The organism is Pseudorhizobium tarimense (assembly GCF_022968135.1).
In the GTDB taxonomy this organism is placed as follows: domain Bacteria; phylum Pseudomonadota; class Alphaproteobacteria; order Rhizobiales; family Rhizobiaceae; genus Neorhizobium; species Neorhizobium tarimense.
This window is the reverse complement of record NZ_JALJRA010000014.1, coordinates 53385-109942: the sequence shown is the minus strand read 5'-3', so window position 1 is coordinate 109942 and position 56558 is coordinate 53385. Positions and strand designations below refer to the sequence as shown.

Genomic DNA, 56558 nt, shown 5'->3' with positions numbered 1-56558 from the left:
TCAGGCGACCGGAAACCGAAGCCGCAACCGTGCGGCCCATATAGACGGCGATGGTGGCGCCGGAAACGGCAAGCCTTGCCCAATCCGGCAGAACGTCGCCCGTCAGGTCGTGCCCGGTGGTAAAGATCAGCGAGGAGGCGACACCGCGCAGCGTCAGCGGCAGGTCGAAGTCGGCGGCGGCGGCAAAGGCCGAGGTGATGCCCGGCACGATCTCGTAGGAGATCCCGGCTTCGCGCAGCGCCGCCATTTCCTCGCCCGCCCGGCCATAGACCAGCGGATCGCCGGATTTCAGGCGCACCACGCGCTTGCCTTCCTGCCCGAGCCGCACCAGCAGACGATTGATCTCGCCTTGCGACTTGGAGTGACAGTTCTTGCGCTTGCCGACGGAAAGGCGCTCAGCGTCACGACGTCCCATGTCGACGATCGCCTGCGGCACCAGCGCATCATAGACGATTACGTCGGCTTCCATCAGCACGCGCTGGGCCCGCAGCGTGAGAAGATCTTCCGCGCCCGGCCCAGCGCCGACCAGCCAGACATGGCCTGCGGCCCGGCCGGAGGCGGACAAAAGAACCTTCGCCGCACAACGGGCAGCGGACAAATCCCCCGCCTCGACGCTGTCGGCAACGGCGCCGGTAAAGAAACGACGCCAGAAGATGCGACGCGACACGCCCTTGGGGATCAGGTGTTCGACGGCGATCCGGTAGTTGACGGCAAGCGAAGCAAGCCGCCCAAGCGACGGCGACAGCATCTGGTCGACTCGGGCACGGATCATCTGCGCCAGCACGGGACTAGCACCCTCCGTGCCGATGGCAACCGCCACTGGCGCACGGTTCACCAGCGCGGGAGTGAGGAAGTCGCAATAGTCCGGCTGATCGACGGCATTGGCCGGGATTCGAGCGGCACGAGCCGCAGCAACGATCGTCTGATCCTGATGTTCGTCGCCGGTCGCGGCGAAGACGAGCGCTGCACCTTCGACCTGTTCCGCCGAAAACGAAGCGGCGACGACCTCGATCTCGTTTGCCGCCAGATAGTCGCGGTAGCCAGGCTCCGGTTCATCGGCATAGGCGATGATCATCGCATCCGTGTTGCGCAGCAACCGGACCTTGGCGAACGCTTCGTCGCCATTGCCGAAGACGGCAACGCTCTTGCCGCTGACGCGGAAGAAGGCGGGGAAGGTTGTCAGGCGGTTGGTGGTCATGGAGGCCTTTCCGAGCTTGGCTGCCCAATATCATGCATCAGTCCATCCGACAGAAGAAACTGTTATGCGAGTTCGTCGGAAGGCGAACATTTCTGTTCTCGTCGGCCGGCATTCTTGAGTAAAAGCGACCGGAGCAACCCTCCGCCCGCGACCATTGCCGGTCCGGCAGCAACTCCCAAAGGACTTCCGCCTCATGACGCTTGCCCCTCGCCTGCTCGACGTGATCGAACACGACATCCTGCCGCTGACGGAAGCGGGCGTTACGGCCGGCAACAAGGTGTTCGGGGCGGCGATCCTGCGCAAGCCGGACCTGTCGCTGGTCATTGCCGAGACCAACAACGAGCTGGAGAACCCGCTCTGGCACGGTGAAGTGCATGCGCTGAAGCGCTTTTACGAGCTCGGCGAGAAGCCGGACACGAAGGAGCTGATCTTCCTCTCCACCCACGAACCCTGCACCATGTGCATGTCGGCGATCACCTGGGCGGGCTTCGACAACTTCTACTACTTCTTCAGCCACGAGGATTCCCGCGACGCCTTCGCCATTCCGCATGACCTGAAGATCCTCAACGAGGTCTTCGGGCTCCCGCCGGGTGGCTACCGTCGGCAGAACACCTTCTGGCATTCCCATTCGATCGCGGAGCTCGTCGCGGTGGAGGAGGAGCCGAAGCGCACGGCCCTGCTGGAGCAGTCGGTAAAGATCCGCGCCGCCTATGACCGGCTCTCCGGCACCTATCAGGCCGGCAAATCCGGCAACGCGATCCCGCTCCGCTAAATCCCGTCAGGACGAAAAACCCCATGGAAGCTTCACAAGACATTTCCCGCCTGATCGAGATCATGAAGGCGCTGCGCGACCCGAAGACGGGCTGCCCCTGGGACATCGTTCAGAACTTCGAGACCATCAAGCCCTACACGATCGAAGAGGCCTACGAGGTGGCCGATGCTATCGAGCGAAACGATCTCGATGATCTGTGCGAGGAATTAGGCGACCTGCTTCTGCAGGTGGTCTATCACGCGCAGATGGCCGACGAAGCCGGTGAGTTTTCCTTTGGGGATGTCGTTCATGCGGTGACGCGGAAGATGATCCGCCGCCACCCGCATGTCTTCGCCGTCTCCGACGCCGACACGCCCGATGCGGTCAAGATCCAGTGGGACGAGATCAAGGCGGAGGAAAAGCGGGAGCGCGCAGAGCGACGGGCGCGACGCGGGATCACCGGAGACTTCAAGGCGGGCTTCCTCGGCAGCGTGCAGCGCAGCCAACCGGCGCTGACGGAGGCGCTGAAGCTGCAGCAGCGGGCGGCCAAGGTCGGCTTCGACTGGTCGGAAGCAGAGCCCATCCTCGACAAGATCGAGGAGGAGATCGGCGAATTGCGCGAGGCGCTGCGCGGTGGACAGAAGGACAAAATGAAGGACGAGCTCGGCGACCTCATCTTCGCCCTCGTCAACATCGGCCGCCATGTCGATGCCGATCCGGAGGATGCCCTGCGCGGCACGAACACGAAGTTCCGGCGTCGGTTCAGGCACATCGAGACGGAACTTCAGAAATCGGGCGAGACGCTCGAAGCTGCGACGCTGGAGCGGATGGAGGAGCTTTGGCAGGCGGCGAAGCTGGGGGAGCGCCGCTGAAATCGCGCCTTTCAGGATGAAGGGGCGAAGACTGGCGCGCTCGCGGCCCAGCTCCAAGGATAAAGATTTGCCACAGCGAGGACGCCTAGGGTAGCGGCCGACAGGATCCGCAGCGACCGCGGCATCAGCAAGGCGCGATCTGCGAGAGGCCATCAGGAAGGCACGCAGCGACGGTTTCGTCGCCTCTTCGGCGGGGATCGCGACAGCCCTGCACCACGCCGCCGCCGCACCCATACTCGCACATGTGTTGCCGCTGTCTCCCTCAGGGATTCGCAAATTGCCCTATCCCGGCGCCGTTGCGGCGGTCTTTCTCGGCGCGGCCAATGACGAGGCGCAGCGCAGCGATTCCCTCGCCTCCGCCTTTGGCCTGACGGATGCGGAAAGCCGGATGCTGCGGGAGTTACTGGCGGGAAAGACGCGCGCAGAAGCGGCGCAGTCCCAGCGTGTCGCGTTGACAACTGCGAAAACCCACCTCGGCAACATCTTTGTCAAGACGGGGACACGGGGGGCAGTCGGAGTTGATGCGCCTTGCAACGCAGGCGCGGGTGTAAGATCGACCGAGGCAGAAACCGCGAGAGAGGCCGAAGCATGATCTCCGACCTGCAAATCCTGCCGCGACCCCTCGCCGGCCGGGGAGCGCTATCGCGCAGATGCCGGCTCCCCTAGCGAAAGCCGCATGGCGCAGCGCTCCCCAGGAGGCAGGCCATGTTCGGCCTCGTTGAGGAGGATCTCGATCAACCGCCTGCCAACATCCTCCGGCGTCAGGTAGCGGAACCCGAAGCGCTCGTAGAACGGCCCATTCCATGGGACATTACGGAAAGTGGTCAAAGTCACCGCCTCTAGGCCGCGGGCCTGAGCCGCCTGCAACGCATGGCGCAGCAGGGCGCTTCCCCACCCGAGGCGCTGATGATCCAATGCAACAGACAGCTCCCAGATGTGAAGCTCACGGTCGATTGCTTCGGCGCTGAGGAAACCGACGATTTCATCATCATCGGTCGCAAGCCAGTTGGTCCCGGCACGCATCAGTTCCAGATGCCGTTCAATGGCCTGCCCTTCAAATTGGGCAAGCCAGGCAAAAGGCGGCCAGTGCAGAAAGGCCTGCGCCGCCGATCGCTCGACGGCGGAAAGTCGTTCGGCCTCTTCGGATTGGGCGAGGCGGATCAACCTCTTCGTCACGTAAGCTGCCTCCATGAGTGTTTCGACTGTTTGCGCGGCATCACCCGCAGATCCGCGCCATCGCCGTCCAAAGCTCAGGCGGCTACCAGGGGTTGACCGATTGCGGCCGCCTGCTCTGCATAGCGGGATGGCGGTATGCCGACCAGCCTGGTGAAGGCCGTGCTGAAGGCGCTGGCGGAGCCGTAGCCGATTTGCTCGGCAATCTCCTGCAGGCCAGCCTGCCTTGAGCGCAGCAGGTTCTTCGCCAGCGCCATGCGCCAGGAAGTCAGATATTCCATCGGCGTAACACCCAGCTTCTGCCGGAAGCGGTTGAAGAAGGCGGAGCGAGAAAGGGCTGCTTCCTCGGCCATCTGTTCGACGGTCCAGGGCCGGGCCGGATCCTGATGCAAGCGCCGGATGGCGAGTGCCAGCCGCGGATCGGTAAGCGCCCGCATGATGCCTTGTGGTGCGGCTTCCGCTGTCGCCGAGCGCAGCGCTTCCACAAGCAGGACCTCGAGCAGGCGGGCCAGGATCATCTCCCGCGCCGGTCGGCCCGTCCGCGCTTCCTCTGTGATCAGTCGCACCAGCATCGATAGCCGCCTTTCTCCGCGGATGTGCAGGAGCTGCGGCAGGAGCGAGACGAGCGGTTCCCTGTCCGGGGAGCCGAAGACGAAGTGGCCGATCAGCATGCGGACATCCGCAGGACCGTGCGGATCGCCGTGCCGCGTTTCTCCTTCGAGCATGGTGATGGCCCACTGCGTCTCATCGCTGGGGTGGGGCTCGGCCACGCTTGTCGTGCTGAAGGCGAAGGCAGCAGGGATCAGGACGAAGTCTCCCTCCTCCAAGACGATCGACGGACGATCGTGCACGGACAGGCGCGCGCCGCCTTCCAGCACCACGCAATAGAAGGGATCGCCGCGCTCGAAGCGATCGACGCGCCAGGGGCCAGAGCCGCTGACGACTTTCGACAGCGGGGCGACGGGAGCAAGAACTTCGACGATCTGGGCGAGAGGATCCGTCAAACGATACTCGTGATAACGCTATTGCGACTTGCTATTATAGATGATCCCTAAAAGCAGGTCCATAATCCCATGACGTAAACATGGAGACAGGTATGAAAACCGTTCTTATAACCGGCTGCTCATCCGGCTTCGGTTTGGAAATCGCGAAGTTCTTCCTCGACAAGGGCTGGCGCGCGGTGGCGACGATGCGCTCGCCGCGCAGTGACATCCTCCCCTCCTCCAGCAATCTTACGGTTCTGGCGCTCGACGTTCGCGATGCCGAGAACATCCGTGCGGCCGTCGAAGCGGCGGGCCCGATCGATGTCCTCGTCAACAATGCCGGCATCGGCTGGATGAACGTCCTGGAAGGCACGCCGATGGAGACCGTGCGGGATCTTTTCGAAACCAACATCTTCGGCACCATCGCCATGATGCAGGCGGTGCTGCCGCAGTTTCGCGAGCGCCGCGAGGGCGTGATCGTCAACGTCTCGTCCAGCGTGACGCTAAAGCCGCTGCCGCTCCTGCCGGCCTATACTGCAAGCAAGGCGGCCGTAAACGCGCTGACCGAATCGGCAGCACTGGAGCTTGAGCCGTTCAACGTCAGGGTGCGGCTGGTCTTGCCGGGCCGTGCACCGCAAACAAGCTTTGGTGACACAGCGCGGACGCGATTGCAGGGGCAAGGCGGCTTTCCCGAGCCATATTCCGACTTCGTCGCCGGTATCTTCCGCGCCCGAGAGCAGCAAGCGGATGCACCGGTTACACATCCGGCCGATGTGGTAGCGGCGGTCTGGCAGGCCGCGACCGATCCGGCCTCGCCCATGCGAATTCCGGCGGGCGCCGATGCGGTGGCGCTTTCCGGGTAAGGCATCTTATGGCGGCAGGGCGGGCTGCCTTGCCTACCGGTCGTGCATCCCCTTGCCGGCCAGGATCCGGTCGCGGCTGCGGGCGATGCGCGATTGGCGCGTCGCCGGCTGCTTGGGCCGTGAGAAGTGGAGCACGTAACCGCGTCGGCGGCCGGGCGTCAGTGCTTCGAAAGCACTCTGCAGTTCGGGATCGTCCTCCAGAGCCGCAAGGAGTTCCTCGGGATAGGCCAGATCGTCCTTCGGCAGGTCCACTTTGGCCCCCGCCCTCTCAAGTTCGATCGCCTCGCGCACATAGTCCCGGATCGACGGCTCGACTTCGATGATCTGGTCGAGCGTCGTGAATCGCATCACTCGCGAGGAGCGCGTATTCTCGCCGGGAGCGACAAGAAGCCCTGCGGGATCCTTGAGCAGGATGCCCTTGAAGAAGCCGAGTGTGGCGCTGTCCTTGAAGCCCCAGAGGAGCGCGACATTGCCGCCGTCAACGGTGTAGCAGGGCGAGCTCCACTTGAACTCCTCGGTCAGACCGCAGTGGAGCAGGATGCGGCGGAGGGCGCCGAGTTCCGCCTGCCAAGATCCAGCCCCGGAGAAGAAGGCTTCGATCTCGTCACTGCCGTGCTGCATCCCCGCCTCCTCCGAACCAATGACCCGCTACCGCTCCCAGTCTTCCTTTTCCGGCTTGGCGCCGTTGCCGAGCTTGCGCTCCAGTTCCGCCGCCTGGCTTTCCGACAGGCGAACATCGAGTTCTACCGAGCCGTCCTCGAGATCCCGACGCTCATCGACGACGGCATTTTCATAGACCCAGGAGACGAGCGAGAGCCTTTCGGTGGGGATCGTCACCGTGGTTTCCGTCAGAACGCCGGAGAGCCGTCTAGCAATCTCCACCATCAGTGGGTCGATGCCCTCGCCCGTTACGGCGGAGACGGCCATGACGTTGTCGCGGCCCTCGGCGCGCTCGGTCAGAGCATCATGCTGCTCGGGCGGCAGACGGTCAATCTTATTCCAGACCTCGATGATGCGCTCCTCGCGCTCCTTCTCGTCGATGCCCAGATCGGAGAGGATGCGCATGACGTCTGCGGACTGGGCGCCATTGTCCGGGTCCGACATGTCGCGCACGTGCAGGATGAGGTCCGCTTCGAGCACCTCTTCGAGCGTCGCGCGGAAGGCGGCGACGAGGTGCGTCGGCAGGTCGGAGATGAAGCCGACCGTATCAGAGAGGATGACGGTGCGGCCGTGCGGCAGCTTCATGCGGCGCAGCGTCGGGTCGAGCGTCGCAAACAGCATGTTTTCCGCCAGCACGCCGGCGCCGGTGATGCGGTTGAAGAGCGTCGATTTTCCGGCATTGGTATAGCCGACGAGGGCGACGATCGGATGCGGGACCTTGCGGCGCTTGGCGCGGTGGAGCTGGCGGGTGCGCACGACCTGTTCGAGTTCGCGCTCCAGCTTGACGATGCGCTCCTGTAGGAGCCGGCGGTCGGCCTCGATCTGGGTTTCGCCGGGACCGCCCATGAATCCCGCGCCACCGCGCTGGCGTTCAAGGTGGGTCCAGGAGCGGACGAGGCGGCCCTTCTGGTAATTTAGATGCGCCAGATCGACCTGCAGCGTGCCCTCCTTGGTAGAAGCGCGGCGGCCGAAGATTTCCAGAATGAGGCCCGTGCGGTCGATGACCTTGGCGTTCCATTCCTTCTCGAGGTTGCGCTGCTGCACCGGGGTGAGCGGGTGATCGACGATGACGAGGCCGGCATCGTGCTCGTCGAGCAGAGCCTTTATCTCCTCGATCTTGCCGGTTCCGATCAGCGTCGCAGGCCGCGGCTGGGAGACGGTGACGATCAGCCCCTGAGCGATCGTCAGGTCGATCGCGCGGGCAAGCCCGGTCGCCTCTTCCAAGCGTGCCTCGTCGGAGCGATGCGGCGCGGGCACTGCGGCATCCGCCCCTGCAGCCCGCTGGGCGCGCGCCTGCTTGAGCACCGGCACGATCACCAAGGCACGCATATCGTCCCGTCGACGCTCGGTCTCAGGGATCATCGATTCATTCGAAGTATCGCGATTTGTAATCTGCAGTTGTCCTGTTAAGCGGCGTTTTCCTCGCTCTCGAACATCTGCATCGGCTGGCCCGGCATGATGGTCGAGATCGCGTGCTTATACACCAGTTGGGAATGGCCGTCACGGCGTAGAAGCACACAGAAATTGTCGAAGGAGGTCACGACCCCCGTCAGCTTCACCCCGTTGATCAGGAAGATAGTCAGAGAAATCTTCTGTTTGCGAACCGTATTGAGAAATAAGTCCTGCAGGTTCTGAGAACGTTCCGCCATAGCGCCGCTTCTTTCTATATTGCCGGCGTAAGGCGCCGGATCATGATCACGCTGTCAGAGATGACCGGGAAGCGCCCTCGTGCTTCCCTCCCCCAAAAACCTCGTTATCAAATCGTCGTCTTTTCCGCAATGTGCAAAAAGGCGCCCCTCATATTGAGCCCATGGATCCAGGGTGTTGGCGATCGGCTGCCCGTCGACGGCAACAACGGGAACGCAGCTGCCCGTGGCGGACGTCAAAAAAACTTCGCGCGCACCGAGCATCTCGTCTTTCGAAAACTCACGCTCCTCCATCGCCACGCCGAGCTTGGCCGCCACGTCCAGGACCGTGGTACGGGTGACGCCTTGCAGGATGCCGTGCTCGGCAGGGCGAGTGACGAGTGCCCCATCCCGGCTGACGATCCAGACGTTCGAGAAGCCGACTCGGTGACATTGCCATGGCGGTCGATGAAGATCGCATCCTGGGCGCCGGAGTCGCGCGCCTGCTGCTTCGCCAGAACATTCGGGAGCAGGCCGACCGTCTTGATATCAACCCGGTCCCAACGATTTTCGGGGACGATGATTAGGTGGATGCCGTCGCGACACTTGCGCTGCATCGGCGCCGGGTCCACAGACTTGGCGGTGATCGTCAGGGTCGGCGGCGTGTCGGAAGAGGGGAAGAAATGGTCGCGGCGGGCTGTCTCGCGGGTCACCTGCAGATAGAAGATGCCGTTTGTCACCCGGTTGCGGCGCAGAACCTCGCGGATGACGGCGATCAGCGGTGCCCGTGCCATCGGAGGGGCGATCCGCAATTTGCGCAGCGAACGGTCGAGCCGGTCGAGATGGCGGGTCAGATCAATGATGAAGCCGGCCCGGACTTCTCAGACCTCGTAGACGCCGTCGGCAAACTGGAAGCCGCGGTCCTCGATCTGGATTGCCGCATCAGCATGCGGGACGTAGCGTCCGTTGACATCGGCAATTCTGGACATGGACGGCTCTTTCCGGTCGCTGCTCAAAAATACTGAATGGAAACGCGGAACATCTGCTCGACATTCTTGACCGCCTCGGCAGTTGAAAATAGCACCACGCGGTCCTTGGCCTTGATCTTCGTGTCGCCGCTTGGTCGCAAAACCGTGCCGCCGCGGTAGATCGCGCCGATGCGGATGCCGTCGGGCAGGTCGAGCTCGCGAAAGGGTCTGCCGACGAGCGGCGATGTTTCCAGCGCCTCGGCCTCGATAACTTCCGCAGACCCCTGCTGAACGGCATAAACGGAGCGGATGCGGCCCTTGCGGACATGCTGGAGCACGCGCGAGATCGTGACGGCGCGCGGGTTGATTTGGGCGTCGATGCCGACGGTCTTGGTGACGTTGTTGAGCGACGAGCTGTTAACGAGAACGAGGTTCGACTTACAGCCGAGTGACTTTGCCATGACGGCGCCCAGGATGTTGATCTGGTCGCTGTTGGTCAGCGTCACCATCAGGTCGGCGTCCTGGACGTCGGCCTGCTGGAGGATGTTCTGGTCGAGCGCCGAGCCATGCAGGACGACCGTGTGGCGCAGCTGTTCCGATACCGCGGCCGCTTTTTCCCGATCCGTTTCGATGATCTTGAGGCGGGTCTTCGGCTGCAGGTCTTCGATGGTGCGCGCGACGTAGTGGCCGATATTACCGCCGCCTGCGATGATGATACGGCGCGCCTCCTGCTCCTCGTGACCGAAGAGTCCGAGCGTGCGGCGCACGTGCTCGCGCTGGCAAATGACGTAGGCAAGGTCACCCGCATGCAGCTGATCGCCGGAATGTGCGATGGAGAGCCGCCCGCCGCGGAAGATGCCGACCACCGTCGCCATGAGATCGGGGAAGAGCTCGCTCAGCTGCTGCAGCGGCGTGTTGAGAACCGGGCAGTCCTCCATGCACTCGATGGCCACCATCGCAATCGAATCCTCGGCAAAGCGCACGATGTCGGTGGCACCGGGGAAGGAAATGCGCCGCAGCACCATCTTGCCCACCTCGATCTCGGGCGAGATCGTCACATCGATGGACATGTGCTGGCGGCTGAAAAGGTCGGAATATTCCGGCTTCAGGTAACTCTGGGCGCGGATGCGGGCGATCTTGGTCGGCACGTTGAAGAGGGCGTGCGCAACTTCGCAGGCGACAATGTTGACCTCGTCGTAGAGCGTCACCGCGATGATCATGTCCGCTTGCTCGGCGCCAGCCTTGGCCAGCACGTCGGGGTGGGCACCGTGACCGACGTAGCCGCGGACATCGAGGGTTTCCGTGATGGCGTTGACGAGCGAAGCGGACGTATCGATCACCGAAACGTCGTTATCCTCCTGCGACAGGCGCTCGGCGATACCGTAGCCCACCTGCCCTGCGCCACATATGATGACTTTCATACCTGCTCTTTCACCGGCAAGAGACCGGTTCTGGCTGTTTCACCCGACGTCAGACGCCGAGCGACTTCAGTTTGCGGTGAAGCGCCGAGCGCTCCATGCCGACGAATTCCGCGGTACGCGAGATATTGCCGCCGAAGCGGTTGATCTGCGCAATCAGATAATCGCGCTCGAACATTTCGCGAGCCTCACGCAGCGGCAGCGTCATGATGTGATGGTCCCCCTTCGAGGAGACCTTCGGCAGCATGTCGCCAAGGTCGGTCGGCAGCATGTCCGCAGAAATCGCGGTATCCGGACCGTCCGAACGCGCCAGGATCATCAGTCGCTCGACGTTGTTGCGCAGCTGGCGGATGTTGCCCGGCCAGTCATGCGCCTGCAGGACGGCCATGGCGTCCTCGCCGATCCTGCGCGGACGGATACCCGCCTGCTCGGAGATCTGGCGCATGAACATGTCGACGAGAAAGGGAATGTCCTCGCGGCGCTCGGCCAGCGCCGGCACCTTGACCGGTACGACCGCCAGCCGGTGATAGAGGTCTTCGCGGAAGATGCCTTCGGCGATCAGGCTTTCCAGATTATAGGCCGTAGACGAGATGATCCGCACATCTACCTTGACCCGCTTGGAGCCGCCGACGCGCTCGAACTGCTGGTCGACGAGCACGCGCAGGATCTTGTTCTGCGTCTCGCGCGGCATCTCGCCGACTTCGTCGAGGTAGAGGATGCCACGGTGAGCTTCTTCCAGCGCACCGATCTTACGCTGCTGCCCCGGTCCGCCTTCGGTGCCGAAGAGTGCGATCTCCATTCGGTCGGGCGTGATCGTTGCCGCATTCAGGGCGACGAAGGGGCCGTTGGCGCGGGCGGACCTCTTGTGGATCATGCGCGCCACCAGCTCCTTGCCGGAGCCGGAGGGGCCGAGGATCATGATGCGGCTGTTGGTCGGCGCCACCTTGTCGATGGTCTGGCGCAGCTGCGAGACGGCGACGGACGTGCCGACTAGCTCGACCGCATCGCCCGTGCGCTTCTTCAGCTCGCTCACCTCGCGCTTGAGGTTGGAGTTTTCCAAAGCCCGCTCTGCAATCAGGATGAGACGATCCGCCTTGAACGGTTTTTCGATGAAATCAAAGGCGCCGCGCTTGATAGCGGACACGGCCGTCTCGATGTTACCGTGGCCCGAGATCATCACCACCGGCAGGTCCGGGTGACGGCTCTTCACCTCGTCCAGCAGTGCCAAGCCGTCGAGCTTTGAGCCCTGCATCCAAATGTCGAGGAAGACCAGGCGCGGGACCCGGTCGGAGATTGCGGCCAGTGCGCTGTCGCTGTCGTGTGCGGTGCGTGTCTCATGCCCTTCGTCGGACAGGATGCCGGAGACGATCTCGCGGATGTCGGCCTCGTCGTCAACGACCAGAATATCAGACGCCATATGCGAATTCCTTGTCGGTTCCAGTTCCGGCGCCGCCTGCCTGCACGACGTGCGGCAGCAGCACCCTGATCATGGCGCCGCGGCCATGATCGAATTCGGGAGGTGCGTCATGAAGTTCGAGCTGCCCCCCGTGCTCCTCGATGATCTTCTTGACGATGGCGAGCCCGAGGCCCGTGCCCTTTTCGCGCATGGTCATGTAGGGCTCGAGAATGCGATGACGGTTTTCCGCGGGAAGGCCGCTGCCATTGTCGATGATGTCTACCACAAAGGTATCGCGGCCATGGTCGAAGCGGGACCGCACCCAGACCTTGCGGCCATCCCGTTCCTGATCGCTCGGAACCGATTCAATGGCCTCCACGGCGTTCTTGACGAGGTTTCCGAAGGCTTGGCCGAGCATGCGGGCGTCGAACATCCCGGTCAGCGACGCATCTCCAAGGTCGCGGACGAACTCGACGTGGCTTGTGCCCATCTCGCGCAGGAAGACGGCGTCGCGGAGGATGTCTCGCAGATCCGTCTCCTCCTTAGCCGGCTTCGGCATTCGGGCGAAGGAGGAGAACTCGTCGACCATGCGTCCGATATCTCCTACCTGGCGCACGATCGTATCCGTGCACTGGTCGAAAACCGCCCGATCGTCGTCCGCGATCTGCTTGCCATAGCGACGCTTCAGCCGTTCGGCAGAGAGCTGGATCGGCGTCAGCGGGTTCTTGATTTCATGCGCAATGCGGCGGGCGACGTCGGCCCAAGCCGTCGAGCGTTGGGCGATCACGAGATCAGTGATGTCATCGAGAGTGACCACGTAGGAATCTCGAGTGGAGCTCTGCTCCTCGCGGGTCACCTGGACGCTCAGCGTTCGTTCCTTGCCACCGCGCATCAGGTTGACCTGCTTGCGGAAGTCGTTGCGTGCGCGGGAGGCGGCTTCGGAAAGAACCTGGTCTATCTCGGGCACTACTTCCGAAAGCTTGCGCCCCATCAGCCGCTCCGCCGGAAGACCGAGGAAGGCTTCGGCGGACGGGTTGACGATGGTGATGTGGCGATCATCCTCGACGCCGATCACGGCAGCCGTTACGCCGGATAGCACCGCCTCGATGAAGCGCCGGCGGTCGTCCACCTCGTCCTTTGCCTCAAGAATCTCATCACGCTGGCTGCGGATCTCGGAGATCATCTTGTTGAAGGTGCGCGACAGGTTGCCGACATCGCCATCGGCGGCCCGAACCGGCACGACGACATTGAGATCGCCCTGGGCGACGCTGTCTGCGGCGCTGATCAGCAGCCGGATCGGCCGGACGATGCGGTCGGCGACGGCGATCGCCGTCCATATCGCTGCAAGCAGCACGATCAAGGCAAAGCCGAGATAGAGGATGGCGAAGGCAATCTGCAGCGAGGTGCGGCCGGCTTCCATCGCCTGATATTCGGCGGTGTTATCCTCCATCAGCCGCATCGCGCCCATGACCTTCGGGTCGACGGCGCGGATGGTATAGAGGAAGGAGCCCGGGATACCGTCTAGCTTGATGATGGCGCCGACGAGGTTCGTCACCCCCGGCGGAATAAGCGTCGGCTGGCCGGCGGCGGCCTTCTGCAGGGCATCCTGAGGAATCGCCGGGAGCGGCCGCTCGGTGCTGATGTCGGCCTGGGCAATCGCCTGCCCGTCCTCGCGCACCAGGAAGGCGCCGAGCATGCCACGACCGCGCGCCTGGCGGGTCATCATGTCGACGAAGCCGGTGCGGTCCAGGTAGAACATCGCCCGGTTGCGCTCCAAGTCATTGGCCATGGAAACGGTTTGGCCCTGGAGATAGCTGGCATTCTCCATCATGTAGGCCTGCGCCACATCCGTGGAGGAGCGGACGATCGACTGGGTGCGGATGGAGAACCACCGGTCGAGACCGGCGCTCAATGTGATGCTGGCAAAGATGGCAACCAGGACTGCTGGCGTGATAGCGACCAGGGAAAACAGCACCACGACGCGGATGTGGAGCCTCGCCGCAGCGCGCCCGCGACGCCGAGCTTTCGAAAGGCGCAAAACCTCGCGCGCGATCAAATAGATGAGGCCGACGACAAAGACCCCGTTGAGGATCGCCGATGCGATGACGACCTGAGTGGTCGGCGCAATCGGCGTCAGCCCGACGAGAACGAAGAGCGTTAGGATGGCGCAGACAAGCGCGCCACCGGCCAGCAACAGGCCCGGCAGCGCGAAGGACGCTCGCCGATCCTGAACCATGCCATCGGGCTCGGCTTCAGCCTTGGGCGAGACAACGCCCTCGATCATTGCATTACTCCTTGCCCCGACACCGGTGGCGTCCCCGCCTCGCTTGATGGCCGCAGGCTCTTTCGGAGCAGTCCTCAAACGGCAGATACCTGCGTTGCTATTGAGCAACGTTTTGTGGCGAAAATGCAACGACCGCGGGTGTCGTGTCAAGCAACGCAAGCGCGACCTGAGCGGCCGCGCGAGACAAAATTTCGTTGGCTAGTCCTCAGGCCGCGGAGATGTTGTGGCCTCCACCGTTCTCGAAGACGCGCCGGGCAGCTGCAAGCTTTTGATCCGTCACGTCTACCGAGACTTCGACCTCACCGTCAAGCTGCGCGTCGCCGCGCGAATGGTCGCTTCGCGTGGAGGGTGCATCACCACCAGAGGGTCTGGTGCCGCTGGTATTAGCGCCGCCGGCAGCCCCGATAAAGACGTCGGCGCGATCGATTCCGTGCTCCTGGGTCAGATGCTCGACCGCGAGGTCCGCAGCTTCTCGTGTCGGGAAGGTTGCTTTGATCGTCTTTGCGCTATCGTCTGACATCACTGGTCTCCTTTTGCCTTATCCAAGGCGAGAGGGCAGGAATGGTTCCCATCTAGGCTTCTCGATTCTTGGGCGGCAGTGGCAAGACTATGGCGCCAGGGAGCCCGCATCCCTAGGGGTTGTTGCTGGTTGGGCCCGACTCCCGAACAATGCCCGTTGCCGGCGTTCCGGCCGGCGCGGGATCCGTGCTTCCCGGAGGGCGCAGCGCGACCCATACGAAGATGCAGATGAGGAAGATCGCCAGGCCGGTCACCGCCCACTGTGATCGTGAACGGCCCCTGCGGGAGCCAGGGCGCTCCTGCCCTTCATACTCGGTCGTGGTCTGCTTGGCGCCGTAGAAATCCTGTTCCCTCGTCGGCATGGCCTGTCTCCTTCGCCACGCAGAACGGCGACAGAAGCCAGGATGTTCCTCTTCCCCTTTTCCGAAAGAAGAGACGACCGGGTGGAACGCGATCAGGCGCTGCGCGAACTGCGGTAAACGGAGACGCCTAACTCGCGGATCTTCTTGCGAAGGGTGTTGCGGTTGAGGCCAAGGAGGTCGGCTGCCTTGATCTGGTTGCCGCGGGTCGCCGTCAGGGCGGCAAGGATCAGCGGGTACTCCATTTCGCGGAGTACCCGGTCGTAGAGCCCGGACGGCGGCAGCCCCTCGCCGAAACCGGCAAAATAGCTGCGCATGTTTTCCTCAACTGCCTGGGCGATCGTGAGCGAACCGTTGCGCGGTGTCATCTTGTCGATCGGGCTATCGGGTGTGTCGGAGCGCAGTTCGGCTTCGACGATCTCGCGGGTGATGACGTCCTGCGGGTAGAGCGCCATCAGACGGCGCATGAGGTTCTCCAGTTCGCGGACGTTGCCCGGCCAGGCATAGGCCTTCATCGCGTCCAGCGCCTCGTTGTCAAATCGCTTGACGTCGAGGCCTTCCTTCTCGCCCATCTGCATGAAGTGACGGACGAGATCCGGAATGTCTTCGGCGCGATCGCGCAGCGGCGGCAGACGCAGCGGCACGACGTTCAGGCGGTAATAGAGGTCCTCGCGGAAGAGGCCCTGGTTGATGAGCTGCTTCAGGTCCTTGTTGGTCGCGGCGACGATGCGGACATCGGTGCGGATCGGGGTGCGTCCGCCGACGGTGGTGTACTCACCCTGCTGCAAGACGCGCAGAAGCCGCGTCTGGGCGTCCATCGGCATGTCGCCGATTTCGTCGAGGAAGAGCGTTCCGCCTTCCGCCTGCTCGAAACGACCGGTGGAACGCGACTGCGCACCGGTGAAGGCGCCCTTCTCGTGGCCGAAAAGCTCCGACTCGATCAGGTCACGCGGGATCGCGGCCATGTTGATGGCGACGAAGGGCCCGTTGCGGCGCTTGCCGTAATCGTGCAGCGCGCGGGCGACGAGTTCCTTGCCGGTGCCGGACTCGCCGGTGATCATCAGGGTCAGGTCCGTCTGCATCAGGCGGGCGAGAACGCGGTAGATCTCCTGCATGGCGGCGGAACGGCCGACCAGTGGCATGCCATCCTGCGTGTCGTCGTCGAGGCGCGCGGGCTTCTTCTTCGGTTCGGCCAGCGCACGGCCGATGATGGCGATCAGCTCCGTCAGATCGAACGGCTTCGGAAGATAATCGTAGGCGCCCTTTTCCGATGCCTTGATGGCAGTCATGAAGGTGTTCTGCGCGCTCATGACTAGAACCGGCAGATCGGGCCGAGCCTTCTTGATCCGTGGCAGAAGATCGAAGGCGTTTTCGTCCGGCATCACCACGTCGGTGACCACGAGATCGCCCTCGCCCGCCGACACCCAGCGCCACAGTGTGGCGGCGTTGGAGGTGATGCGGACGTCGTAGCCGGCGCGCGTGAGCGCCTGGTTCAGCACAGTGCGGATGGCCGCGTCGTCGTCGGCGACAAGGATCGTGGCAGTCATTTGGCTTTCCCTGTGATGGTATGGGCAGCACCGGGTTCGACCGCGGGCGCCTCCTTGTGCATCGGCATAAGGACACGGAAGATCGTGCGGCGGTTCTGGCTGTCGCATTCGACGATGCCGCCATGAGCGCCGATAATCTTGGCGACCAGCGCCAACCCGAGTCCGGACCCGTTGGTCTTTGTGGTGATGAAGGGGTCAAAGAGGTTCGGCAGCAGATCGGCAGGCACGCCGGGTCCGTTGTCGATGACGCAGAACTCCAGCGGCAGCGAGATCTTTTCGCGCGAGCCTGCCACCGACAGCCGGATGCCAGGTCGATAGGCGGTCGTCAGCATGATCTCGCCGTCGGGCTGGTCTGCGATCGCTTCGGCAGCGTTCTTCACCAGGTTCAGGAAGACCTGGACCAGCTGGTCACGGTTGGCATGCACCGGCGGCAGCGACGGGTCGTAGTTTTCTGATACCTTGATGTCGCGGCCAAAGCCTGCTTTGGCGATCGCCTTCACGTGATCGAGGACCGAATGGATGTTGATCGGCTGGCGGGCCACCGGACGCTCGTCGGAAAAGACCTCCATGCGGTCAACCAGGGAGACAATCCGGTCCGTCTCATCGCAGATCAGGCGCGTCAGGGCACGATCCTCATCCGGCACGGACGTCTCCAGCAGCTGTGCGGCGCCGCGGATGCCCGAAAGCGGGTTCTTGATCTCATGGGCCAGCATGGAGGCAAGGCCCGTGACCGAGCGGGCGGCGGCGCGGTGCGTCAGCTGCCGGTCGATCTTGTCGGCCATCGAACGTTCCTGGAAGACGACGACCACGGAGCCTGGCTCGCTTGCCACCGGTGCGACGTAAAGATCAACCAGCTTGTCCTGACCAAGACGCGGCGAGGACAAGTCGACGCGATATTCGTTGACCGGCGCCTTGCGTTCCCGCACCTGGTCGATCAGCGCGAGAAGCGGGCTGCCGAAGGGGATCAGTGTCGAGATCTCGTGACGGGCAAGCTGCGCGGCACTCGCCCCGAAGAAGGACTCAGCCTCCCAGTTGGCGAAGGCGACATGTCCTGTCGGATCGACAAGGATCACCGGGTTCTGAACGGAGTTGAGAACTGCGAGCGCCAAGGCATCCGAGTGCGTGGATTGCGACTTGCTCATGCCGCCCTCCTTTCGGGAGCATCGCTCGCGCTGCCGAGCACCTCCACCATCAGGCGGATGACGTCTTCTGGTTCAACCGAGCGGTAGATCGCAGCCTTCGCCTCGCCCGAGACGCCGGGCGCCAGACGGTCGAGATACCAGCCAAGGTGCTTGCGAGCGTGACGCAGCCCCGCCTCAAGGCCGTAGAAGCTGAGCATAGCTTCGTAATGCTCGATGGCGATATGGACCTGCATCCCCCGCGACGGCGCGGGATGACCAGCAATCGTGCCGATGTGCCACGGCCTGCCCTGCGCACCGCGGCCGATCATAACGGCGTCGGCGCCGGAGCGAATCAGGATCTCCTGCGCATCGCGTTCCGACTGAACATCGCCGTTGGCGATCAGTGGAATGGCAACAGCCTCCCGCACCTGCCGGATGGCCTCCCAGTCCGCCCTGCCTTCATAGAACTGCATGCGGGTGCGACCGTGGATCGTCACGAGCTGGATGCCAGCTTCCTCGGCTTGCCGCGCAATCTCCGGCGCGTTGATCGAATTCTCGTCCCAGCCCAGGCGCATCTTCAGCGTCACCGGGACACCCACCGCCTTCACCGTCGCGTCGATCAAGGAGAGTGCCAGATCCGGATCGCGCATCAGGGCGGAGCCGGAATAGCCGCCGGTAACCTTTTTTGCAGGACAGCCCATGTTGATATCGATGATATCCGCACCGTTGTCGGCAGCGATCCGCGCTGCTTCAGCCATCCAGTGCGGCTCGCGGCCCGCGAGCTGGACCATGTGCGGCCCCAACCCTGCCCGCTTGAGCCGTGCCCAGGATTCGCCCCGGCTCATCGCGAGCTCGCGGCTTGCGATCATTTCGGTTACGACGAGACCTGCGCCCCATTTCCAGGCAATCTCCCGGAAGGGCAAGTCGGTCACTCCCGACATCGGCGCCAGGATCACTCTGTTTCTGATGGCAACCGGCCCGATGCTAAACGGCTCGGCAAGATGCGGAATAAGCAAATGGTGATCTTTCGGGCACGTACAGTTACTGCACTATTTTTAGCCACTCTTTTCGTGGATCACAAGAGCAATCGCAACGAAACAAGATGACCGGGCGCGGCTGGCAAAACGCGTTGTGAGTCTATAGTGCTCGACTGTCAACTCTTTGTGTCAGCAACAGCTTTGGGTCGTGGCTCATTCATGAACATCGGAATCGTCATCGTCGCTGCCGGCCGCGGCGAGCGCGCGGGCACGAGGGAAGGGCCGAAGCAATATCGCCTGATCGGCGGGAAGCCGGTGATTGCGCACACGCTTGCTGCCTTCCTGAACTGGGAGAAGAGCGGGCGGGTGGTGGTAGTCATCCATCCGGACGATCAGGGCCTGTTTTCCGCGGCCATCGAAGGCGTGGCTGCGGCGGACCGCGTCACCACGGCTTTGGGAGGAAGCACCCGGCAGCAGTCGGTGCTATCCGGCTTGAGAGCCCTGTCGCAGACGGACGCCACGCATGTCATGATCCATGATGGCGCACGGCCTTTCGTTGACCAAGCGCTTATGGAACGAATCGCCTCACAGCTAAGCGCCGGCAGAAATGCGGTGCTGCCTGCCCTGCCCGTTACCGACACGCTGAAGCGTGGCAGCCATGGCCAGGTGCAGGAGACGGTTTCCCGCCAAGACCTCTATGCGGCGCAGACGCCGCAGAGCTTTCGCCTGGCAACGATCCTGGAGGCTCATGAGAAAGCGGCTGCGTCTGGCCGTCATGACTTCACCGATGACTGTTCGATCGCGGAGTGGGCGGGGATAGCGGTGGCGCTGGTGGAAGGGTCACCGGACAACGTAAAACTGACAGTGAAGCGAGATTTAATCATGGCGAACCAGAAGCTTTCGGCGGCAGCCCTTCCGGATGTCAGGACCGGCAATGGCTACGACGTGCACCAGCTAGAGCCGGGCGACGGCGTGACGCTGTGCGGCGTCTTCATCGCGCACGACCAGAAGCTGAAGGGGCATTCGGACGCCGATGTGGCCTTGCATGCGCTGACCGACGCTTTGCTTGCCACCTGCGGGGCCGGAGATATCGGCGACCACTTTCCGCCGTCCGATCCGCAGTGGAAGGGCGCGCCCTCCAAGATCTTCCTCGCCCGGGCGGCAGAGATCGTCCGCTCGCACGGCGGGACCATCATGAATGCTGACGTGTCGCTGATCGCAGAGGCCCCAAAGGTCGGTCCGCACCGGCAGGAAATGCGAGAGCGGATGGCCGAGATCCTCGGCATCAGCCTCGACCGCTGTTCGGTCAAGGCGACGACCAACGAGACGATCGGCTTTGTCGGCCGACGCGAAGGCATTGCCGCCATCGCCACCGCCACCGTCGGCTACCAAGGCGACGTGGAATGACTCTCTTTCCGGCGGAAATCGAAGAGCAGGCGGCAAAGATCATCGCCCTCTACAAGGCGCGACGGCTGATGCTCTCCACCGCCGAATCCTGTACGGGCGGACTGATCGCAGGCGCGCTGACGGAGATTTCCGGTTCCTCCGCCGTCGTCGACCGTGGCTTCGTCACCTATACGAACGAGGCGAAGGTGGAACTGCTGGGCGTTTCCAAGGCGACGTTGGCGGAATTCGGCGCCGTTTCGAAGGAGACGGCGCTGCAGATGGCGCATGCGGCGCTCTACCGATCGCGGGCCAATGTCGCGGTGGCGGTTACCGGCATTGCCGGGCCGACCGGAGGCTCCGCCGAGAAGCCGGTAGGACTCGTGCACCTGGCGGTAAAGTCCAGGGCGGGAGAGATCAGTCACCGCGAAATGCGCTACGGCGACATCGGCCGCAGCGAAGTTCGACTTGCGACTGTTGCCACGGCACTGGAGATCTTGGCGGAAGCGTCTCAGGCCGGCGCGTAGATCTTGTCGGCGCGCGCTTCGAAGGCATCGGCAAAGGTGCGGAAGGCGCGGTCGAACATAGAGCCCATTAACGCGCCGAGGATCCGGCTCTTGAACTCGTATTCGATGAAAAAGTCGACGACGGAGCCGTCGCTCGTGGGACGGAAGCGCCAGCGATTGTCTAGATACTTGAACGGGCCTTCGATGTACTTCACGTCGATGGCAAGTTCTGCAGGGTTCAGCAGCACCTGCGTGGTAAACGTCTCGCGGATTGCCTTGTAGCCTACGGTCATGTCGGCGATCAGCAGCGTCTTGCCGTCGCGCTCCTTGCTGGAACGGATTGTCAGCGCCTCGCAGAGCGGCAGGAATTGCGGATACTTCTCCACGTCGGCAACCAAGGCGTACATCTGCTCGGGAGAGTGCTTGACGGGGCGGTGAGTCTCGAACTTGGGCATAGAGCGGAGTTAAGCCTGCCGCCCAAGAGAATCAAGAAGTTCGCGCATCTGTCGCCGCGATTTAAGCTCGAGGAGAGGCATAGCCGACTCGTAGGCAGCAAGCGCTTCGATGATCATCGGCGCGTGATCCTACTCGAAATTCCAGATGTAGCGCAAGAAAGCTGGTCTGACTACTCTGCTGCCTGAAGAACCTTCCGCTCCCGCGCTGCGCGCAGACGCTCGAAGTCGTCGCCGGCGTGGTGGGAAGAGCGGGTGAGCGGGCTGGAGGACACCATCAAGAAGCCCTTGGTATAGGCGACCGTCTCGTAGGATTTGAACTCCTCTGGCGTGACGAACTTCATCACCGCGTGGTGCTTGCGGGTCGGCTGTAGGTATTGGCCGATGGTCAGGAAGTCGACGTCTGCGGTGCGCAGGTCGTCCATCAGCTGCAAGACCTCGTTGCGCTCCTCGCCGAGGCCCACCATGATGCCGGACTTGGTGAACATGGTGGGATCGAGTTCCTTCACCCGCTGCAGGAGGCGGATGGAGTGGAAGTAGCGGGCGCCGGGACGCACCGTGAGATAATTGCCGGGGACAGTTTCCAGATTGTGGTTGAAGACGTCCGGCTTGGCGGCCACGACGCGTTCGAGAGCGCCCGGCTTCTTTAGGAAGTCCGGCGTCAGGATCTCGATCGTCGTGGTCGGCGAGGCTTCGCGGATCGCCCAGATGACCTTCTCGAAGTGCTCCGCGCCGCCATCGTCGAGGTCGTCGCGATCGACGGAGGTGATGACGACGTGCGACAGGCCCATCTGCCGGACCGCCTTTGCGACATTCTCCGGCTCCAGCGGATCAAGCGCATTGGGCCGTCCGGTCGTGACGTTGCAGAAGGCACAGGCGCGGGTGCAGATCTCGCCCATGATCATGAAGGTTGCGTGCTTCTTGTCCCAGCACTCGCCGATGTTCGGGCAGCCGGCCTCCTCGCAGACGGTCACGAGCTTGTGCGAGCGCACAAGTTCGCGCGTTTCCATGTAGCCCTTCGAGACGGGCGCCTTGACGCGGATCCATTCCGGCTTGCGCAGCACTTCGGTGTCCGGCCGGTGCGCCTTTTCCGGATGCCGCACGCGCTTGACTTCTTCCGTTGCCGTTCTGTCGAGGATGGTGACCATCAATTACCTGCCTTCGCCGCGGAGGCGGCTTTCCGTCAACGACGGATGATTTTCGCGAGGAATAACAGAACGCAGGAGCCGATGAAACCTGTCACCAGGAAACCCAGCCACCCGCCTGCGACATGGATGTCGGCGCTCTCGAAGGCGGCACTTGCGACGATCGCCCCCACGATGCCGATGAAGATGTCCATGAACAGGCCGTAGCGCATGTCCATGAACTTGCCTGCGAGCCAACCCGCAAAGCCACCGATGATGATTGCGGCAAACCAACCCACGCCTTCCATTCGTCATCCCTCCGGTCGAGTTTCACATGTGGGCGATGCTGGGCCGTGGAACAAGCCCGCATCGCCACCGGAACATCAGGCGTTGAGGACACGGCCATAAGCGTCGAGCACGCTTTCCTTCATCGTCTCCGAAATGGTCGGATGCGGGAAGATCGTGTGGATCAGGTCCTCTTCCGTCGTTTCCAGGTTCATCGCGACGACGAAGCCCTGGATGAGTTCGGTGACTTCGGCGCCGACCATGTGGGCACCGAGGAGCTCGCCGGTCTTCTTGTCGAAGATGGTCTTCACCATCCCTTGGTCCTCGCCAAGCGCCACGGCCTTGCCGTTGGCAGCAAACGAGAAACGACCGACGCGAATATCCCTGCCCTGCTCCTTCGCCTTGGCTTCCGTGAGGCCGACGGAGGCAACCTGCGGATGGCAGTAGGTGCAGCCCGGGATCTTCAGCTTGTCCATCGGATGAACGTTCGGCAGGCCGGCGATCTTTTCGACGCAGATGACCGCCTCGTGCTCCGCCTTGTGGGCAAGCAGCGGCGGACCGGCCACGTCACCGATCGCATAGATGCCGGGGACGTTCGTCTTACCGTAGCCGTCGATGACGATGAAGCCGCGATCCGTCTTCACGCCGGCGGCCTCAAGCCCGATGTTCTCGATATTGGCCTGGACGCCGACGGCGGAGATCATACGCTCTGCGGTGATTGCCTGCGTCTTGCCGTCCTTTGTCTCGACATGGGCGGTGACGGAGTTTGCCCCCTTCTCCACCTTCGTAACCTTGGCTTCGAGCAGGATCTTCATGCCCTGCTTGTCGAATTGCTTCTTTGCCAGCGCCGAGATCTCCTCGTCCTCCACCGGCATGACCTGCTTCATGATCTCGACGACGGTCACGTCGACGCCCATGGTGCTGTAGAAGGAGGCGAACTCGATGCCGATCGCGCCCGAGCCCATGACGAGCAGCGACTTCGGCATTTCCTCCGGCTTCATCGCCTCGAAATAGGTCCAGATCAGCTTGCCGTCGGGCTCCATACCGGGCAGAGCGCGAGGACGCGCGCCGGTGGCGAGGATGATGTGCTTGGCGGTATAGGTGCCTTCCCCCAGCGTGTTCTTCGGCACGGGGCCCTGCGGCTGGACGATGGGCTTGGAAATCTTGCCGACGACGATCTCGCCGGGCTTAGTGATCTTCGCTTCGCCCCAGATGATATCAACCTTGTTCTTCTTGAACAGGAAGCCGACGCCGTTGTTCATGCGGGCAGCGATGCCGCGCGAGCGGGCGACGATTGCCTTGATGTCAGGCTTGATGGAGCCTTCGAGCGTCAGGCCGTAATCCTTCGCGTGGCTGGCGCTGTGCATGACGTCAGCGGTTCGGAGCAGCGCCTTGGTGGGGATACAGCCCCAGTTGGAGCAGATGCCGGCAAGGTGCTCGCGCTCGACCACGGCAACCTTCATGCCAAGCTGTGCTGCGCGAATGGCGGCGATATAGCCGCCGGGGCCGGAGCCGATGATGATGACGTCATAAGCGTTGGACACGGGCCTTCATCTCCTTCTTCATCGGGTCGGGACGGACCGGCGGTCCGTCCCATTTCCCGCGGGATAAGGCACGGTCCTATTAGGCGCGCGTCAGCATCCCGTAAATCTCGTCCTTCAGAACCATTCGCCGCTTGCGCATATCTTCGATATACGGGTCGGCGACCGGCTCCACTTCAGTTTCGGCCCGATGGATGGCGCGATTGACGTCGCGGTAATCCTCGAGCACTTGGGCGAAACGCTCATCGCTGACCTTCAGCGTGTGCATCTTGTCCATATATTCCGGAAATTCCTCCTGAATTTCGTGCGGCGTGTTCGACATGGTCTTCTCCTCTTGTCACTGGACTGATGAGGATGAGGCCTAAAGAACCCGCCTTCTTATTCCTTGATCGTGCTCAACTCCGTTTCGAACCGTGCTACACCCCGAGCATCACGCGCACGATCGGCTCCAGGCCGCGGCCCAGTGCGCGCGTATTCTCTGCATCAAGATGCACCCCGTCGAGCGGCGTCGTGGTGGCTACCGACGCGGCATCATAGAAGCCGCAGCCCATCTCGTCGGCAAGGTCGCGGTAGAGCGACGCCAGCATCCGAGACTGTTCGACGCCGCCGGCAAACATGGCAGCAAACAGCGGATCTGCCGTCTCGCAGAGTGGCGGTGGCGAGACGATCAAAACGTCTGGCGCATCATAGTCGAACGACCACTCGTGGTGGCGGACCAGCGCGACCAGACGCTGGATGCCCTGGCGTGCGGCGATTGCAGTGCCCGCAATCCCCGGCTTCATGTCGTTGGTGCCGAGCATGATGATGACGAGGTCGAGCGGCATCTGGGTGTGGAGAACCGTCGGCAGGTTCTTCACACCGTTACGGTCGCAATCCGCCAGATGGTCGTCGTAGCCGGTGGTGCGGCCATTCAGACCCTCGGCAATGACGTTCACTTCGGGACCGAGTGCGGCAGAAAGTACGGTCGGCCACCGGTCCTCGAACCGGTGGCGTCCGGGCCCTTCAGGGTCGTAGCCCCAGGTGAGGGAATCGCCGAAGCAGAGGATGGTCTTCATGCCTGCCGTGTACCAATCATTCCAGCGACCCCGCGCAATCTGCTTTCGTCTTGAACCTACTTCGCCTTCATCAGCGCTTCGACCTTGCGCTCCAGTAATTGCCGGTGACGAACTTCGACATCATCGTGTCGGCCGTCAGAGCCGTGCGAATTGTACCGCTTTCAGTTTGTCCAACCGTTGCCGGACCTCATCGAACTGCACCCGAATGTCACCGCGCATCTCACGCATCTTGCCACGGATTTCCCGCAGCATTGGCATGATCATCGTCCATCTGACGCTCCTTGAGGAGCTCTGTCTTCAACTCACGCGCGATATGGAGATCATCGCATCAAAAGTCACGATCAGACCACTCCGGCGTGAAGCGGTAGACCCTCCCCGTGAAGGGGAGGGAAAGATCGCTAAACAAGCATGCCCATCGGGTTCTCGACGTGGCGCTTGAAGGCTGCGGCGAGTTCGGCACCGAGCGCTCCATCGATGACGCGGTGGTCGAAGGCGAACGTTGCCGTCATCACCGTTGCCACCTTGATCTCGCCGTTCTTAACCACCGGCTTCTCGACGCCGGCACCGATCGAGACGATCGAGGCATGCGGCGGGTTGATGATCGATGTGAAGTTGGCGACGCCGAACATGCCCAGGTTAGACACGGCGGTCGTGCCGCCCTGGTATTCTTCCGGCTTCAGCTTCTTGTCACGCGCGCGGCGCGCGAGGTCCTTCATCTCGTTGGAGATGGTGGACAGCGTCTTCGTTTCCGCCTTCTTGATGATCGGTGTGATCAGGCCATCGGGAATGGCGACGGCAACGCCAACATCGGAGTGCTTGTGCATCAGCCGGGCCGTCGAGGTCCAGGAGGCGTTCGCTGCCGGAACGTCGCGCAGGGCCAGAGCCATCGCCTTGATGATGAAGTCGTTGACCGAGAGCTTGAATACCGGGACTTCGCCCTTCTCCGTGTTGCGCATCGGCGCCGACTTGTTGATCTCGGAGCGCAGCTTCAGCAACGCGTCGAGCTCACAATCCATCGAGACGAAATAGGACGGCACCGTCTGGTGCGATTCAAGCAGGCGCGAGGCGATCGTCTTGCGCATGCCGTCATGCGGCAGAAGCTCGTAGGACCCCTCTTGGAAGAGGCGCAGTACCGCGTCGTCGCCCGCACCCTTGGCCATCGCGGGCGCGGTGGCCTGGGGTGCTGCGGTGGCTGCCGCCGGCGCTGCCTTGCCGGTGCCGGAGGCGGTTGCCTTTTCCACGTCCGCCTTCACCACGCGACCACGCGGGCCAGAGCCCGTGACAGCGGAAAGGTCGAGACCAGCCTCCTTGGCGAGGCGACGTGCCAGCGGCGACGCGAAGATCCGATCGCCCGAGGAGGATTTCGGTGCAGGCGTCGAGGGTGCAGGCGGCGTATCGGCCACCGGCTGCTCGGCTTGCGGCCTGGCAGGCTCGACTTTCGGCGCGTCCTGCTTGGCTTCCGCCGGAGCGGCGGCAGGCTCGGTTGCGTCTGCAGATGCGCCGCCGGAGGCAGCGGCCTCCTTCACGTCCTCGCCTTCACCGGCGAGAATGGCAATCAGTGCATTGACCTTGACGGCTTCGGTGCCGGCCGCAACGACGATCTTCGCCACCGTGCCTTCATCGACGGCTTCCACTTCCATGGTCGCCTTGTCTGTTTCGATCTCGGCAATGACGTCGCCGGGAGCGACCTTGTCGCCCTCCTTGACCAGCCACTTCGCCAGGTTGCCCTCTTCCATCGTCGGCGAGAGGGCGGGCATGGTGATGTTGATCGGCATCTGCGCCCTCCCTTACTTGTAGCAGACGGTCTTCACCGCCTGAACGACCTCGCCGACATTCGGCAGGGCCAGCTTCTCGAGGTTGGCGGCGTAAGGCATCGGCACGTCCTTGCCTGCGATCGTCAGGATCGGCGCATCGAGATAGTCGAAGGCCTGCTGCATGACGCGGGTGGCGATTTCGGTGCCGACCGAGTTCTGCGGGTATCCTTCCTCGACGGTGACCAGACGGCCGGTCTTCTTGACCGATTCAATGACGGTCGGCAGGTCCATTGGGCGGATCGTACGAAGATCGATCAGTTCGACGTCGATGCCTTCCTTCTCCAGCTCCGCGACCGCCTTGGTGGCATAGGTCATGCCGATGCCGAAGGAGACGATGGTCGCATCCTTGCCCTGCTTGTGGATGCGGGCCTTGCCGATTGGCAAGACAAAATCATCCAGCTTCGGCACGTCGAACGACTGACCGTAGAGGATCTCGTTTTCGAGGAAGATCACCGGGTTCGGGTCGCGGATCGCGGCCTTTAGCAGGCCCTTCGCATCGGCTGCCGTGTAAGGCATGACGACCTTGAGGCCGGGAATGCTGGAATACCAGGCAGCATAATCCTGGCTGTGCTGAGCAGCCACGCGGGCGGCGGCACCATTCGGGCCGCGGAAGACCATGGGCGCGCCCATTTGGCCGCCGGACATGTAGAGCGTCTTGGCCGCCGAATTGATGATCTGGTCGATCGCCTGCATGGCGAAGTTGAAAGTCATGAACTCGACGATCGGACGGAGGCCCGCCATTGCGGCACCAACGCCGACCCCGGCAAAGCCGTGCTCGGTGATCGGGGTATCGACTACACGGCGGGCGCCAAACTCCTGCAGCAGACCCTGAGTGACCTTGTAGGCGCCCTGGTATTCGGCAACTTCCTCGCCCATGACGAAGACGGTCTCGTCGCGGCGCATTTCTTCAGCCATCGCGTCACGCAACGCTTCGCGGACGGTGGTAGACACCATTTCCGTGCCTTCTGGAATGTCCGGATCGGCAGCGACGTCGATCTTCGGCTGGGCCGGGACCTTGTTGTCGGCGGAGGAAGCCGGTTCGTCCTTGGCTTCGCGTGCCTTGCCGCCTGCGGCGTCCGAGGTCGCGGCCGGCGTATCGGCATCGGCCTTCGCCGCCTCAGGCTGAGCGGGCTTTTCCGCCGAAATGGAATCGGCGTGTTCGCCCTCCTGCAGAAGGACGGCAATCGGCGTGTTGACCTTGACGTTTTCGGTACCGGCATCGATCAGCAGCTTGCCGATCACGCCTTCGTCGACGGCTTCGACTTCCATCGTCGCCTTGTCGGTTTCGATTTCGGCAATGACGTCACCGGAGGTGACCTGGTCACCTTCCTTCTTCAGCCACTTGCTGAGGGTGCCCTCCTCCATGGTCGGGGAAAGGGCGGGCATAAGGATATCAATTGGCATTCTAGTGTCCCTCCCCGGATCAGAGCAGAATATCGGTGTAGAGCTCGGAGGTATCCGGCTCCGGATCGGACTGGGCAAAATCTGCCGAGTCGGAGACGACGTCGCGGACGTCCTTGTCGATTGCCTTCAGCTCTTCTTCCGTGGCCCAATGCTTTTCCAACAGGCGATTCTTCACCTGCTCGATCGGGTCGTGCTCCGAACGCATCTTTTGCACTTCGTCCTTGGAGCGGTACTTCGCCGGGTCGGACATGGAGTGACCGCGATAGCGGTAGGTCAGCATTTCTAGAATGATCGGCCCTTTGCCGGAGCGGCAATGCTCTGCCGCCTCGTCGCCCGCGGCCTTGACGGCGCGGACATCCATGCCGTCGACCTGGAAGCCAGGAATACCAAAGGAGGCGCCGCGCTGGGAGAAATCGGTCTGGGCGGAGGCGCGCGAGACGGAGGTGCCCATGGCGTAGCGGTTGTTCTCGATCACGTAGACGATCGGCAACTTCCAGAGCTGCGCCATGTTGAAGCTTTCATAGACCTGGCCCTGATTGGCAGCGCCGTCGCCGAAATAGGCGGTCGAGATGCTGTCATTGCCGCGGTACTTGTTGGCAAAGGCGAGGCCGGTTCCGAGAGAAACCTGGGCGCCGACGATGCCGTGGCCGCCGTAGAACTGCTTTTCCTTGGAGAACATGTGCATGGAACCGCCCTTCCCCTTGGAATAGCCGCCCCTGCGCCCCGTCAACTCGGCCATGACACCACGGGCGCTCATGCCGGTTGCCAGCATATGGCCGTGGTCGCGATAGCCGGTAATAACCTGATCACCTTCCTTCAGCGACATCTGCATGCCGACGACGACCGCTTCCTGGCCGATATAGAGGTGACAGAAGCCGCCGATGAAGCCCATGCCGTAAAGCTGACCGGCCTTTTCCTCGAAACGACGGATAAGCAGCATGTCGCGGTAAGCCTGGAGCTCCTGCTGCTTGTCAAATTCGGCGATCGTTCCGCCGTTGAAGTCCTTCTTTGCAGGCTTTGCCGCGGATTTGCGGCCGGATACAGACGCGGTCTTGGTCGGCGCCATTCATCCCTCCCTTTGTGCTGCATTGTGTCATTTGTGAGCGCCACCATAGGGAAGAAACAGCACCCCAGCAATGCCATAAATGCATGGCACGCATTCCGCTCAAGCCTATGATATCGTTAACGAAAGTTAGTTTAACTCGAATCCAGTTAATCTAGAAGTAGTTGTTGAATATGACGATTTCGTCTTCGCGGGAGACGTTCAGCTGGTAGCGGGCGATCTCGTCCAGCATGTCCTTTTCGAGGGATCCGTCGCTTAGCAGCTGAACCTGGCGCTCGAGCGCCTCGCGCTTCTCAGTCAGCACCTCAAGCTCCGCCAGCCGATCGAGCCGCTGGCGCTCGAATTTCTCCGTCGCCACGAGACCAAGCTCGCCATGCAGCGAATGGTAGCCGAAATAGGAGAGGAAGGCGACAGTGATGAGCGGTAGAACGAAGCGACCGAGTTTTCTTTCCTTGTGATGCTTGGTCCACATGCCCAGCGACATCCCTGTAACCCATTACGACGCTTCAAACTCGCAGAACTTGCTTAAGCAATGGTTGACCAGACCGGATATGAAAAAGCCCGGCAGAACCGGGCTTTCCAAACCAATCGCTGAAAGAGTTGCCTTACGCCTTGATCATCGAGCGGCCGCCATAGGCGGCCTGCGGGCCCAGCATCTCTTCGATGCGGATCAGCTGATTGTATTTGGCAAGACGGTCGGAACGCGACAGCGAGCCCGTCTTGATCTGACCGCAGTTGGTGGCAACCGCCAGATCTGCGATCGTCGAATCTTCCGTTTCGCCGGAGCGGTGCGACATGACCGCGGTGTAGCGGGCCTTGTGCGCCGTCTCGACCGCATCCAAAGTTTCGGTCAGCGAACCAATCTGGTTCACCTTCACCAGTATGGAGTTGGCAACGCCCATCTTGATGCCGTCCCGCAGGCGAGCCGAGTTGGTGACGAAGAGATCATCGCCCACCAACTGGCACTTGTCGCCGACGAGTTCCGTAAGCGTCTTCCAGCCGTCCCAATCGTCCTCGGCCATGCCGTCTTCAATGGAGATAATCGGATACTTGCCGACGAGTTCGACCAGGTATTCAGCCATGGCGCCAGATTCGAGCGTCCGGCCTTCGCCTTCCATCTCATACTTGCCGTTCTTGAAGAATTCGGTGGAGGCGCAGTCGAGCGCCAGGCAGACGTCGTCGCCCGGCGTATAACCGGCCTTCTCGACCGACCTCATGATGAAGTCGAGGGCTTCGGGCGCGCTCTTGAGGCCAGGCGCAAAGCCGCCCTCGTCGCCGACATTGGTGTTGTGGCCCTGTGCCGCCAGTTCCTTCTTCAGGACATGGAAGATTTCCGAGCCCATGCGAACCGCTTCGCGGATGCTGTCCGCGCCGACCGGCATGATCATGAATTCCTGGAAGTCGATCGGGTTGTCGGCATGGGCGCCGCCATTGATGATGTTCATCATCGGCACCGGCAGCACATGGGCCGCCGCACCGCCGACGTAGCGATAGAGCGGCAGGCCAGCTGATTCGGCTGCAGCCTTGGCGACGGCGAGCGAAACCCCGAGGATCGCATTGGCGCCGAGGCGCGACTTGTTCGGCGTGCCGTCGAGCGCGATCATCGTCTTGTCGATGTGGATCTGACTTTCGGCGTCGAAACCGCCGATTGCGTCGAATATCTCGGTGTTGATCGCCTCGACCGCCTTTTCGACGCCCTTGCCGCCGTAGCGCTTACCACCATCGCGAAGCTCGACCGCTTCATGAGCTCCCGTCGAGGCACCTGAGGGAACTGCTGCGCGGCCCATGCTGCCGTCTTCCAGATACACATCGACCTCGACGGTAGGGTTTCCGCGGCTGTCGAGGATTTCGCGTGCGACGATGTCGGTAATGGCGGTCATGATCTCTCCCTGAGGTGAACCTAGTGCCCTTCGGTCATCGACGATGTCTCTTAATCGATGACAAACAAATTACAAATGCGGCGCCTTAAGCGCCCTTGGTCACGGCATCGTAAGCGAGCAGCTTCTCCATAAGCCGCGGCATGTCCTTCAGATGCACCATATTCGGCCCGTCGGACGGCGCGTTATCCGGGTCCTCATGCGTCTCGATGAAGAGGCCGGCAACGCCGACGGCGACGGCGGCACGCGCGAGCGTCTCGACGAACTCGCGCTGTCCGCCGGTGGAGCCGCCCTGCCCGCCCGGCTGCTGCACCGAGTGAGTCGCATCGAAGACGACGGGCGAACCCATCGCGGCCATGATCGGCAGAGAGCGCATGTCGGAGACAAGCGTATTGTAGCCGAAGGAGGCGCCGCGCTCGCAGAGGAGCACGTTCGGGTTGCCGCTCTCGGTAATCTTCGCCAGGACGTTCTTCATGTCCCAGGGTGCGAGGAACTGGCCCTTCTTGACGTTGATGGCGCGCCCCGTCCTGGCGGCTGCGACCAACAGATCTGTCTGGCGGCTTAGGAAGGCCGGAATCTGTAGGATGTCGACGGTGGGCGCCACCAGCGCACACTGCTCTTCCGTGTGGATGTCCGTCAGCACCGGGAAGCCGAACTCCTTCTTGAGGTCGGTGAAAACCTCCATCGCCTTCTCGAGCCCGATACCGCGCTTGCCGGCAATCGAAGTTCTGTTGGCCTTGTCGAAGGAAGATTTGTAGACGAGCCCGATGCCGAGCTTCGCGCAGAGCTCCTTCATGGTGCCGGCGATCATGAAGGCGTGGTCGCGGCTCTCCATCTGGCAGGGGCCTGCAATCAGGGAGAAGCGGCCTTTCTGCGAAAAGAGCACACGGCCCTCGCCCTCGCCGACGTGGACTTCGGAATTGGGGCTCATGCTCATCGCTTCACTCCTCGAAGGCAAACAACACGTCTTGCCCAGTGGCATTCGCCACGACCAGGCGATTGTCCTGGCGCAAGAACGGCACGTCATTAGCAGCAAGCACACTCGCTGTCACGGCGAGATCGGTGACGGAAAAGACCACGGAACGACCACGGAGGTCCTGCATGGCACCCCGCTTCGCCGTTGCCGGCCCAGTCGACATCGGATCCTCGATGACCCGAACAATGCCGCTGCGGGTATCATACACGACAGAGTTGCCCTCGCGCCTTCCCTCCGTTGCCAACACCGTCTCCAGCAAGTGACATGCTTCAGCAAGACGGTCTGCAGACAGAACGACCTCACGCAGACCAGACACGCTGTTTGCATGTTGGGCCAGCGCGCCAATCTCGCGGGGAAGCACGTTGATCCGCTGACAGGAAAACATGAAGAACGCCGGCGAAGCGTGATCTGCGGCGAATGCCAGCCGGAAACTGGCCGTGACCTCGCCGCCGGCCGGCAGCGCCAGCTTTCGTGAAAACTCTAAGATCTCTCCGGCAGACACGCCTCTTGCGCGATAGGCGGCGTCTTCCGCGAAGGCATCATCTGTCGCCAACACTACGGCGGACAAACCGCCTTTCGGGAAGATGCCACGCAATTGCCGGTCGCGGCCGGTGAAGACGTTGCCGGCGTCCGCTGATCGGGCATAGGCATCGGGGTCGCCGATCGCGAGTGGCTCAAGATAGGCGCCATCTTCCAGGAAAACGCATGCATTCTCACTACCGAACGGATGGCGTGCATCCGCGGCGACCATGAACCCCAGTCGCTGGAGCGCGGCGCGCGCCTGCGACAGCCCCTCCACGGGCATGACCAGGTGATCGATGATGCGCATGTTCATAGACATTCCTCCACGGCAGGCTAGCGGGAGCGCCTGAGGCTGCCTTTCTGGCCGAGCATTCACGCCGTTGCACGAAAATTTTAACCCTTGCGGAACACATGTGGAACAGATACATTCTGTTCCGTATTTGTTTCACCTCAAAAGGGGCCCGGATGCTCACGCGCAAACAGCAGGAACTGCTTCTCTTCATTCACGAGCGGATGAAGGAATCGGGCGTGCCGCCCTCCTTCGACGAGATGAAGGACGCGCTTGACCTCGCCTCCAAGTCGGGCATTCACCGGCTGATCACGGCACTGGAGGAGCGCGGATTCATCCGTCGCCTTCCGAACCGGGCGCGTGCGCTGGAAGTCATCAAGCTCCCCGAGGCCTATACGAGCAGCCTGCAACCGCGCCGCGGATTTTCCCCGAGCGTCATCGAAGGCAGCCTGGGCAAGCCGAAGCCCGCACCGGCCGCGCCGGTGAAGGCTGCCGCCAACGACGAGGGCACCAGCACCACGGTTCCCGTCATGGGTCGTATCGCGGCCGGCGTGCCGATCTCGGCTATCCAAAACAACACGCATGACATTGCCGTTCCTACGGAAATGCTGGGTGCCGGCGAGCATTATGCGCTGGAGGTGAAGGGCGATTCGATGATCGAAGCCGGGATCCTCGACGGCGATACGGTCATCATTCGCAACGGGCAGACGGCCGGCCCGGGCGACATCATCGTGGCACTGGTGGACGACGAAGAGGCGACCTTGAAACGCTTCCGTCGCCGTGGCGCCTCGATTGCGTTGGAAGCCGCAAACCCCGCCTATGAAACACGCATCCTGCCGGCGGACCGCGTGAAGGTCCAGGGCAAGCTGGTCGGCCTCATTCGCCGCTACCACTGATCAGGCGCGTCAGCGACATAGGGATCGCTCTTCGGCGCGGTCGCTGCGCCAGTCATAGAGGCGATGTTCGGTCCAAGGCCGTCTCGCTCCGGCAATGGCCGCGTTGGCGTTCCATCGTGAAGGGTTTGTGCTGCCGCCGAGGCTGATCTCAAGGGCACCGGTCTTGCGCAACGCGTTGCCGGAGACCAGCAGAGCGCCGGAGCGGCACTCCTCGAACCGAGCACGCCATGTAACAAGGAGACCGGCAAGGTCGCAGCCGAGGCCCGTGATGCGACTGTCTTCGACGCTCGCGGGCTTCACCCCCTCCTTCGTTTTGGCGACGCACCACAAGCTCTTGCGACAGGTGAAACCACCCGGAGGTTCCCCTGCCGCCGCGAGGTCTTGCGCCATCGCCTTTCTTAGTGCCGTCAATTGCTGCGGTTCGAGTACCTGTCACCGATCTTTCGGCAGGAGCGGACCGTCACCACCCGGCGACACAGCTGAAGGAAGCGGCGTAGCGAGCCAATGAGCGCGCTGCCACTGATCGCAGATGAAGGAAGGCGGGCGGGCGCGGTTGGTGGCCGCGGCTGGTCCAACGAGGGCAACCAGCGCACCGTCATCCGATATGAGGATGTCGGGCGGTGGCTTTTTCTGCTCGTACCAACTCAGTTCCGGCGCCTCTATTTGCGCCGGGGCTCCGTAGAGGAAGCCGACCGCACCGATCCTGTCGAAAAATGCGCTGAAGGCAAAGTCATTCAGCCCGGGAAGTGCGGGACCGGATGGCGGCGACAATCTCGCCCGGCCGCGGAGGGTGTCCCTGCATCAAATGGTATGCAGTCCGAGCGGACCAGCAGTACGACATGCTCCGGCGGCCGCTTTAGCGGCGGCTCGAAGGTGTGCCGCATTTTAGGGATAGGGCCAGCGGCCCTCGCCTGCTGCTTCCCTTCGCTCGACCTCGCCCGCCATCATCGTCGGCACCGGTCCGTTCAAGAGGATTGTTCCTGCCCGCGAAGTCGCAACCTGCGCAGTACGGCTCCAGCGAGAAAAAGAGCGGCCCCGACGCCGAAGGGAGGCGCATAGCCTCTCATCCAGTGGGCGGAGAAGCAGCTGAGCGAAAGCAAGCCAAAGACCATCAGCATGAAGACCGCCGGAGGCTCGACGGGTAGCGAAAACCAGGTGACGGCACCGGCGGCGACCAGAACCGGCACCAACAAGAAGTATGCCCAAAGGCCGCCTCGGCCTCGAAAAGAACCCGGAGCCGATCCACCGACATGGAAGATCCATGCATCAAGGATCGAGCTAAGCTGACGGAGCTAGGTCGGGCGGCTGCGGACGATGCTGGAGCACATAGCGGCCGGCCTCGTCTGGAGCAGGCAGCGGAAACTTCTCCAGCCCGAGCGATGACGCCGCGGCCGGATCTGTTTTCTCAACGACCACATTGCCCTGCGGCATCGGCGGCGGCCCCGGCTCCACTACCCGAGCATGCAACTGAGCCTCTTGAAACGCAACCCAAACCTGTGTCGCCAGCCGGGAACATCCAGCTTCGTCCCGCCGCTGTGACTGTTTCTTAACTGCATTCAAGTGCCGGAGGCAAAGGTGATTTCCGCGTTGCACAATTAGACATCAGCAGTGCTTGGCAGCAGCCGCCGGATCATATAGCTACATCCTACGCTTAAATTCTTGTGGCGTTTTGGGACGCCACGCCGCCAACAGGTTGGAGGATCAGCATGACGGATAAAAGCGCAAACTTGGCAGTGGGTGACAACAAGGTCGACCTCGCTGTCAAATCGGGAACCCTCGGCCCGGACGTGATCGACATCGGCAGCCTCTACAAGGAGACCGGCGCCTTCACCTACGATCCAGGTTTCACCTCGACCGCCTCTTGCGAATCCAAGATCACCTTTATCGACGGCGACGAAGGTATCCTGCTACACCGCGGCTACCCGATCGAGCAGCTTGCCGAGCACGGCGATTTCCTCGAAACCTGCTATCTGCTTCTCTACGGCGAACTGCCGACGGCGGCACAGAAGAAGGATTTCGACTACCGCGTCACGCACCACACGATGGTGCACGAGCAGATGTCCCGGTTCTTCACCGGCTTTCGCCGCGATGCGCATCCGATGGCCGTCATGTGCGGCTGCGTCGGCGCGCTGTCAGCCTTCTACCACGACTCCACCGACATCACTGATCCGCATCAGCGCATGGTCGCATCGCTGCGCATGATTGCGAAGATGCCGACGATCGCCGCGATGGCCTACAAGTACCATATCGGTCAGCCCTTCGTTTATCCGAAGAACGACCTCGACTACGCCTCGAACTTCCTGCGCATGTGCTTTGCTGTGCCGTGCGAGGAGTACCAGGTAAACCCGGTTCTGGCGCGCGCCATGGACCGCATCTTCATCCTGCACGCCGACCACGAACAGAATGCGTCCACCTCGACGGTTCGTCTGGCCGGTTCCTCGGGTGCAAACCCGTTCGCCTGCATCGCAGCCGGCATCGCCTGCCTCTGGGGCCCCGCACACGGCGGCGCCAACGAAGCGGCACTCAACATGCTCTCCGAGATCGGCTCGGTCGATCGTATCCCAGAGTACATCGCCCGCGCCAAGGACAAGAACGATCCGTTCCGCCTGATGGGCTTCGGTCACCGCGTCTACAAGAACTACGACCCGCGCGCGAAGATCATGCAGAAGACCACGCACGAGGTTCTGGGCGAGCTCGGTCACAAGGATGACCCGCTGCTGCAGGTCGCGATGGAGCTGGAGCGCATCGCGCTCACCGACGAATACTTCATCGAGAAGAAGCTCTACCCGAACATCGACTTCTATTCGGGCATCACGCTGAAGGCGATGGGCTTCCCGACCACGATGTTCACCGTACTCTTCGCGCTCGCCCGTACCGTCGGCTGGATCGCACAGTGGGCAGAGATGATCGAAGACCCGCAGCAGCGCATCGGCCGTCCGCGCCAGCTCTACACCGGCGCACCGCAGCGCGACTACGTTCCGGTCTCCAAGCGCTGAGGTCCAAAAGGTCGACAAGAAAAAGCCCGGTCAGCCGGGCTTTTTTTGTTCAATGGTCTTTAGCACGATGCCGGCGGCCGCCTCGCCTGGGGGAACGGGCGTCTGGAGACGCAGCCACGTCAGATCATAGCCCTCCAGCATGGCCCGCCGCTGCGCCGTGTCGGATGACAGCCTTTCGGCCCAGCGGAGGAGGCTTCCCCGCCGGACGAACTCGTTGAAGTGCTCAGGGATCAGCGGGTAGTCGGCGATCAGGTTGGGGAGTGCCGCCGACCAAATCTTGATGCGCTTCGACATCAGCGTGATCAGCCAGTCCGCCTTGTAGCTGGAGACTGTCGGAATGCCGCAGAGCGCGAGCTCCAGAAGCACGGTTCCGGAGGCCGCGAGCGCCGCATCCGCATCGGCGAACGCAGCCCATTTGTCTTCCGCCGAAATGCTGATTTCCGGCGTGACCGGAAGCGAGCGGGCAATCTCGCGTATAAGGGCTTCCTGTCGCGGGACCGTTGGCAGCACGAAGCGGGTCGGGCCGTTGCGTTGTTCGAAGTCGGCGGCCGTCTGTCCGAAGACCGGCAACAACTGCCGGATTTCCGCCGCGCGCGATCCTGGAAGGAGCATAATGGTTCGACGGTCGTCCGGCTGTTTCACCGGCATCTGAGAACGCAGGGCCCGCACCTTCAGCACGGCTGGATCGCTCGTCAGCCGGTGTCCAACAAATGTGGTTGGCGGTCCGCCGAGCCTTTCCATTGCCGGCGGCTCGAAGGGGAGTACCGCCAGGACGTGATCGATATAGGGCACCATCGCCCGCGCGCGGTACTCCTTCCAGGCCCAGACGCTGGGGCAGACATAGTCGATGATGGGAAGATCCGGCAGCGCCGCCCTCACCCGCTTTGCCACCCTATGGGTGAAGTCTGGGCTGTCGATGATGACGAGAACATCCGGCCGGCCTAAGATGATCGCATCCGCCGTCTGGCTGATGCGGCGCATCAGCTGCGGCAGGCGCTGCAGCACCTGCGTGAGCCCCATGATGGAAAGCTCAGAGAAGTCGAAGAGCGAGCGCAGACCTTCCGCCTGCAGAGCGTCGCCGCCGACGCCGACGATCTCGATTGGGCCGGAACGAGCCGCCTTCAACGCCGCGACGAGATCGGCTCCCAGCAAGTCTCCAGAAACCTCACCGGCGACCACGGCGACCTTCAGCGGAGCGTCCGACATCACAATCCTTCCTTCGGCAGCCTGGTGTCGATCCCGCAGACGAACACGCCGGCATCCGCAGCGGCGGCGATAACGGCCTGCTCGTCAAGAACCAGAGCGCGCCCCGCCTCGACTGCAATCCCGGCAAGGCCTGCACGCGCAGCGTGAGCCACTGTAGAGATTCCGATGGCGGGAAGATCGGCTCGTATATCCTGTTGCGGCTTGCACAACTTGACCAGCACGCCACGACGGCGGCGGGAGATGCGGCCCTCTTCCCGGAGTGCTGCCACGCGATCCAACATGCGGTCGGTTCCTTCGACGCCTTCGAGCGCCACAACCCGTCCGCCGACGCTGACGGCCCCCTGGCCTATGTCGAGTTCGCCCAATGCCCGCGCTGCCTTGATGCCTTCCTCGATATCGCGCAGATCGTCGGCCGAGGGGTTGGCCTCGGTCAAGGCTCCGGTTCTGGCAAGGAGGTTTGGCGCAATGTCATGTGCCCCGATCACACGGCAGCCCATCCCCTCGAACAGCCGGATCACCATCTGCAGCACCGTGTCGTCGCCGCCGGACATAAGCGTGCGCACGACCGCCGGCACACGGATCAGCGTCTTGATGGTAGGGCGAATGTCGCGCCATTCCGGCCGACGCCGGACGGCGCCCGACATGACAACGCGGCCGACACGTTTCTCGCGGAGAAAGCGCTCGATACCTGCCAAGTCACCGACGCCGACCTGCAGGGTCTCAAAGTCTGCGAAGTCCTGATCGGCCTCATCGGAGAGCGCGATGATTACGGGATCCTCGCCGGAAGCCCGCGCAGCCTGCGCGAGATAGAGCGGCAAATGTCCCCAGCCGGCGACAATCGCGAGCCGCCCCTTCTCGTCCGGCCGCGCCAGGTCGGCCATGGCGTCAGGCTTTGCCGCGGAAGGGAGAGGAAAGCGCGCGGTCGCTGTCGGCGGCGATGAAATTCAGGATCTCCATCACTTCCGGGCAGTCGGCATATTCGTCTCGGATGGCAGCAGCGTTCGTCCGAATGTTGCCCTCGCCTTCAAAGATCTGCTTGAAGGCGCGGCGGACCCGGTGGATCGTGGCGCGTTCAATGCCGGCGCGCGTCATGCCGACCACGTTTAAGCCGGCGAGGATGCCGGGATTCCCGTTCAGCATGCCGTACGGAATAACGTCATAGTTGACTGCAGACAGGCCCCCAATGAAGGCATTGCGGCCGATGCGACCGAACTGATGGACCGCGCACCCCCCACCGAGGATGGCATGATCGCCGACCTTCACATGGCCGGCCAGCATCACGTTGTTCGACATGATGATGCCGCTGCCGAGGATGCAATCATGCGCAACGTGCGAGTTTGCCAGCAGCAGACAGTTGTTGCCGACCACGGTCTTGCCGCCACCGCCGACCGTGCCGGTGTTGATGGTCACACCTTCGCGCATCGTGCAGTTTTCACCGATGGTCAGGGTGGAGTCCGCACCCGCCTCGTGCAGGCTCTGCGAGACGCCGCCAATGACGGCCATCGGGTGGATCTTAGAGCCGCGGCCGATCTCGGTCTTGCCATTCACTACCGCGTGGGAAACGAGCTGCACGTCGTCCTTCAGCACGACCTCAGGGCCGACGGTGCAGAAAGGACCGATCGAGACATTTTCACCGATCACGGCGCCGTCATCGACAACCGCCAACGGGTGGATGCGGGCGCTGGACGCGATACGGCTCATGATGCGTCCTTGCGGCGGATCATGGCGCCGATATCAGCCTCGGCCACGAGCGAACCGTCCACCATCGCGTCGCAGTGGAATTTCCAGATATTGCCGCGCTGCTTCTGCTTCTTGACGTGAAACTCCACGCGATCTCCCGGGACTACAGGTCTGCGGAACCGCGCGTTGTCGATGGTCATGAAGTAAACCAGATTACCCGCCTCGCCTTCCTTGCGCGCACAGATGGCACCTGCCGTCTGCGCCATGCCCTCGATCAGCAACACGCCCGGCATGATCGGCTGCTCGGGAAAGTGGCCGGTGAAATGCGGCTCGTTTGCGGTGACGTTCTTGATGCCGATCGCGGAATCGTCGCCGTCGATCTCGATGATCCGGTCAACGAGCAGGAAGGGATACCGGTGCGGCAACAACTTCATGATCTCAAGGATGTCTGCAGCACCCAAGGTTGCGCCCGTCACTTCACTCATTCCTGTCTCCTTTGAGCTTGGCCCGCTCGTCGGACCGCGCCATCGCCTCTGCCACATCGCGCAGGAAGTCCTTAAGAGGCCTCGCGGGTACGCCGCCATAGCGCGCGCCTGCCGGAACGTCGGCAATGACGCCGCTCATTGCGGCAATCTGGGCGCCGTCGCCGATGGTGATATGGCCATTGATGCCGGACGCGCCGCCGATCATTACGCCGTTGCCGATCGTCGTTGATCCGGCAATGCCGACGCCGCTGACGATGCCGCAGTGACGCCCGATGCGCACGTTGTGTCCAATCTGGACCAGATTGTCGATCTTGGTACCCTCGCCGACGACTGTGTCATCCATCGTGCCACGATCGATTGTCGTATTGGCACCTATCTCAACGTTGTCCTGTACGATCACGCGGCCGATCTGCACGATCTTGAGCATGCCGCGTGGCCCGGGAGCATAGCCGAAACCGTCCTGGCCGATGCGTGCGCCGTTATGGATGATGACACCATTGCCGAGCAGTGCTGCGATCACCGTCGCCCCTGGGGCAATGGCACAGTCACGTCCGATCTTCACGTCGGCGCCGATCACCGCGCCAGCACCGATACGTGTTCCGCTGCCGATCTCTGCCCGCGCGCCAATCACAGCCATCGGCTCGATTTCGACGCCCGGCTCAAGCTGCGCCGTCGGATCAACATGAGCTGCCGGATGCACGCCCGTTGAACCAGAAACGACAGCGCCCGGCCGCAAGGCAGCCGGATGGAGAAGCGCGCCCGCCATGGCGAACGCCGTCTCCGGCTTTGCCGTCAGCAATACGGGAATGTTGTCGGGGATGATCGGACGAATGGCGGGTTCGCAGATGATCGCCGATGCATGACAGGAGGCAAGATCGCCGCGGCCCTTGCGCGAGCGCAAATAGCAGACTTGGCCTTCCGCTGCCCGTGCGACAGGCGCGACAGAACGAATACGGCGGTTGCCCGCCGAATCGTCAAGCAGTTCAGCCCCCAGATGAGATGCCAGCTCGCGCAGACTTATCCCATCGTGGGGCGGAAAGAATTGGTTGAACTCCATCAGGTCAAACAACTCCAGAACAGAATTTGACCGCAGTTCTGGTCAGCGAAGATCAGAACTGGTTCGCCATGCTGAACCGGAACTGCTGCTCCTCGTCGAAGTCTTCCTTGACCACCGGGAACGCATAGTCGACCCGGATTGAGCCGAACGGCGACGCCCACTGGATGCCCGCCCCCACGGATGCGCGCCAGGACATGTCCGTGCCGACAGCGCCAGCACTGTTGCCAACGTCGTTGCCATAGAGCGTTCCGGCATCGGCGAAGACTGCACCACGAAGGCCGAAATCTTCAGGGAACGCCGGCATCGGGAACGTTGCCTCAGCCGAGGCCGTGAAGTAAGTCGTGCCGCCCAATGGGTCGCCATTGGGCATCCGCGGACCGATGCCGTTGTTCTCGAAGCCGCGCACCAAACGACCGCCGAGCATGAACTGGTCGAAGACGTTCAGATTGTCGCCAGTTCCCACAACGTGACCACCGCCGACAGCTACCGAACCAATGATGTCCGCTTCGTCAGACAACAGGTGGAAATAGCGGGCCCGACCATAGATCTTGTAGAATTCGGAGTCACCACCGAGACCAGCGTACTCGTGCGTGATCGAGGCATAGATGCCTTCGCGCGCCAGCGTATTGCTGTCGAGGGTGTTGTAGGTCAGCGTCTGGGAGACGGACGATTGCGTGAAGTCGCCCTGCTCCACGAGAGCGCGATAGGGCGCAGAAAGACCTGTCTGCCAATCGCCGTCACCCGAATACTCGATATCCTTGTAGGTGTAACGGAACGTCGTCGCCAGATCTTCCGTGATCGGCGCGGTCACGCGCAGCGTGAAGCCCTGCTCATCGTAGTCGTAGTAATCCTCCGAAGAGGTCTGGCTCTTGAAGACATCGAAGCCGGCGGCAAGGCGGTAGCCGAGGAAGTAAGGCTCGGTGAACGACAGCGAGTAGCTGCGCGCGTCATCGAGACCGCCACCGACAGCAACACGGATGAACTGGCCGCGGCCGAGGAAGTTCTTTTCTTCGACCGACGCTTCGAGGATCAGGCCATCGCCGCCCGCGGAGTAGCCGGCACCAACACCGAAGGAGCCGGTCGGCTGATCTTCGACGTCAACCACGACCACGACGCGATCCGGAGCGGAGCCCTGCGAGGTCGAGATATTGACCGTGGTGAAATAGCCGAGAGCCTCAAGCCGGCGCTTTGCCCGCGAGATCATCTGCTGATTGAAGGCGTCGCCTTCGCTGAAGTCAAACTCGCGGCGGATGACGTAGTCACGCGTGCGGGTGTTACCGCGGATCTCGATGCGCTCGACATAGGCGCGCTCGCCCTGATCGACGAGATAGGAGACACCGATCGTCTGGTTGCCGAAATTGCGGTCGCCGCGCGGCGTGACGCGTGCGAACGGGTAGCCCGCCGAAGCGACGCGCTGCGAGATGGCTTCCATCGACTTCTGGACTTCCGCCGCATCATAGGTGTCGCCGGTCCGGGTGCGCACCAGTCCCTGAAGATCCTGCGAGTCGACACCCTCGACCGTCGATTCCACGACGACGTCACCGAAGCGGTAGCGTGCACCTTCTTCAACCGTGAACGTAATGTTGTACTGGTTGGTCGTCTCGTCCAGAACCGCGTCGGAGGAAATGATGCGGAAGTCGGGATAGCCGTGATTGTAGTAGAACTGGCGCAGCGCATCCTCGTCGGCGCGCAGCTTGTCCGGGTTGTAGACATCCTTGCGGGTCAGGAAGGACAGCGGACCGGATTCCTTCGTCAGGATCACCGACTGAAGACGGCCATCACCATAGGCCTGGTTGCCGACGAAATTGATGTTCGCGATCTTGGTGCGGTCGCCTTCGTTGATAACGAAGGCAAGGTTTACGCGACCTTCGCCCACCGGAACAACCTGGGTCGTGACTTCGATGTCGCTGCGACCGATGGCCGAGTAGGCTTCGCGCAAACGCTCGATGTCGGCATTGACCAGCTCCTGGCTATACGGACCAAGGGGCTGGGTTTGGACGACGGCAGCGAGCTTGTCATCCTTGATCTTGCGGTTGCCGTTGAAGACCACCTGGTTGACGAGCTGGTTTTCGCTGACGCTGACTACTAGCGTGCTTCCGGAAACCGCGATGCGGACGTCGGAGAAATAGCCGGTGGAGTAGAGACGCTTAACCGACTCGTCGATATCGGCATTCGTGAAGCTTACGCCCGGACGGATCGTGAGGTTGGCTCGAACGGCTTCCTCGCCAGCGCGCTGAGCACCTCGCACCTGAACGTTGCGGATGACGGCGGCCTCTGCGACCGACGCGGAAGCGAGAACCGAGACGCCAGCACCCGAGGCAACAACACTAGCAGACAGCGCAAACGCCGATACCGCGTTCAAAAACCTTGAACCAGCCTTCATTTCAATTCTTACCTTTTCCCGTTGTCCCTCGGCGGGTGAAGCCCGACTCCGGCCACACGTGTGTCGTTTTACCTGCTTTTACCCTACAAGCAAGGCATCGCGTTAAATTCTGTTTACTTCACAGGGAGGCGTGGCTGCGAGGCCACGCCATGTTCAAAATACGGTAAATAAACAGTTTTAATCAAATTCAGCCCATCCACCGGCCAAAGGTGTCGTTCCACGTGGCGAAGACCATGAGTGTCAGGATCATGGCAAGCCCGAAGCGGAAAACGACCTCCTGCACCCGCGGGCTCAGCGGGCGCCCCCGGACTGCTTCCAAGGCGTACATCAGCAGGTGGCCGCCATCAAGAACGGGAATCGGGAAGAGGTTCATCAGGCCCAAGGATACAGAGATGACCGCCGCAAAATTGAGGAGCGCAGAAATACCGAGCGTCGCCATCTGGCCGGTGGTCTCGGCGATCCGGATCGGCCCGCCAATCTGGTCGGCGCTCATCCGTCCGGTAAAGATATTGCCGAGATAGTTGAACGTTCCGGTGATGATGTGGCCGGTCTCGCGCACGCCCTCGCCGATCGCGGCCAGCGGCGAGTAGGTCTCAAGCCGGAAGTTGCCCCTCTCTGCGTTCGTCACGATGCCGATCTGACCGAGCTCAATCTTATTGCCGAACTGGTCTGTGATCTCGGTGCGTTGCGGCACCATCGGCAGGTCGAGTTCGCGACCATCGCGCTCAACTGTTACGACAATCTGCGTCTGCGGCCGAACCGCCACATAACGCCGGACGTCATCGAAGGTGCGGATCTTCTCACCGTCAAGCGCAACCAAGAGATCACCCGGCTCGACACCGGCCTCGGCGGCCGCGCTTTCCGGGCGTACCTCTGCCACGACGGGATCGGCGATCATCCTGCCATAGGTTGAAAACAGCACCGCGAAGATGGCGATCGCCAGGAGAAAGTTAGCAATCGGTCCGGCGGCGACGGTGGCTGCCCGCTTCCACAGCTTGGCGCCGGCGAGGGTTTCAGCGCGCTCGGCTTCCGTCAGTCCGGCAAGGTTGGCCGAAGCGGGCGTGCTTGCGGCATCCTCGTCGCCGAAGAACTTTACGTAACCGCCCAATGGAATCGCCGATAGCTTCCAGCGTGTCCCGTGCCCATCAGTGAAGCCAAGCAGCTCGGGTCCGAATCCCACCGAGAAGGCCGTCACGCGAATGCCGCACCAGCGCCCAACCAGGTAGTGGCCCATCTCATGGATGAACACCAGCACCGACAGGACGATGATGAAGGGGATGATATAGCCCGTGAGCAGCCCGATGATAGCCATCATGTTTTCCGTTTCGTCGTTCAGTCCGCCCGCACGCGCCGGCATCAAAGGCCGAACAGGAACTCGGCCACCGTCACATCAACATGGCCCCTGAGCGGTCCCGACACAAGCGCCAGCAGGAACAAGACGAAGCCTGCGCACACCAAGCCGTCCACCCTGTCCATGACGCCGCCGTGGCCCGGAATCATGTGGCTGGAGTCCTTCACGCCGAAGCGCCGCTTGATGAAGGATTCAAAGAGGTCGCCGATCTGGCTGGCAACGGAGAGAATGAAGGCCAGCACCACGATCCAGAGTGAGACGCGGCCGAAGAACGCAAGCGTCAACGCCGCTCCTGCGATAACCGCCGAAACCGTGCCGCCGATCGCGCCAGACCAGGTCTTGCCGGGAGAGATCCGCGGCGCAAGCTTTGGCCCTCTCAGGGCGCGGCCGATGAAATAGGCCAGAATATCGGTTGCCCAGACAACGGCGAAAAGAAATAGGATGGCGGCCAGTCCGGGCGCCCCACCCTGCCGCACCGCGGCAAGCGACACGCCGCTCAAGCCGGCGTAGAGAAGACCGCCGGGAAGCCACCACGTGCCGCCGCCGATCATCACCATCAGTGCGACGGTGATGGCGAACCCGCTCAGCAGCGGCATGCTCATGTCCGGGTCGCCGAAGGCGATATTGGCCGCAAGCAGGATCACTGCCACCCACGCAACAAGGTTTCCGGTGAAGTTGCGCTCCGTCAGACGGGTGATTCTCGACCATTCGAAGTAGACGAGAAGAGCGATGGCGGCGGCCAACATCTGGAACGGCAAGCCGCCGAACCAGGTTGCCGCAAGGACGACGGCAGCCATGACGATGCCCGACAGGACGCGCTGCTGGAGTTCGGGGCTCATCAGCCAACCACCGCTGTGGTCGTCAACTGTGACAGGCCGCCGAAACGACGGTCTCTCGAGGCAAAGATGCGCAGCGCGTCATGAAACTGCTGGCGGTCGAAATCAGGCCAATAGCAAGGTAGGAAGACGAATTCGGAATAGGCCGCCTGCCACAGAAGGAAGTTGGAAAGGCGTTCCTCTCCGCTTGTGCGGATGATCAGGTCCGGATCCGGTATGTCTGCCGTATCCAGGCGCTCGCTGATCATCTCGGGGCTCACCTCGTCCGGCTTGATCGACCCCGCCTGCACCTCCTTGGCAATCTTGGCGACGGCACGGGCGATCTCGTTGCGAGAGCCGTAGTTGAACGCGATGACCAACGTCATTGCCGTGTTGTTACGCGTCGTCTCCTCGGCCTCGAGCAGCAGCGGCAATATATCGCTGCGCAAGTTTTCGCGCTCGCCGATGATGCGTATACGGATGTTCTCGCGGTGAAGGTCCGCCAGGTCGCGCCGGATGAAGCGGCGCAGCAGGCCGAGCAGATCCTCGACTTCACTTTCCGGGCGGCTCCAATTTTCAGAGGAGAAGGCGAACAGAGTGAGATACTTCACTCCGGCCTCGCCCGCCGCCCGCACCGTCTCGCGAACCGTCTCGACCCCCTTATTGTGGCCGATGGTGCGCGGAAGCCCCCGCTGTTTCGCCCAGCGGCCATTGCCGTCCATGATGATGGCGACATGCTCAGGAATGACGGGAAGATCGAGGTTGGCCATCGTGTATCCGATTATCGGGCGAGAGGCGTGCCGGCGCAGGGTGAGCCTACACCTGCATGATTTCTTTTTCTTTCTCGGCGAGCAAGCGGTCGACCTCGGAAATTGTGTCGTCCGTCATCTTCTGCACACGGTCGGAGAGCGAGCGGCTTTCATCCTGACCGATGTCGCCATCCTTCTCGGCCTTTTTCAGATCATCCATGCCGTCGCGACGAACGTGACGGATGGCAACCTTGGCCTTCTCGGCATAGTCGTGCGCCACCTTAACCAAAGACTTGCGGCGCTCTTCGTTCAGCTCCGGCAGCGGGATGCGCAGGTTTTGACCGTCGACGATCGGGTTGAGACCCAGGTTTGATTCCCGGATGGCGCGGTCGACGGCGCCGACCATGGACTTGTCCCAGATCGAAACGCCGAGCATACGGGGTTCTGGAACCGTGATGTTGGCAACCTGGTTCAGCGGAACCCGCGAACCATAGGCCTCAACCATCACAGGATCGAGAATGTTGGCCGAGGCACGGCCTGTCCGCAGCGATGCGATGTCGCTCTTGAAGGCGTTGATCGCGCCGTCCATGCGCCGCTTGATGTCGTTGAGATCGATTGCTCCACTCATCACTCTACTCCCGTCTTTGCATCATTAAGGCCCGCGGGCCTCGTATCAGTTGTCGGAAACGATGGTCTTGCGGCCACCACCGGTCAAGATATCGGCGAAGCCACCCTTCTCGTGGATCGAGAACACGATGATCGGAATGGCGTTCTCGCGGGCCAACGCCACGGCTGCCACATCCATCACTGCAAGACCCTTTTCCAGCACCTCGCCATGCGTCAGCTGCTCAAAGCGCGTAGCGGTCGGATCCTTCTTTGGATCCGCGGAATAGATGCCGTCGACCTGCGTTCCCTTAAAGATCGCCTCCGCACCGATCTCGGCGGCGCGCAGCGCTGCGGCCGAATCGGTCGTGAAGAACGGATTGCCGGTGCCGCCGGCAAAGATCACCACCCTGCCCTGCTCCAGGTGATGGAGCGTGCGGAGCTGGGTGAAGCTCTCGCAGATCTCGGGCATGGCGATGGCGGAAAGCACCACCGTGTCGATGTCGAGCTTGCGCAACGAGGTTGCGAGCGCCAACGCGTTGATCACCGTCGCCAGCATGCCCATGTGATCACCGGTCACGCGGTCACCGCCCTTGGAGGCGACCGCTACGCCGCGGAAGATGTTCCCGCCGCCGACCACGACGCCGACCTCTACGCCCATGGCTCTTGCCTCGGCGATATCGGAGGCAATACGGTCTGCAACTGCCACATCGATCCCGAATCCCTGACTTCCCATCAAAGCTTCACCAGAGGCTTTAAGAAGGACTCGCTTGTAGATGGGCTGGGGGGACATGGTTACTCCTGACTGTCAATCGGGTTGCCGATACACGAAGGGCACCGCGTTGTCACGCGGTGCCCTTGCGCTTTTGCCGGGATAGTGCGGCGACAATCAGCCCTTGGCAGCAGCTGCCACTTCGGCTGCGAAGTCGGACTCTTCCTTCTCGATGCCTTCACCGAGCAGCAGGCGAACCATGCCGGTGACTTCGATCGGAGCGCCGACTTCCTTTTCGGCCTCCTTGACGGCTGCACCAACCGTCAGGTCCGGGTTGATGACGAAAGCCTGCGAGAGAAGAGCAACTTCCTCAAAGAACTTGCGCATGCGGCCTTCGACCATCTTCTCGATGATGTTGTCCGGCTTGCCCGAAGCGCGGGACTGTTCGATGAAGACGTTGCGCTCGCGTTCGGCAACGGCTGCGTCGACTTCCTCGGCGCGGATGGCGAGCGGCGCGGTTGCCGCAACGTGCATGGCGATCTGGCGGCCGATGGCAGCAAGAGCATCCTTGTTGCCGGTCGACTTCAGCGCAACCAGAACGCCGAGCTTGCCGAGGTTGTCGGCAACAGCGTTGTGGATGTAGGTGGCGACGACGCCGTCTTCGACCGACAGAAGGGCCGAACGGCGCAGGCTCATGTTCTCGCCGATGGTGGCAACCGCATCCTTAATGGTGTCGGTGACGGACTTGCCGGATGCCGGATAGGTCGCAGCACCGATCGCATCGGTCGAGCCGTCGGTGGAGAGAGCCACCTGGGCAACGCCGCGAACGAGATCTTGGAAGGCATCGTTACGGGCAACGAAGTCGGTTTCGGAATTGACTTCGACGACGACGGCCTTGGTGCCGGCGCTCGCAATGCCGATCAGGCCTTCGGCGGCGGTGCGGCCGGACTTCTTGTCGGCCTTGGCGATGCCCTTGGCGCGCAGCCAGTCGATTGCTGCTTCCATGTCGCCGTTGTTTTCAGCAAGCGCCTTCTTGCAGTCCATCATGCCTGCGCCAGACTTCTCGCGCAGTTCCTTCACCATTGCGGCTGTGATTTCGGTCATTGTGTGCCTCTTGTTTGCAAGATCGCCTCAGCCGGAAGAACGTCGGCGAAGGCAGCGTTGGGGACGAATGTACCCGTAAGTATGACAGGGTCATGAAGACCGTCTTCGGGGAGGAGCGCCTCGACCCGAATCTGGGAGGCGGCAATGACGCCGCCTCTCGATTGGATTAGGCCTGAGCCTCGGTTTCGGCCTCGCCTTCGAGCGCCGGCTCGACCGGAGCTTCGGCGGATGCGCCAAGATCGCGGCCGGAAGCACCCTGCTGGCGTGCAATACCGTCGATCGCTGCACGAGCAACCAGGTCGCAGTAGAGAGCGATGGCGCGCGAGGCGTCGTCGTTACCCGGGATCGGGTAGTCGATCAGGTCCGGATCGCAGTTGGAGTCGATGATGGCGACGACCGGGATGCCCAGACGCTTCGCTTCATCGATCGCGATCTTTTCCTTGTTGGTGTCGATGATGAACATCAGGTCCGGCGTGCCGCCCATGTCGCGGATACCGCCGAGAGCCTTTTCCAGCTTCTCGCGTTCGCGCTCGAGGTTCAGACGCTCCTTCTTGGTGAAGCCGGAAGCTTCCGAACCGAGGATCTCGTCGAGCTTGCGCAGACGAGCGATCGAGTTCGAGATCGTCTTCCAGTTCGTCATCATGCCGCCGAGCCAGCGGGCGTTGACGTAGTACTGAGCCGAACGCTTCGCCGAATCGGCGATCAGCTCGGAAGCCTGACGCTTGGTGCCGACGAAGAGAACGCGGCCGCCACGGGCAACGGTGTCCGAAATGACCTGCAGAGCGCGCGAGAGCATCGGCACGGTCTGAGCAAGATCAATGATATGGATGTTGTTACGGTCGCCGAAGATGTACGGCTTCATCTTCGGGTTCCAGCGGTGGGTCTGGTGGCCGAAGTGAACACCAGCTTCCAGAAGCTGGCGCATGCTGAAATCAGGCAATGCCATGCCTTTTTCTCCTTTTCCGGTTGAACCTCCGCAAGGCGAACAGCACCCTCTTCGAGAATGCCACCGGTCGGAACGGTCCGGATTTCTCCCGGACAATCCCATGCCTTACGTGTGGAATGGTGCTGCGCATACAGCCGATCCCGGCGAAACGCAAGGGCGAGGACTGAATTTGTGGAGCTTCAGTGCGGAAACGTGTTCAGTCCGTCTGGGCCGCCAGCTGCTTCATTTCCACCAGCACCGAATCCTCGTCACCGGACGCAATGCGATGGATATCGCTGATAACATACCGGCCGTCCTCCGCCACGACGTCGAAACGGACTTCGTTTACGCTTTCCTGCAGTTCCGGCTGGTCGAGGCAGCGCCAGAGCTTGAAGGTGACTTTTACCCGGGTTACGCCGCCCTGCTCCGGATCTGCCTTGATGTTCACGTCTTCCAGCGGGCATCCGTCCTGGGAGGCTGTGACAACATCATAGCCGAAGGGATCACCTGGCCCGCCGTCGTCGGTCTCGTAGGCCGGGCGCTTGGCGGCTTCGGCATAGGCAGCCTGAAACTCGCGGCTGAACAGCCGTTGCAGCGGCTGAGGATCGAAGATGTAGCTCCATTCGTTTTCGACACTCCCCCAGTTTCGAGCGGTGACATCCATCACCTCCTTCACGGGGTCGGTTGTGTCGGCAGCAAAAGCCACGTTTGCGACAAGGGTGACGGTGGCGGCAAGGGTGATGATCCGCATGGCAGGGTTCCGGAGAGTCGAATGTTCCGCAGATTATCCAAGGCGTCAGGATTGGCAACGCCGCAGGCGCACCAACGCACGACACAAACGACCACCAAGACCAGTGAATGGCTTTGCGTCGCAGGCCGTCGATGCTATAGGCCAGCCCATCCATGTCCAAACCGCCGGGAAAGCGCTTCCGGCCAGTGTCCGAAGAGGAATCCATGCAAAAGATCAAGGTAGCCAATCCGGTCGTCGATCTCGACGGCGACGAGATGACCCGCATCATCTGGCAGTTCATCAAGGACAAGCTGATCCTGCCCTACCTCGATCTTGACATCGAGTACTACGACCTCTCGGTCCAGAACCGCGATGCAACGAACGATCAGGTGACGGTCGATGCGGCGCACGCGATCAAGAAGCACGGCGTCGGCATCAAGTGCGCGACGATCACACCGGACGAAGGCCGCGTCGAAGAGTTCGGCCTGAAGCAGATGTGGAAGAGCCCGAACGGCACGATCCGCAACATTCTCGGCGGCGTCATCTTCCGCGAGCCGATCATCTGCAAGAACGTGCCGCGCCTGGTTCCGGGCTGGACGCAGCCGATCGTTGTCGGCCGCCACGCTTTCGGCGACCAATACCGCGCCACCGACTTCAAGTTCCCAGGCAAGGGCAAGCTGACCATCAAGTTCGTTGGTGAAGACGGCCAGGTGATCGAGAAGGAAGTGTTCGACGCTCCTGGCGCCGGCGTTGCCATGGCGATGTACAACCTCGACGAATCGATCCGCGAATTCGCCCGCGCCTCGATGATGTACGGCCTGATGCGCAAGTGGCCGGTCTACCTGTCGACCAAGAACACCATCCTGAAGGCCTATGACGGCCGCTTCAAGGACCTCTTCGAGGAAGTCTACCAGACCGAGTTCAAGGCCAAGTTCGACGAAGCCGGCATCACCTACGAACACCGCCTGATCGACGACATGGTCGCGTCTGCACTGAAGTGGTCCGGCGGCTATGTCTGGGCCTGCAAGAACTATGACGGTGACGTGCAGTCGGATACGGTTGCGCAGGGCTTCGGTTCGCTCGGCCTAATGACTTCCGTGCTGCTGACGCCGGATGGCAAGACTGTCGAAGCGGAAGCCGCCCACGGTACCGTGACGCGTCACTATCGCCAGCACCAGAAGGGCCTCGAGACCTCGACCAACTCGATCGCCTCCATCTTCGCCTGGACCCGTGGTCTTGCCCACCGCGCAAAGCTCGACGACAACGCGGACCTCGCGAAGTTCGCAACGACGCTCGAAAAGGTCTGCGTCGACACGGTCGAAGCCGGCTACATGACCAAGGATCTGGCGCTCCTAATCGGTCCCGACCAGCCGTGGCTCTCCACCACCGCCTTCCTCGACAAGGTGGACGAGAACCTCAAGAAGGCTATGGCTGCCTGAGCAGGCGCTCCATCACACCATAAGCTTGACCGGCGGAAAGTGATTTCCGCCGGTTTTTCTTTGGCACAATAAAGACGACTTGATTCTGCCGAGCGTTTATGTAGAACATAAACAGAACATTAGCGGGAGCGGAATGATGGAAGACCTGATCCTCTACACAAACCCGATGTCGCGCGGGCGGATTGCGCGCTGGATGCTTGAGGAAGTGGGCGTCCCTTACCGGCGAGAAGTGCTCACCTTCGGCGGCACGGTGAAGAGCCCGGACTATCGCCGCACCAACCCGATGGGGAAGGTCCCGACCTTAATTCATGGCCGTAAGATCGTCACCGAATGCGCTGCCGTCTGCGCTTATCTGGCGGACGCGTTTCCGCAAGCCGGGCTTGCGCCACCACCGGCAGAACGCGCGGACTACTACCGCTGGCTCTTCTTTGCTGCTGGTCCGTTGGAGGCAGCCGTTACCAATCGTGCGCTCGGCGTCAAGGTGCCGGAAGACCGGCGGCAAATGGTCGGATATGGCAGCTATGAGAACGTGATGGACACGCTCGAAGCAGCGCTCTCGGGCAAGACCTATATTGCTACCGAGCGGTTCACCGCAGCAGACGTTTATGTCGGCTCACACCTTATGTGGGGCCTGCAGTTCGGCTCGATCGACAAGCGTCCGGCGTTCGAGGCCTATGTGGAACATCTTCACTCACGGCCTGCACATCTGCGCGCGGCCGAGCTTGATGACGCCGATATGCAGGAACTGCAGGCAAGCTAGTGACGGAGAGCGTCAGGCGGCCAGGCCCGGCGCCTCGTAGCCGGTCCGCTCCACGTACTCACGATATCCACCATCATAGCGGTGAACGCCGTCTGCCGAGATCTCCAGCACGCGGTTGGAAAGCTCCGACAGGAAGTGCCGATCGTGGCTGACGAACAGCATCGTCCCTTCGTATTCGGAAAGCGCCTTGATCAGCATTTCCTTCGTGTCGAGGTCGAGGTGGTTGGTCGGCTCGTCGAGAACGAGGAAGTTCGGCGGATCGAAGAGCATGGCGGCCATGACCAGCCGCGCCTTCTCGCCGCCGGACAGGACGCGGCACTTCTTCTCCACGTCGTCACCTGAGAAGCCGAAGCAGCCGGCTAGCGTACGCAGCGTCCCCTGCCCGGCGCGTGGGAATTCCGATTCCAGCCACTCGAACACCGTCTGTTCGCCATCCAGCAGATCCATGGCGTGCTGGGCGAAATAGCCCATCTTGACGCTGGCGCCGATCGCAACCGTGCCCTGATCCGGCTCGGCCGATCCGGCAATCAACTTCAGCAGCGTCGACTTTCCCGCACCGTTCACGCCCATGATGCACCAGCGCTCCTTGCGGCGGATCATGAAATCGAGCCCGTGATAGATCGCCCGGCTGCCATAGGCCTTGTGCACGCCCTTTAGGCTCGCCACGTCCTCGCCGGAACGCGGCGCCGGCTGGAACTCAAAGGCGACCGACTGGCGCCGGCGCGGCGGCTCCACCCGCTCGATCTTGTCGAGCTTCTTGACTCGGCTCTGCACCTGCGCCGCATGGCTGGCGCGCGCCTTGAAGCGCTCGATAAACTTGATCTCCTTGGCAAGCATCGCCTGCTGGCGTTCGAATTGCGCCTGCTGCTGCTTCTCGTTCTGCGCCCGCTGCTGCTCATAGAAGCCGTAATCGCCGGCATAGGAATTGAGCGAGCCGGCGTCGATCTCGATGATCTTGTTGACGATGCGGTTCATGAACTCGCGGTCGTGCGACGTCATCAAAAGCGCGCCGTCGTAGTTCTTCAAAAACTGCTCCAGCCAGATCAGGCTCTCCAGGTCGAGGTGGTTCGACGGTTCGTCGAGCAGCATCACATCCGGGCGCATTAGGAGGATGCGGGCGAGTGCCACGCGCATCTTCCAGCCGCCTGACAGCTTGCCGACATCGCCGTCCATCATTTCTTGGCTGAAGGACAGGCCGGCGAGAACTTCCCGGGCGCGGCTCTCGAGCCCATAGCCATCCAACTCCTCGTAACGCGCCTGCACCTCACCGTAGCGTTCGATGATCTGGTCCATCTCGTCCATGCGGTCGGGATCGACCATGGCGGCCTCCAGCTCCCGCAGTTCGGCGGCGACGCTGCTGACGGGTCCTGCCCCGTTCATCACCTCCGTGACGGCGCTCACCCCGGACATTTCGCCGACGTCCTGGTTGAAGTAGCCGATGGTCACGTTCTTCTCGACGGCCACCTGCCCCTCGTCGGGAGCCTCCTGGCTGGTAATCATGCGAAACAGCGTCGTCTTGCCGGCCCCGTTGGGGCCGACCAAGCCGATCTTTTCGCCACGATTGAGCGCAGCCGACGCCTCAATATACAGGATGCGGTGGCTGTTGGACTTGCTGATGTTTTCGATGCGGATCATGGCGAAGCACTTTGCGAGGTGACAACAAAAAAGCCGGATCGTTGCCGACCCGGCTTCCTTATGTATGCGATATGGAGATTACTCGGCGCTGTCGTCAGCAGCCTTCTTCTTCGGAGCAGCCTTCTTCTTCGGAGCCGGAGCTTCCTCGGAAGCGGCCTCAGCAGCCTCGTCCGTGGCAGCGGCCTTCTTCTTCGGCGCAGCCTTCTTCTTGGCCGGCTTGTCGGCGGCTTCGGCGCCTTCCTCATCCTCGGCAAGAAGCTCTTCCTTGGAGACCTTCTTATCGGTCACGTCGATTTCCGAAAGCAGCTTGTCGACGACCTTCTCTTCGAAGATCGGCGCGCGCAGCGAAGCGGATGCGCCCGGCGTGTTACGGAAGTAGTCGAGGATTTCCTTCTGCTGGCCCGGGAACTGCTGCAGCTGGGCAAAGAGCGCGCGCTGCATTTCGTCCTCCGTCACCTCGACGCCACCCTTCTCGCCGATCTCGGAGAGAACGAGGCCAAGGCGAACGCGACGCTCGGCGAGCTTGCGATATTCTTCGCGCGCTTCTTCCTCGGTCGTGTCTTCGTCTTCGAAGGTCTTTCCGGACTGGGCGAGATCCGTGTTGATCTGGCGCCAGATGTTTTCGAACTCGGCGTCGACCAGGCCCTGCGGCGTGTCGAACTTGTACATTTCGTCGAGCTGATCGAGGATCTGACGCTTGACCTTCTGGCGGGTGACGTTGCCGTACTGGCCTTCGATCTGGCCGCGGACGATCTCCTTCAGCTTGTCGAGGGACTCGATGCCCATCTTGGTGGCGAGTTCGTCGTTCATCTCAAGCTCGACCGGGGCTGCAACTTCCTTGACGGTGACGTCGAAGGTGGCTTCCTTGCCGGCGAGGTTTGCAGCCGGATACTCGGACGGGAAGGTAACGGTGATGGTCTTTTCGTCGCCAGCCTTCACGCCGACCAGCTGGTCTTCGAAGCCGGGGATGAAGCGGCCGGAGCCGAGAACCAGTTCGGCGTCTTCGGCAGCACCGCCATCAAAGGCTTCGCCATCGACCTTGCCGAGATAGTTCATGGTGACGCGATCGCCGTCGGCGGCCTTGCCATTCTTGGTTTCAAAGGTGCGGGCGCTTTCGGCGATCTTGAGGATCTGCTCGTTAACCTCGTCGTCAGAAACCTCGACCACTTCGCGAACGACCTTGATGCCGTCGGTGGACTTCAGATCAATCGGGGGAATCACTTCATAAGCGAGCGTGAATTCGAAATCCGCCTGTGCCGCCAGGATCTTTTCGGCTTCTGCTTCGTCTTCCGTCATCGTGATGGCGGGCTGGGTGGCCGACTTTTCGCCGCGCTCGGACAGGATCTGCGTGGGGCGATCGCGCACGATCTCGTTGACGATCTCCGCCATGATCGACTTGCCGTACATCTTCTTCAGATGCGAGACCGGCACCTTGCCGGGGCGGAAGCCATTGATGCGCACCTTGTCTTTGGCATCGGCCAGGCGCTCGTTCATCCGAGCTTCCATGTCCTTGGCCGGGATGACGACCTTGATTTCGCGCTTCAGCCCTTCAGCGAGCGTTTCGGTAACCTGCATTTTAAAACCTTCATATCGTGGCGGCGGTGCTCAGACAGCCGTTGGTTTTCGATGAGCACGACGCCGGAACCTGAGTGACCGGCCGCGACTTCTGGAACGCTGATCTCTAGCCGATGACGGCTCCCGATCCTGCTCCGGCGGCTCTGGTGCGGGTAGAGAGACTTGAACTCCCACGCCTTGCGGCACCAGAACCTAAATCTGGCGTGTCTACCAATTTCACCATACCCGCGCTCCAGCCGCGCAATCCCCGCAAGGGGCTTCGGAGCGCGCGTCTCTATATCACCCGTTTTTTCCGGCGCAAAGGGAAAATGACGGCATTGCGACGCTCCTGGCAGCCGCCGGCGAAGTGGCACCAGCTATGGGTCGGCGCCTCGCGCTTAAGCATCTGTTTACCATCTTTACATAAGATAAATCTAATCATCACGCGGAACAATCCTGATGGTGTCGTGTTC

55 protein-coding genes, 1 tRNA gene and 1 pseudogene (1 of these 57 only partly in view) are annotated in these 56558 nt (G+C 62.1%); 10 read left to right on the top strand and 47 right to left on the bottom strand.

Annotation, left to right across the window (positions count from 1 at the left end; genetic code table 11):
- Positions 1-1198 carry the 5' portion of a siroheme synthase CysG gene (gene cysG, locus MUU54_RS17435; protein ID WP_247245293.1) on the bottom strand. Its footprint begins 239 nt before the window's first position, so only the first 1198 of its 1437 coding nucleotides appear in the window; the start codon lies at positions 1196-1198; its stop codon lies off the left edge, out of view.
- A gap of 193 nt (positions 1199-1391) precedes the next feature.
- Between cysG and MUU54_RS17430 the strand changes: the two genes are divergently transcribed.
- The 3 genes from MUU54_RS17430 to MUU54_RS17420 all read left to right on the top strand — a co-directional run bounded on the left by MUU54_RS17430 (position 1392) and on the right by MUU54_RS17420 (position 3413).
- Positions 1392-1970 carry a deaminase gene (locus MUU54_RS17430; RefSeq protein WP_247245292.1) on the top strand — a complete coding sequence of 193 codons (579 nt, stop codon included), beginning with the start codon at positions 1392-1394 and terminating at the stop codon, positions 1968-1970.
- A gap of 23 nt (positions 1971-1993) precedes the next feature.
- Positions 1994-2821 (top strand): nucleoside triphosphate pyrophosphohydrolase, encoded by an 828-nt coding sequence (gene mazG, locus MUU54_RS17425; RefSeq protein ID WP_247245291.1) that lies wholly within the window; start codon positions 1994-1996, stop codon positions 2819-2821.
- Positions 2822-3098: 277 nt separating this feature from the next.
- A complete protein-coding gene (locus MUU54_RS17420) occupies positions 3099-3413 on the top strand; it encodes a helix-turn-helix transcriptional regulator (protein WP_247245290.1) in 315 nt (104 codons plus the stop codon).
- A gap of 47 nt (positions 3414-3460) precedes the next feature.
- Here MUU54_RS17420 and MUU54_RS17415 read toward each other — a convergent pair whose 3' ends face one another.
- Positions 3461-3997: a GNAT family N-acetyltransferase gene (locus MUU54_RS17415; protein WP_247245289.1), complete on the bottom strand. Its 537-nt coding sequence runs from the start codon at positions 3995-3997 to the stop codon at positions 3461-3463.
- Between the two features lie 74 nt (positions 3998-4071).
- Complete coding sequence (locus MUU54_RS17410) at positions 4072-4998, bottom strand: AraC family transcriptional regulator (RefSeq protein WP_247245288.1); 927 nt, start codon at positions 4996-4998, stop codon at positions 4072-4074.
- A 92-nt stretch (positions 4999-5090) separates the two neighbouring features.
- On the opposite strand from MUU54_RS17410, the gene MUU54_RS17405 reads away from it, so the two are divergent.
- Positions 5091-5840: an SDR family oxidoreductase gene (locus MUU54_RS17405; RefSeq protein WP_247245287.1), complete on the top strand. Its 750-nt coding sequence runs from the start codon at positions 5091-5093 to the stop codon at positions 5838-5840.
- 33 nt (positions 5841-5873) lie between these two features.
- On the opposite strand, the gene MUU54_RS17400 is transcribed toward MUU54_RS17405, so the two are convergent.
- The 12 genes and pseudogenes from MUU54_RS17400 to dusB all read right to left on the bottom strand — a co-directional run bounded on the left by MUU54_RS17400 (position 5874) and on the right by dusB (position 18753).
- Positions 5874-6461, bottom strand: coding sequence for a YdeI/OmpD-associated family protein (locus MUU54_RS17400; protein WP_247245286.1), 588 nt, complete (start codon positions 6459-6461; stop codon positions 5874-5876).
- Between the two features lie 27 nt (positions 6462-6488).
- The gene (hflX, locus tag MUU54_RS17395) at positions 6489-7862 is read right to left on the bottom strand and encodes a GTPase HflX (RefSeq protein WP_247245285.1); all 1374 of its coding nucleotides are present in this window, start codon (positions 7860-7862) and stop codon (positions 6489-6491) included.
- A 44-nt stretch (positions 7863-7906) separates the two neighbouring features.
- Positions 7907-8149, bottom strand: coding sequence for an RNA chaperone Hfq (gene hfq, locus MUU54_RS17390; RefSeq protein ID WP_037155370.1), 243 nt, complete (start codon positions 8147-8149; stop codon positions 7907-7909).
- A 107-nt stretch (positions 8150-8256) separates the two neighbouring features.
- Positions 8257-9114, bottom strand: a pseudogene (locus MUU54_RS17385) (D-amino-acid transaminase).
- A gap of 23 nt (positions 9115-9137) precedes the next feature.
- Positions 9138-10514: a Trk system potassium transporter TrkA gene (trkA, locus tag MUU54_RS17380; protein WP_247245284.1), complete on the bottom strand. Its 1377-nt coding sequence runs from the start codon at positions 10512-10514 to the stop codon at positions 9138-9140.
- 49 nt (positions 10515-10563) lie between these two features.
- Positions 10564-11928: a nitrogen assimilation response regulator NtrX gene (gene ntrX, locus MUU54_RS17375; RefSeq protein ID WP_247245283.1), complete on the bottom strand. Its 1365-nt coding sequence runs from the start codon at positions 11926-11928 to the stop codon at positions 10564-10566.
- Positions 11918-14191 (bottom strand): sensor histidine kinase NtrY-like, encoded by a 2274-nt coding sequence (locus MUU54_RS17370; protein WP_247245282.1) that lies wholly within the window; start codon positions 14189-14191, stop codon positions 11918-11920. The genes ntrX and MUU54_RS17370 overlap by 11 nt, the downstream gene beginning before the upstream one ends.
- 205 nt (positions 14192-14396) lie before the next feature.
- Positions 14397-14711 (bottom strand): hypothetical protein, encoded by a 315-nt coding sequence (locus MUU54_RS17365; protein WP_247245281.1) that lies wholly within the window; start codon positions 14709-14711, stop codon positions 14397-14399.
- A gap of 112 nt (positions 14712-14823) precedes the next feature.
- Complete coding sequence (locus tag MUU54_RS17360; protein WP_247245280.1) at positions 14824-15072, bottom strand: hypothetical protein; 249 nt, start codon at positions 15070-15072, stop codon at positions 14824-14826.
- Between the two features lie 92 nt (positions 15073-15164).
- Entirely contained in the window at positions 15165-16616 is a 1452-nt protein-coding gene (gene ntrC, locus MUU54_RS17355; RefSeq protein WP_247245279.1) for a nitrogen regulation protein NR(I), read from the bottom strand.
- Entirely contained in the window at positions 16613-17758 is a 1146-nt protein-coding gene (locus MUU54_RS17350; RefSeq protein ID WP_247245278.1) for a two-component system sensor histidine kinase NtrB, read from the bottom strand. The genes ntrC and MUU54_RS17350 overlap by 4 nt, the downstream gene beginning before the upstream one ends.
- Positions 17755-18753 carry a tRNA dihydrouridine synthase DusB gene (gene dusB / locus MUU54_RS17345; RefSeq protein ID WP_247245277.1) on the bottom strand — a complete coding sequence of 333 codons (999 nt, stop codon included), beginning with the start codon at positions 18751-18753 and terminating at the stop codon, positions 17755-17757. Before dusB ends, MUU54_RS17350 begins: the two co-directional genes overlap by 4 nt.
- Positions 18754-18933: 180 nt before the next feature.
- On the opposite strand from dusB, the gene MUU54_RS17340 reads away from it, so the two are divergent.
- Both MUU54_RS17340 and MUU54_RS17335 read left to right on the top strand, forming a co-directional pair.
- Positions 18934-20121: a bifunctional 2-C-methyl-D-erythritol 4-phosphate cytidylyltransferase/2-C-methyl-D-erythritol 2,4-cyclodiphosphate synthase gene (locus MUU54_RS17340; protein WP_247245276.1), complete on the top strand. Its 1188-nt coding sequence runs from the start codon at positions 18934-18936 to the stop codon at positions 20119-20121.
- Complete coding sequence (locus MUU54_RS17335; protein WP_247245275.1) at positions 20118-20624, top strand: CinA family protein; 507 nt, start codon at positions 20118-20120, stop codon at positions 20622-20624. The genes MUU54_RS17340 and MUU54_RS17335 overlap by 4 nt, the downstream gene beginning before the upstream one ends.
- On the opposite strand, the gene MUU54_RS17330 is transcribed toward MUU54_RS17335, so the two are convergent.
- The 13 genes from MUU54_RS17330 to MUU54_RS17270 all read right to left on the bottom strand — a co-directional run bounded on the left by MUU54_RS17330 (position 20609) and on the right by MUU54_RS17270 (position 33029).
- Positions 20609-21058 carry a type II toxin-antitoxin system RatA family toxin gene (locus MUU54_RS17330; protein ID WP_247245274.1) on the bottom strand — a complete coding sequence of 150 codons (450 nt, stop codon included), beginning with the start codon at positions 21056-21058 and terminating at the stop codon, positions 20609-20611. The two genes, MUU54_RS17335 and MUU54_RS17330, sit on opposite strands and share 16 nt — an antisense overlap.
- Positions 21059-21228: 170 nt before the next feature.
- Positions 21229-22203, bottom strand: a complete 975-nt coding sequence (gene lipA, locus MUU54_RS17325; protein WP_247245273.1) for a lipoyl synthase — start codon at positions 22201-22203, stop codon at positions 21229-21231.
- Between the two features lie 35 nt (positions 22204-22238).
- Positions 22239-22487, bottom strand: a complete 249-nt coding sequence (locus MUU54_RS17320; protein WP_247245272.1) for a GlsB/YeaQ/YmgE family stress response membrane protein — start codon at positions 22485-22487, stop codon at positions 22239-22241.
- A 75-nt stretch (positions 22488-22562) separates the two neighbouring features.
- A complete protein-coding gene (lpdA, locus tag MUU54_RS17315; RefSeq protein WP_247245271.1) occupies positions 22563-24008 on the bottom strand; it encodes a dihydrolipoyl dehydrogenase in 1446 nt (481 codons plus the stop codon).
- A gap of 79 nt (positions 24009-24087) precedes the next feature.
- On the bottom strand, positions 24088-24327 hold the full coding sequence (locus tag MUU54_RS17310; RefSeq protein WP_247245270.1) for an HP1242/YdcH family protein: 240 nt from the start codon (positions 24325-24327) through the stop codon (positions 24088-24090).
- Positions 24328-24421: 94 nt separating this feature from the next.
- Entirely contained in the window at positions 24422-25060 is a 639-nt protein-coding gene (locus MUU54_RS17305) for an SGNH/GDSL hydrolase family protein (RefSeq protein WP_247245269.1), read from the bottom strand.
- Between the two features lie 398 nt (positions 25061-25458).
- Entirely contained in the window at positions 25459-26835 is a 1377-nt protein-coding gene (locus MUU54_RS17300; RefSeq protein WP_247245268.1) for a pyruvate dehydrogenase complex dihydrolipoamide acetyltransferase, read from the bottom strand.
- A gap of 12 nt (positions 26836-26847) precedes the next feature.
- Positions 26848-28278, bottom strand: a complete 1431-nt coding sequence (locus tag MUU54_RS17295; RefSeq protein WP_247245267.1) for a pyruvate dehydrogenase complex E1 component subunit beta — start codon at positions 28276-28278, stop codon at positions 26848-26850.
- 19 nt (positions 28279-28297) lie between these two features.
- Entirely contained in the window at positions 28298-29344 is a 1047-nt protein-coding gene (gene pdhA / locus MUU54_RS17290) for a pyruvate dehydrogenase (acetyl-transferring) E1 component subunit alpha (protein WP_247245266.1), read from the bottom strand.
- 151 nt (positions 29345-29495) lie between these two features.
- Positions 29496-29813, bottom strand: a complete 318-nt coding sequence (locus MUU54_RS17285; protein ID WP_247245265.1) for an FtsB family cell division protein — start codon at positions 29811-29813, stop codon at positions 29496-29498.
- Positions 29814-29946: 133 nt separating this feature from the next.
- Entirely contained in the window at positions 29947-31221 is a 1275-nt protein-coding gene (gene eno, locus MUU54_RS17280) for a phosphopyruvate hydratase (RefSeq protein ID WP_247245264.1), read from the bottom strand.
- A gap of 85 nt (positions 31222-31306) precedes the next feature.
- Positions 31307-32149 carry a 3-deoxy-8-phosphooctulonate synthase gene (gene kdsA / locus MUU54_RS17275; RefSeq protein WP_376742186.1) on the bottom strand — a complete coding sequence of 281 codons (843 nt, stop codon included), beginning with the start codon at positions 32147-32149 and terminating at the stop codon, positions 31307-31309.
- Between the two features lie 10 nt (positions 32150-32159).
- Positions 32160-33029: a VOC family protein gene (locus MUU54_RS17270; RefSeq protein ID WP_247245262.1), complete on the bottom strand. Its 870-nt coding sequence runs from the start codon at positions 33027-33029 to the stop codon at positions 32160-32162.
- Between the two features lie 152 nt (positions 33030-33181).
- Between MUU54_RS17270 and lexA the strand changes: the two genes are divergently transcribed.
- Entirely contained in the window at positions 33182-33901 is a 720-nt protein-coding gene (lexA, locus tag MUU54_RS17265) for a transcriptional repressor LexA (protein ID WP_247245261.1), read from the top strand.
- A 9-nt stretch (positions 33902-33910) separates the two neighbouring features.
- On the opposite strand, the gene MUU54_RS17260 is transcribed toward lexA, so the two are convergent.
- On the bottom strand, positions 33911-34291 hold the full coding sequence (locus MUU54_RS17260; RefSeq protein WP_247245260.1) for a hypothetical protein: 381 nt from the start codon (positions 34289-34291) through the stop codon (positions 33911-33913).
- A 42-nt stretch (positions 34292-34333) separates the two neighbouring features.
- The gene (locus MUU54_RS17255) at positions 34334-34672 is read right to left on the bottom strand and encodes a hypothetical protein (protein ID WP_247245259.1); all 339 of its coding nucleotides are present in this window, start codon (positions 34670-34672) and stop codon (positions 34334-34336) included.
- A 935-nt stretch (positions 34673-35607) separates the two neighbouring features.
- On the opposite strand from MUU54_RS17255, the gene gltA reads away from it, so the two are divergent.
- Entirely contained in the window at positions 35608-36897 is a 1290-nt protein-coding gene (gltA, locus tag MUU54_RS17250; RefSeq protein ID WP_247245258.1) for a citrate synthase, read from the top strand.
- A gap of 30 nt (positions 36898-36927) precedes the next feature.
- Here the strand turns inward: gltA and lpxB are convergent, their stop codons facing one another.
- The 14 genes from lpxB to MUU54_RS17180 all read right to left on the bottom strand — a co-directional run bounded on the left by lpxB (position 36928) and on the right by MUU54_RS17180 (position 50718).
- Positions 36928-38103 (bottom strand): lipid-A-disaccharide synthase, encoded by a 1176-nt coding sequence (lpxB, locus tag MUU54_RS17245; RefSeq protein ID WP_247245257.1) that lies wholly within the window; start codon positions 38101-38103, stop codon positions 36928-36930.
- On the bottom strand, positions 38103-38984 hold the full coding sequence (locus MUU54_RS17240; protein WP_247245256.1) for an LpxI family protein: 882 nt from the start codon (positions 38982-38984) through the stop codon (positions 38103-38105). The genes lpxB and MUU54_RS17240 overlap by 1 nt, the downstream gene beginning before the upstream one ends.
- A 4-nt stretch (positions 38985-38988) precedes the next feature.
- Positions 38989-39804: an acyl-ACP--UDP-N-acetylglucosamine O-acyltransferase gene (lpxA, locus tag MUU54_RS17235; RefSeq protein WP_247245255.1), complete on the bottom strand. Its 816-nt coding sequence runs from the start codon at positions 39802-39804 to the stop codon at positions 38989-38991.
- A complete protein-coding gene (fabZ, locus tag MUU54_RS17230; protein ID WP_247245254.1) occupies positions 39801-40268 on the bottom strand; it encodes a 3-hydroxyacyl-ACP dehydratase FabZ in 468 nt (155 codons plus the stop codon). Before fabZ ends, lpxA begins: the two co-directional genes overlap by 4 nt.
- On the bottom strand, positions 40261-41325 hold the full coding sequence (lpxD, locus tag MUU54_RS17225; RefSeq protein WP_247245253.1) for a UDP-3-O-(3-hydroxymyristoyl)glucosamine N-acyltransferase: 1065 nt from the start codon (positions 41323-41325) through the stop codon (positions 40261-40263). The genes fabZ and lpxD overlap by 8 nt, the downstream gene beginning before the upstream one ends.
- A 52-nt stretch (positions 41326-41377) precedes the next feature.
- A complete protein-coding gene (gene bamA / locus MUU54_RS17220) occupies positions 41378-43708 on the bottom strand; it encodes an outer membrane protein assembly factor BamA (RefSeq protein ID WP_247245252.1) in 2331 nt (776 codons plus the stop codon).
- Positions 43709-43895: 187 nt separating this feature from the next.
- Positions 43896-45020: an RIP metalloprotease RseP gene (rseP, locus tag MUU54_RS17215; RefSeq protein WP_247245340.1), complete on the bottom strand. Its 1125-nt coding sequence runs from the start codon at positions 45018-45020 to the stop codon at positions 43896-43898.
- 44 nt (positions 45021-45064) lie between these two features.
- Positions 45065-45898 carry a phosphatidate cytidylyltransferase gene (locus MUU54_RS17210; protein ID WP_247245251.1) on the bottom strand — a complete coding sequence of 278 codons (834 nt, stop codon included), beginning with the start codon at positions 45896-45898 and terminating at the stop codon, positions 45065-45067.
- A complete protein-coding gene (locus tag MUU54_RS17205) occupies positions 45898-46644 on the bottom strand; it encodes an isoprenyl transferase (protein WP_247245250.1) in 747 nt (248 codons plus the stop codon). Before MUU54_RS17205 ends, MUU54_RS17210 begins: the two co-directional genes overlap by 1 nt.
- A 46-nt stretch (positions 46645-46690) precedes the next feature.
- Positions 46691-47251 (bottom strand): ribosome recycling factor, encoded by a 561-nt coding sequence (gene frr / locus MUU54_RS17200; RefSeq protein ID WP_247245249.1) that lies wholly within the window; start codon positions 47249-47251, stop codon positions 46691-46693.
- Between the two features lie 45 nt (positions 47252-47296).
- Positions 47297-48019: a UMP kinase gene (gene pyrH / locus MUU54_RS17195; protein ID WP_247245248.1), complete on the bottom strand. Its 723-nt coding sequence runs from the start codon at positions 48017-48019 to the stop codon at positions 47297-47299.
- 96 nt (positions 48020-48115) lie between these two features.
- Entirely contained in the window at positions 48116-49042 is a 927-nt protein-coding gene (tsf, locus tag MUU54_RS17190) for a translation elongation factor Ts (protein ID WP_247245247.1), read from the bottom strand.
- A gap of 166 nt (positions 49043-49208) precedes the next feature.
- The gene (gene rpsB / locus MUU54_RS17185) at positions 49209-49988 is read right to left on the bottom strand and encodes a 30S ribosomal protein S2 (protein WP_247245246.1); all 780 of its coding nucleotides are present in this window, start codon (positions 49986-49988) and stop codon (positions 49209-49211) included.
- A gap of 196 nt (positions 49989-50184) precedes the next feature.
- Positions 50185-50718 carry a hypothetical protein gene (locus tag MUU54_RS17180; RefSeq protein WP_247245245.1) on the bottom strand — a complete coding sequence of 178 codons (534 nt, stop codon included), beginning with the start codon at positions 50716-50718 and terminating at the stop codon, positions 50185-50187.
- Between the two features lie 203 nt (positions 50719-50921).
- Between MUU54_RS17180 and MUU54_RS17175 the strand changes: the two genes are divergently transcribed.
- Together MUU54_RS17175 and MUU54_RS17170 are read left to right on the top strand one after the other, a co-directional pair.
- Positions 50922-52136, top strand: coding sequence for an NADP-dependent isocitrate dehydrogenase (locus MUU54_RS17175; protein WP_247245244.1), 1215 nt, complete (start codon positions 50922-50924; stop codon positions 52134-52136).
- Between the two features lie 133 nt (positions 52137-52269).
- Positions 52270-52896 (top strand): glutathione S-transferase family protein, encoded by a 627-nt coding sequence (locus MUU54_RS17170; RefSeq protein ID WP_247245243.1) that lies wholly within the window; start codon positions 52270-52272, stop codon positions 52894-52896.
- 12 nt (positions 52897-52908) lie between these two features.
- Here MUU54_RS17170 and MUU54_RS17165 read toward each other — a convergent pair whose 3' ends face one another.
- The 3 genes from MUU54_RS17165 to MUU54_RS17155 all read right to left on the bottom strand — a co-directional run bounded on the left by MUU54_RS17165 (position 52909) and on the right by MUU54_RS17155 (position 56335).
- Entirely contained in the window at positions 52909-54531 is a 1623-nt protein-coding gene (locus MUU54_RS17165; RefSeq protein WP_247245242.1) for an ABC-F family ATP-binding cassette domain-containing protein, read from the bottom strand.
- A gap of 78 nt (positions 54532-54609) precedes the next feature.
- On the bottom strand, positions 54610-56106 hold the full coding sequence (gene tig, locus MUU54_RS17160; protein ID WP_247245241.1) for a trigger factor: 1497 nt from the start codon (positions 56104-56106) through the stop codon (positions 54610-54612).
- Positions 56107-56250: 144 nt separating this feature from the next.
- A tRNA-Leu gene (locus tag MUU54_RS17155) sits at positions 56251-56335 on the bottom strand.
- Positions 56336-56558 lie beyond the last annotated feature (223 nt).

Bases quoted from the DNA above. Each gene is read 5' to 3' on its own strand.
- tsf (WP_247245247.1), bottom strand. From the start codon at position 49,042: ATGACCGAAATCACAGCCGCAATGGTGAAGGAACTGCGCGAGAAGTCT.
- MUU54_RS17205 (WP_247245250.1), bottom strand. From the start codon at position 46,644: ATGGCCAACCTCGATCTTCCCGTCATTCCTGAGCATGTCGCCATCATC.
- lpxD (WP_247245253.1), bottom strand. From the start codon at position 41,325: ATGGAGTTCAACCAATTCTTTCCGCCCCACGATGGGATAAGTCTGCGC.
- pdhA (WP_247245266.1), bottom strand. From the start codon at position 29,344: ATGGCGCCGACCAAGACCGCGTCTGTATCCGGCCGCAAATCCGCGGCA.
- gltA (WP_247245258.1), top strand. From the start codon at position 35,608: ATGACGGATAAAAGCGCAAACTTGGCAGTGGGTGACAACAAGGTCGAC.
- bamA (WP_247245252.1), bottom strand. From the start codon at position 43,708: ATGAAGGCTGGTTCAAGGTTTTTGAACGCGGTATCGGCGTTTGCGCTG.
- MUU54_RS17365 (WP_247245281.1), bottom strand. From the start codon at position 14,711: ATGTCAGACGATAGCGCAAAGACGATCAAAGCAACCTTCCCGACACGA.
- MUU54_RS17310 (WP_247245270.1), bottom strand. From the start codon at position 24,327: ATGTCGAACACGCCGCACGAAATTCAGGAGGAATTTCCGGAATATATG.
- MUU54_RS17300 (WP_247245268.1), bottom strand. From the start codon at position 26,835: ATGCCGATCAACATCACCATGCCCGCCCTCTCGCCGACGATGGAAGAG.
- frr (WP_247245249.1), bottom strand. From the start codon at position 47,251: ATGAGTGGAGCAATCGATCTCAACGACATCAAGCGGCGCATGGACGGC.
- MUU54_RS17165 (WP_247245242.1), bottom strand. From the start codon at position 54,531: ATGATCCGCATCGAAAACATCAGCAAGTCCAACAGCCACCGCATCCTG.
- MUU54_RS17305 (WP_247245269.1), bottom strand. From the start codon at position 25,060: ATGAAGACCATCCTCTGCTTCGGCGATTCCCTCACCTGGGGCTACGAC.
- lexA (WP_247245261.1), top strand. From the start codon at position 33,182: ATGCTCACGCGCAAACAGCAGGAACTGCTTCTCTTCATTCACGAGCGG.
- MUU54_RS17340 (WP_247245276.1), top strand. From the start codon at position 18,934: ATGAACATCGGAATCGTCATCGTCGCTGCCGGCCGCGGCGAGCGCGCG.
- hfq (WP_037155370.1), bottom strand. From the start codon at position 8,149: ATGGCGGAACGTTCTCAGAACCTGCAGGACTTATTTCTCAATACGGTT.
- MUU54_RS17270 (WP_247245262.1), bottom strand. From the start codon at position 33,029: ATGAACATGCGCATCATCGATCACCTGGTCATGCCCGTGGAGGGGCTG.
- MUU54_RS17210 (WP_247245251.1), bottom strand. From the start codon at position 45,898: ATGAGCCCCGAACTCCAGCAGCGCGTCCTGTCGGGCATCGTCATGGCT.
- pyrH (WP_247245248.1), bottom strand. From the start codon at position 48,019: ATGTCCCCCCAGCCCATCTACAAGCGAGTCCTTCTTAAAGCCTCTGGT.
- MUU54_RS17180 (WP_247245245.1), bottom strand. From the start codon at position 50,718: ATGCGGATCATCACCCTTGCCGCCACCGTCACCCTTGTCGCAAACGTG.
- MUU54_RS17335 (WP_247245275.1), top strand. From the start codon at position 20,118: ATGACTCTCTTTCCGGCGGAAATCGAAGAGCAGGCGGCAAAGATCATC.
- MUU54_RS17260 (WP_247245260.1), bottom strand. From the start codon at position 34,291: ATGGCGCAAGACCTCGCGGCGGCAGGGGAACCTCCGGGTGGTTTCACC.
- ntrX (WP_247245283.1), bottom strand. From the start codon at position 11,928: ATGGCGTCTGATATTCTGGTCGTTGACGACGAGGCCGACATCCGCGAG.
- tig (WP_247245241.1), bottom strand. From the start codon at position 56,106: ATGCAGGTTACCGAAACGCTCGCTGAAGGGCTGAAGCGCGAAATCAAG.
- lipA (WP_247245273.1), bottom strand. From the start codon at position 22,203: ATGGTCACCATCCTCGACAGAACGGCAACGGAAGAAGTCAAGCGCGTG.
- rseP (WP_247245340.1), bottom strand. From the start codon at position 45,020: ATGGCTATCATCGGGCTGCTCACGGGCTATATCATCCCCTTCATCATC.
- MUU54_RS17405 (WP_247245287.1), top strand. From the start codon at position 5,091: ATGAAAACCGTTCTTATAACCGGCTGCTCATCCGGCTTCGGTTTGGAA.
- MUU54_RS17170 (WP_247245243.1), top strand. From the start codon at position 52,270: ATGATGGAAGACCTGATCCTCTACACAAACCCGATGTCGCGCGGGCGG.
- lpxB (WP_247245257.1), bottom strand. From the start codon at position 38,103: ATGTCGGACGCTCCGCTGAAGGTCGCCGTGGTCGCCGGTGAGGTTTCT.
- MUU54_RS17370 (WP_247245282.1), bottom strand. From the start codon at position 14,191: ATGATCGAGGGCGTTGTCTCGCCCAAGGCTGAAGCCGAGCCCGATGGC.
- rpsB (WP_247245246.1), bottom strand. From the start codon at position 49,988: ATGGCATTGCCTGATTTCAGCATGCGCCAGCTTCTGGAAGCTGGTGTT.
- MUU54_RS17350 (WP_247245278.1), bottom strand. From the start codon at position 17,758: ATGAGCAAGTCGCAATCCACGCACTCGGATGCCTTGGCGCTCGCAGTT.
- MUU54_RS17400 (WP_247245286.1), bottom strand. From the start codon at position 6,461: ATGCAGCACGGCAGTGACGAGATCGAAGCCTTCTTCTCCGGGGCTGGA.
- MUU54_RS17330 (WP_247245274.1), bottom strand. From the start codon at position 21,058: ATGCCCAAGTTCGAGACTCACCGCCCCGTCAAGCACTCTCCCGAGCAG.
- fabZ (WP_247245254.1), bottom strand. From the start codon at position 40,268: ATGAGTGAAGTGACGGGCGCAACCTTGGGTGCTGCAGACATCCTTGAG.
- MUU54_RS17240 (WP_247245256.1), bottom strand. From the start codon at position 38,984: ATGGCCGACCTGGCGCGGCCGGACGAGAAGGGGCGGCTCGCGATTGTC.
- lpxA (WP_247245255.1), bottom strand. From the start codon at position 39,804: ATGAGCCGTATCGCGTCCAGCGCCCGCATCCACCCGTTGGCGGTTGTC.
- MUU54_RS17320 (WP_247245272.1), bottom strand. From the start codon at position 22,487: ATGGAAGGCGTGGGTTGGTTTGCCGCAATCATCATCGGTGGCTTTGCG.
- MUU54_RS17175 (WP_247245244.1), top strand. From the start codon at position 50,922: ATGCAAAAGATCAAGGTAGCCAATCCGGTCGTCGATCTCGACGGCGAC.
- eno (WP_247245264.1), bottom strand. From the start codon at position 31,221: ATGACCGCCATTACCGACATCGTCGCACGCGAAATCCTCGACAGCCGC.
- mazG (WP_247245291.1), top strand. From the start codon at position 1,994: ATGGAAGCTTCACAAGACATTTCCCGCCTGATCGAGATCATGAAGGCG.
- MUU54_RS17360 (WP_247245280.1), bottom strand. From the start codon at position 15,072: ATGCCGACGAGGGAACAGGATTTCTACGGCGCCAAGCAGACCACGACC.
- hflX (WP_247245285.1), bottom strand. From the start codon at position 7,862: ATGATCCCTGAGACCGAGCGTCGACGGGACGATATGCGTGCCTTGGTG.
- ntrC (WP_247245279.1), bottom strand. From the start codon at position 16,616: ATGACTGCCACGATCCTTGTCGCCGACGACGACGCGGCCATCCGCACT.
- MUU54_RS17285 (WP_247245265.1), bottom strand. From the start codon at position 29,813: ATGTGGACCAAGCATCACAAGGAAAGAAAACTCGGTCGCTTCGTTCTA.
- MUU54_RS17430 (WP_247245292.1), top strand. From the start codon at position 1,392: ATGACGCTTGCCCCTCGCCTGCTCGACGTGATCGAACACGACATCCTG.
- kdsA (WP_376742186.1), bottom strand. From the start codon at position 32,149: ATGAGCCCCAATTCCGAAGTCCACGTCGGCGAGGGCGAGGGCCGTGTG.
- MUU54_RS17295 (WP_247245267.1), bottom strand. From the start codon at position 28,278: ATGCCAATTGATATCCTTATGCCCGCCCTTTCCCCGACCATGGAGGAG.
- trkA (WP_247245284.1), bottom strand. From the start codon at position 10,514: ATGAAAGTCATCATATGTGGCGCAGGGCAGGTGGGCTACGGTATCGCC.